Annotated in this window: 52 protein-coding genes and 4 tRNA genes; 26 read left to right on the top strand and 30 right to left on the bottom strand. The window is 55.8% G+C overall.

Annotation, left to right across the window (positions count from 1 at the left end):
* Positions 1–187 precede the first annotated feature (187 nt).
* The 4 genes from HMPREF2804_RS05120 to HMPREF2804_RS05105 form a co-directional block, all read right to left on the bottom strand.
* Positions 188–1432 (bottom strand): trypsin-like serine peptidase, encoded by a 1245-nt coding sequence (locus HMPREF2804_RS05120; RefSeq protein WP_239664693.1) that lies wholly within the window; start codon positions 1430–1432, stop codon positions 188–190.
* A 361-nt stretch (positions 1433–1793) separates the two neighbouring features.
* Positions 1794–2708, bottom strand: a complete 915-nt coding sequence (locus tag HMPREF2804_RS05115) for a 1,4-dihydroxy-2-naphthoate polyprenyltransferase (RefSeq protein WP_048754350.1) — start codon at positions 2706–2708, stop codon at positions 1794–1796.
* A 50-nt stretch (positions 2709–2758) separates the two neighbouring features.
* Positions 2759–4261: an AMP-binding protein gene (locus HMPREF2804_RS05110; RefSeq protein WP_246824164.1), complete on the bottom strand. Its 1503-nt coding sequence runs from the start codon at positions 4259–4261 to the stop codon at positions 2759–2761.
* 32 nt (positions 4262–4293) lie between these two features.
* On the bottom strand, positions 4294–5247 hold the full coding sequence (locus HMPREF2804_RS05105; protein WP_070450967.1) for a 1,4-dihydroxy-2-naphthoyl-CoA synthase: 954 nt from the start codon (positions 5245–5247) through the stop codon (positions 4294–4296).
* Positions 5248–5554: 307 nt separating this feature from the next.
* Between HMPREF2804_RS05105 and HMPREF2804_RS05100 the strand changes: the two genes are divergently transcribed.
* Entirely contained in the window at positions 5555–6937 is a 1383-nt protein-coding gene (locus tag HMPREF2804_RS05100) for a hypothetical protein (RefSeq protein WP_246824162.1), read from the top strand.
* Positions 6938–7046: 109 nt separating this feature from the next.
* Here the strand turns inward: HMPREF2804_RS05100 and putP are convergent, their stop codons facing one another.
* The gene (putP, locus tag HMPREF2804_RS05095; RefSeq protein WP_070536522.1) at positions 7047–8543 is read right to left on the bottom strand and encodes a sodium/proline symporter PutP; all 1497 of its coding nucleotides are present in this window, start codon (positions 8541–8543) and stop codon (positions 7047–7049) included.
* 301 nt (positions 8544–8844) lie between these two features.
* On the bottom strand, positions 8845–9834 hold the full coding sequence (gene gluQRS / locus HMPREF2804_RS05090) for a tRNA glutamyl-Q(34) synthetase GluQRS (RefSeq protein WP_246824161.1): 990 nt from the start codon (positions 9832–9834) through the stop codon (positions 8845–8847).
* A gap of 173 nt (positions 9835–10007) precedes the next feature.
* Between gluQRS and HMPREF2804_RS05085 the strand changes: the two genes are divergently transcribed.
* Positions 10008–10901, top strand: a complete 894-nt coding sequence (locus tag HMPREF2804_RS05085; protein ID WP_013397713.1) for an MBL fold metallo-hydrolase — start codon at positions 10008–10010, stop codon at positions 10899–10901.
* A gap of 157 nt (positions 10902–11058) precedes the next feature.
* Here HMPREF2804_RS05085 and menD read toward each other — a convergent pair whose 3' ends face one another.
* Both menD and HMPREF2804_RS05075 read right to left on the bottom strand, forming a co-directional pair.
* Complete coding sequence (menD, locus tag HMPREF2804_RS05080; protein ID WP_210391468.1) at positions 11059–12990, bottom strand: 2-succinyl-5-enolpyruvyl-6-hydroxy-3-cyclohexene-1-carboxylic-acid synthase; 1932 nt, start codon at positions 12988–12990, stop codon at positions 11059–11061.
* 103 nt (positions 12991–13093) lie between these two features.
* A complete protein-coding gene (locus tag HMPREF2804_RS05075; RefSeq protein WP_070627557.1) occupies positions 13094–14146 on the bottom strand; it encodes an o-succinylbenzoate synthase in 1053 nt (350 codons plus the stop codon).
* A 141-nt stretch (positions 14147–14287) separates the two neighbouring features.
* Between HMPREF2804_RS05075 and HMPREF2804_RS11305 the strand changes: the two genes are divergently transcribed.
* Both HMPREF2804_RS11305 and HMPREF2804_RS05065 read left to right on the top strand, forming a co-directional pair.
* A complete protein-coding gene (locus HMPREF2804_RS11305) occupies positions 14288–15781 on the top strand; it encodes a phosphatase PAP2 family protein (RefSeq protein ID WP_246824159.1) in 1494 nt (497 codons plus the stop codon).
* 145 nt (positions 15782–15926) lie between these two features.
* Complete coding sequence (locus tag HMPREF2804_RS05065) at positions 15927–16304, top strand: cupin domain-containing protein (RefSeq protein ID WP_238382373.1); 378 nt, start codon at positions 15927–15929, stop codon at positions 16302–16304.
* Between the two features lie 213 nt (positions 16305–16517).
* Here HMPREF2804_RS05065 and HMPREF2804_RS05060 read toward each other — a convergent pair whose 3' ends face one another.
* From HMPREF2804_RS05060 to HMPREF2804_RS05050, 3 genes are all read right to left on the bottom strand, one after another.
* Positions 16518–17321 carry an amino acid ABC transporter ATP-binding protein gene (locus HMPREF2804_RS05060; RefSeq protein ID WP_048753661.1) on the bottom strand — a complete coding sequence of 268 codons (804 nt, stop codon included), beginning with the start codon at positions 17319–17321 and terminating at the stop codon, positions 16518–16520.
* Positions 17322–17348: 27 nt separating this feature from the next.
* On the bottom strand, positions 17349–18152 hold the full coding sequence (locus tag HMPREF2804_RS05055; RefSeq protein ID WP_013397707.1) for an amino acid ABC transporter permease: 804 nt from the start codon (positions 18150–18152) through the stop codon (positions 17349–17351).
* An 87-nt stretch (positions 18153–18239) separates the two neighbouring features.
* Positions 18240–19073: an ABC transporter substrate-binding protein gene (locus HMPREF2804_RS05050; protein ID WP_048754345.1), complete on the bottom strand. Its 834-nt coding sequence runs from the start codon at positions 19071–19073 to the stop codon at positions 18240–18242.
* A 303-nt stretch (positions 19074–19376) separates the two neighbouring features.
* Between HMPREF2804_RS05050 and HMPREF2804_RS05045 the strand changes: the two genes are divergently transcribed.
* The 5 genes from HMPREF2804_RS05045 to HMPREF2804_RS10740 all read left to right on the top strand — a co-directional run bounded on the left by HMPREF2804_RS05045 (position 19377) and on the right by HMPREF2804_RS10740 (position 24699).
* Positions 19377–20102: a demethylmenaquinone methyltransferase gene (locus HMPREF2804_RS05045; RefSeq protein ID WP_070536516.1), complete on the top strand. Its 726-nt coding sequence runs from the start codon at positions 19377–19379 to the stop codon at positions 20100–20102.
* Between the two features lie 68 nt (positions 20103–20170).
* Positions 20171–21232, top strand: a complete 1062-nt coding sequence (locus HMPREF2804_RS05040; protein WP_070450918.1) for a polyprenyl synthetase family protein — start codon at positions 20171–20173, stop codon at positions 21230–21232.
* A gap of 119 nt (positions 21233–21351) precedes the next feature.
* Positions 21352–22662, top strand: coding sequence for a hypothetical protein (locus tag HMPREF2804_RS05035; RefSeq protein ID WP_070627555.1), 1311 nt, complete (start codon positions 21352–21354; stop codon positions 22660–22662).
* Between the two features lie 289 nt (positions 22663–22951).
* On the top strand, positions 22952–24562 hold the full coding sequence (locus HMPREF2804_RS05030) for a sodium-dependent transporter (RefSeq protein WP_048754342.1): 1611 nt from the start codon (positions 22952–22954) through the stop codon (positions 24560–24562).
* Positions 24562–24699 carry a methionine/alanine import family NSS transporter small subunit gene (locus tag HMPREF2804_RS10740; RefSeq protein WP_080513847.1) on the top strand — a complete coding sequence of 46 codons (138 nt, stop codon included), beginning with the start codon at positions 24562–24564 and terminating at the stop codon, positions 24697–24699. Before HMPREF2804_RS05030 ends, HMPREF2804_RS10740 begins: the two co-directional genes overlap by 1 nt.
* A gap of 143 nt (positions 24700–24842) precedes the next feature.
* Here HMPREF2804_RS10740 and rarD read toward each other — a convergent pair whose 3' ends face one another.
* Together rarD and HMPREF2804_RS05020 are read right to left on the bottom strand one after the other, a co-directional pair.
* Positions 24843–25946 carry an EamA family transporter RarD gene (gene rarD / locus HMPREF2804_RS05025; RefSeq protein ID WP_070627553.1) on the bottom strand — a complete coding sequence of 368 codons (1104 nt, stop codon included), beginning with the start codon at positions 25944–25946 and terminating at the stop codon, positions 24843–24845.
* 245 nt (positions 25947–26191) lie between these two features.
* Entirely contained in the window at positions 26192–27712 is a 1521-nt protein-coding gene (locus HMPREF2804_RS05020) for a DUF6882 domain-containing protein (RefSeq protein ID WP_070627551.1), read from the bottom strand.
* Positions 27713–27965: 253 nt separating this feature from the next.
* Here HMPREF2804_RS05020 and HMPREF2804_RS05015 point away from each other — a divergent pair, with 253 nt between their 5' ends.
* Complete coding sequence (locus HMPREF2804_RS05015; RefSeq protein ID WP_048753674.1) at positions 27966–29321, top strand: SseB family protein; 1356 nt, start codon at positions 27966–27968, stop codon at positions 29319–29321.
* A gap of 217 nt (positions 29322–29538) precedes the next feature.
* Here the strand turns inward: HMPREF2804_RS05015 and HMPREF2804_RS05010 are convergent, their stop codons facing one another.
* A complete protein-coding gene (locus HMPREF2804_RS05010) occupies positions 29539–31029 on the bottom strand; it encodes a catalase (protein ID WP_048754369.1) in 1491 nt (496 codons plus the stop codon).
* Positions 31030–31158: 129 nt separating this feature from the next.
* Positions 31159–31737 carry a Fur family transcriptional regulator gene (locus tag HMPREF2804_RS05005; protein WP_004005395.1) on the bottom strand — a complete coding sequence of 193 codons (579 nt, stop codon included), beginning with the start codon at positions 31735–31737 and terminating at the stop codon, positions 31159–31161.
* A 293-nt stretch (positions 31738–32030) separates the two neighbouring features.
* Here HMPREF2804_RS05005 and htpX point away from each other — a divergent pair, with 293 nt between their 5' ends.
* Positions 32031–32912 carry a zinc metalloprotease HtpX gene (htpX, locus tag HMPREF2804_RS05000; protein ID WP_004005394.1) on the top strand — a complete coding sequence of 294 codons (882 nt, stop codon included), beginning with the start codon at positions 32031–32033 and terminating at the stop codon, positions 32910–32912.
* A 106-nt stretch (positions 32913–33018) separates the two neighbouring features.
* Here htpX and HMPREF2804_RS04995 read toward each other — a convergent pair whose 3' ends face one another.
* The gene (locus tag HMPREF2804_RS04995; protein WP_048753676.1) at positions 33019–33510 is read right to left on the bottom strand and encodes a YajQ family cyclic di-GMP-binding protein; all 492 of its coding nucleotides are present in this window, start codon (positions 33508–33510) and stop codon (positions 33019–33021) included.
* Positions 33511–33659: 149 nt separating this feature from the next.
* Between HMPREF2804_RS04995 and HMPREF2804_RS04990 the strand changes: the two genes are divergently transcribed.
* The 3 genes from HMPREF2804_RS04990 to HMPREF2804_RS04980 all read left to right on the top strand — a co-directional run bounded on the left by HMPREF2804_RS04990 (position 33660) and on the right by HMPREF2804_RS04980 (position 34787).
* Positions 33660–34016, top strand: coding sequence for a hypothetical protein (locus tag HMPREF2804_RS04990; protein ID WP_048753678.1), 357 nt, complete (start codon positions 33660–33662; stop codon positions 34014–34016).
* A 145-nt stretch (positions 34017–34161) separates the two neighbouring features.
* A tRNA-Tyr gene (locus tag HMPREF2804_RS04985) sits at positions 34162–34243 on the top strand.
* A gap of 178 nt (positions 34244–34421) precedes the next feature.
* Entirely contained in the window at positions 34422–34787 is a 366-nt protein-coding gene (locus HMPREF2804_RS04980; protein ID WP_004005389.1) for a thioredoxin family protein, read from the top strand.
* Positions 34788–34888: 101 nt separating this feature from the next.
* Here HMPREF2804_RS04980 and HMPREF2804_RS04975 read toward each other — a convergent pair whose 3' ends face one another.
* Positions 34889–36028 carry a DNA-3-methyladenine glycosylase family protein gene (locus HMPREF2804_RS04975; protein WP_246824156.1) on the bottom strand — a complete coding sequence of 380 codons (1140 nt, stop codon included), beginning with the start codon at positions 36026–36028 and terminating at the stop codon, positions 34889–34891.
* Positions 36029–36247: 219 nt separating this feature from the next.
* Between HMPREF2804_RS04975 and HMPREF2804_RS04970 the strand changes: the two genes are divergently transcribed.
* The 5 genes from HMPREF2804_RS04970 to HMPREF2804_RS04950 all read left to right on the top strand — a co-directional run bounded on the left by HMPREF2804_RS04970 (position 36248) and on the right by HMPREF2804_RS04950 (position 41007).
* Positions 36248–37999, top strand: coding sequence for a DUF2079 domain-containing protein (locus tag HMPREF2804_RS04970; RefSeq protein ID WP_070627549.1), 1752 nt, complete (start codon positions 36248–36250; stop codon positions 37997–37999).
* 465 nt (positions 38000–38464) lie between these two features.
* Positions 38465–40552: a DEAD/DEAH box helicase gene (locus HMPREF2804_RS04965; protein WP_070627547.1), complete on the top strand. Its 2088-nt coding sequence runs from the start codon at positions 38465–38467 to the stop codon at positions 40550–40552.
* Between the two features lie 207 nt (positions 40553–40759).
* Positions 40760–40831: transfer RNA gene (locus HMPREF2804_RS04960), tRNA-Thr, on the top strand.
* Positions 40832–40860: 29 nt separating this feature from the next.
* A tRNA-Met gene (locus tag HMPREF2804_RS04955) sits at positions 40861–40934 on the top strand.
* 1 nt (position 40935) lies between these two features.
* A tRNA-Thr gene (locus tag HMPREF2804_RS04950) sits at positions 40936–41007 on the top strand.
* Positions 41008–41080: 73 nt separating this feature from the next.
* Here HMPREF2804_RS04950 and HMPREF2804_RS04945 read toward each other — a convergent pair.
* The gene (locus HMPREF2804_RS04945; RefSeq protein WP_004005385.1) at positions 41081–42019 is read right to left on the bottom strand and encodes a cation diffusion facilitator family transporter; all 939 of its coding nucleotides are present in this window, start codon (positions 42017–42019) and stop codon (positions 41081–41083) included.
* Positions 42020–42188: 169 nt separating this feature from the next.
* The gene (locus tag HMPREF2804_RS04940; RefSeq protein WP_048753197.1) at positions 42189–43184 is read right to left on the bottom strand and encodes an LLM class flavin-dependent oxidoreductase; all 996 of its coding nucleotides are present in this window, start codon (positions 43182–43184) and stop codon (positions 42189–42191) included.
* Between the two features lie 121 nt (positions 43185–43305).
* Between HMPREF2804_RS04940 and HMPREF2804_RS04935 the strand changes: the two genes are divergently transcribed.
* The 5 genes from HMPREF2804_RS04935 to HMPREF2804_RS04915 all read left to right on the top strand — a co-directional run bounded on the left by HMPREF2804_RS04935 (position 43306) and on the right by HMPREF2804_RS04915 (position 46350).
* Entirely contained in the window at positions 43306–43761 is a 456-nt protein-coding gene (locus HMPREF2804_RS04935; RefSeq protein WP_048754367.1) for a MaoC family dehydratase N-terminal domain-containing protein, read from the top strand.
* Positions 43761–44222, top strand: a complete 462-nt coding sequence (locus HMPREF2804_RS04930; protein WP_048754337.1) for a MaoC family dehydratase — start codon at positions 43761–43763, stop codon at positions 44220–44222. The genes HMPREF2804_RS04935 and HMPREF2804_RS04930 overlap by 1 nt, the downstream gene beginning before the upstream one ends.
* A 138-nt stretch (positions 44223–44360) precedes the next feature.
* Positions 44361–45470 carry a UDP-N-acetylmuramate dehydrogenase gene (locus HMPREF2804_RS04925; protein ID WP_048752577.1) on the top strand — a complete coding sequence of 370 codons (1110 nt, stop codon included), beginning with the start codon at positions 44361–44363 and terminating at the stop codon, positions 45468–45470.
* A 197-nt stretch (positions 45471–45667) separates the two neighbouring features.
* Positions 45668–45928, top strand: coding sequence for a type II toxin-antitoxin system prevent-host-death family antitoxin (locus tag HMPREF2804_RS04920; protein ID WP_070627545.1), 261 nt, complete (start codon positions 45668–45670; stop codon positions 45926–45928).
* A 2-nt stretch (positions 45929–45930) separates the two neighbouring features.
* Positions 45931–46350: a type II toxin-antitoxin system VapC family toxin gene (locus HMPREF2804_RS04915; RefSeq protein ID WP_070627543.1), complete on the top strand. Its 420-nt coding sequence runs from the start codon at positions 45931–45933 to the stop codon at positions 46348–46350.
* A gap of 114 nt (positions 46351–46464) precedes the next feature.
* Here the strand turns inward: HMPREF2804_RS04915 and HMPREF2804_RS04910 are convergent, their stop codons facing one another.
* Both HMPREF2804_RS04910 and HMPREF2804_RS04905 read right to left on the bottom strand, forming a co-directional pair.
* Positions 46465–47001, bottom strand: a complete 537-nt coding sequence (locus tag HMPREF2804_RS04910; protein WP_070627541.1) for a DUF1697 domain-containing protein — start codon at positions 46999–47001, stop codon at positions 46465–46467.
* A gap of 3 nt (positions 47002–47004) precedes the next feature.
* A complete protein-coding gene (locus HMPREF2804_RS04905; RefSeq protein ID WP_070627539.1) occupies positions 47005–47442 on the bottom strand; it encodes a MarR family winged helix-turn-helix transcriptional regulator in 438 nt (145 codons plus the stop codon).
* Between the two features lie 202 nt (positions 47443–47644).
* Here HMPREF2804_RS04905 and HMPREF2804_RS04900 point away from each other — a divergent pair, with 202 nt between their 5' ends.
* Positions 47645–48019 (top strand): DUF1453 domain-containing protein, encoded by a 375-nt coding sequence (locus HMPREF2804_RS04900; RefSeq protein WP_070627611.1) that lies wholly within the window; start codon positions 47645–47647, stop codon positions 48017–48019.
* Positions 48020–48043: 24 nt separating this feature from the next.
* On the opposite strand, the gene HMPREF2804_RS04895 is transcribed toward HMPREF2804_RS04900, so the two are convergent.
* From HMPREF2804_RS04895 to HMPREF2804_RS04885, 4 genes are all read right to left on the bottom strand, one after another.
* Positions 48044–49762 carry a hypothetical protein gene (locus HMPREF2804_RS04895; protein WP_070627538.1) on the bottom strand — a complete coding sequence of 573 codons (1719 nt, stop codon included), beginning with the start codon at positions 49760–49762 and terminating at the stop codon, positions 48044–48046.
* A gap of 299 nt (positions 49763–50061) precedes the next feature.
* Positions 50062–51390: an MFS transporter gene (locus HMPREF2804_RS04890; RefSeq protein ID WP_070627536.1), complete on the bottom strand. Its 1329-nt coding sequence runs from the start codon at positions 51388–51390 to the stop codon at positions 50062–50064.
* A gap of 183 nt (positions 51391–51573) precedes the next feature.
* Positions 51574–51762 (bottom strand): hypothetical protein, encoded by a 189-nt coding sequence (locus HMPREF2804_RS10735; protein WP_246824154.1) that lies wholly within the window; start codon positions 51760–51762, stop codon positions 51574–51576.
* 58 nt (positions 51763–51820) lie between these two features.
* Positions 51821–52633, bottom strand: a complete 813-nt coding sequence (locus HMPREF2804_RS04885) for a hypothetical protein (protein ID WP_048752571.1) — start codon at positions 52631–52633, stop codon at positions 51821–51823.
* Positions 52634–52911: 278 nt separating this feature from the next.
* Between HMPREF2804_RS04885 and HMPREF2804_RS04880 the strand changes: the two genes are divergently transcribed.
* The gene (locus HMPREF2804_RS04880) at positions 52912–53256 is read left to right on the top strand and encodes a PGPGW domain-containing protein (protein WP_048754332.1); all 345 of its coding nucleotides are present in this window, start codon (positions 52912–52914) and stop codon (positions 53254–53256) included.
* 240 nt (positions 53257–53496) lie between these two features.
* Here HMPREF2804_RS04880 and asd read toward each other — a convergent pair whose 3' ends face one another.
* From asd to HMPREF2804_RS04855, 5 genes are all read right to left on the bottom strand, one after another.
* Positions 53497–54636 carry an aspartate-semialdehyde dehydrogenase gene (gene asd, locus HMPREF2804_RS04875; RefSeq protein WP_070627534.1) on the bottom strand — a complete coding sequence of 380 codons (1140 nt, stop codon included), beginning with the start codon at positions 54634–54636 and terminating at the stop codon, positions 53497–53499.
* Between the two features lie 211 nt (positions 54637–54847).
* Positions 54848–55534 (bottom strand): dihydrofolate reductase, encoded by a 687-nt coding sequence (locus HMPREF2804_RS04870; RefSeq protein ID WP_070627532.1) that lies wholly within the window; start codon positions 55532–55534, stop codon positions 54848–54850.
* An 8-nt stretch (positions 55535–55542) separates the two neighbouring features.
* The gene (locus tag HMPREF2804_RS04865) at positions 55543–56451 is read right to left on the bottom strand and encodes a thymidylate synthase (protein WP_070627530.1); all 909 of its coding nucleotides are present in this window, start codon (positions 56449–56451) and stop codon (positions 55543–55545) included.
* 228 nt (positions 56452–56679) lie between these two features.
* A complete protein-coding gene (locus HMPREF2804_RS04860) occupies positions 56680–57324 on the bottom strand; it encodes a hypothetical protein (protein ID WP_070627528.1) in 645 nt (214 codons plus the stop codon).
* Positions 57325–57342: 18 nt separating this feature from the next.
* Positions 57343–57524, bottom strand: a 182-nt coding sequence (locus HMPREF2804_RS04855) for a ribonuclease domain-containing protein (RefSeq protein WP_246824152.1), incomplete at its 5' end; no start/stop codon positions are given.

Below are 57524 nucleotides of genomic sequence, written 5' to 3'. Positions count from 1 at the left end.
TCCCATCAGCGCTAAATCTGCCTCCATAGAACAAAGATGCGGCACCCCAGCCCCAAACCACCCGGCGGTGGCAGGGGCGCGGGATGCCGCATCTTATGTGTATCAGGTGGCGAGCAGGTCGTTTTCGATCCGAGCAGGTAATATTTTCCTACCTACTCGACCAAAAACTACCTGCTCGCGGCAACTCTTAGTCTTGAGCTGCCTTCTGATAGATGTCCCAGACGGGGCGGTCGAAGATCGCACCCGAGACGGACGTATTGTTATTGGTTGCGAACGAGGTTACGCTCTGGACCTTACCCAGGCCGGTCGCATTATTGTAGTCGGCAAGCCACGGGCCACCTGAGGATCCGCCCGCGAATTCGCATCCCGAAAGCGTGGGGAAGTAGTAGGGGGTAATGCGGATCGTGTGGGTGTTCCCCCAGCAGGCGTGCATAACCCTACCAGACTCTTTGTTGCCGGGGTATGCGAAGACGGTGCTCTCGAAGATGGGGCTGCGATCCACGTTCAAACCGTGCCCACCTACCATATTCACGAGGAGCTGACCCTTCTCGTTGGTGTTGGTCTTGATGAAAGCAACGTCGTGCTTGTAGCTGTCGCCGGTACCGCCTGTGGGCTGACCGTACTGAACCCAGTCGTTGGCAACACGCAGGTACTGTGCGCTAAAGGTGCCGTGTGGGCGCACACCCCGGTTGTAGCCGGGAACAAACACGATGTTGCGGTGCCAGGTCTTATTCTTACCACCGTGCACGCAGTGACCGGCGGTTACCACGGTACGCTTGGTGGGAGTGTTGATCGCCGCACCGGAGCATACATAGTTTTTACCGTCACTGGCATCGGTGTAGAAAATCTTGCCGTTGGTGTGCGAGAAGTTCGTTACCTTGGATGCACCCTGAAGCTGCACACCATTGCGTGCGTTCTTCTGTTCGGGCAGAACGGGGTCTACAGACTCAGCGGTGGTTTCAGGCTCGTCAGCTTCCTGAGTGAGAGTCTGCGGGGTGTATTCCTCACCGGACTCGTTGGTTTCCTCCTGAGAAACGACCTCGGGATTCTGCTCTTCAGTCTCCATCTGAGAGACGGCATTGTTGATCTCCTGCTGGGGATCCTCTACGTTATCTGCAGGAATAGCGTTTTCCATACGCTCGGTCGTCCAATAGGTAATGACTCGCGGGTCTCCCTCGGGAATAGCCCCCGGGTTCTCGCCTTCCTGACCTGCCACAACCGATGCCTGGGGATCGGCGTTAAGAACGTCGTCGCTGAGAGGTGCTACTGCGGAAGCGGAATCGTCGCTTCTCTCAGAGACGGTGTGGGTGTACGATGCGGATTCGTTAGGGGTAGAGACCGCATTCGCGGGGATAAAACTTGTCGATACAAGCAAAGATGCTGCAAGAAAAAAGGGTGCACGCTGCACGGCACCCTGAAGTGAATGGCGCACGAAGGTGTCCTTTCAGGTGGGTAGAGTGGTGATTCAAGAGTCGCTATGTAATTGAGTGAATGATATGTCAACACTTGAAATTATTATTAATGTAAATAAAGATTTTTTCAAATGTCAATATGACATGCAGAAAAAGGTGAATTATGTCATCAAAACTCACGATGTGAGAACATATGAGATCCGTCCGCAGCATCCCACATTCCCTGTGGGTATAAAAAGGATCTTTATGTGAATAAAGTTTTAGAGAACTTGCTTTATTCACATAAAGAGCCTTTTTGGTATGGGGGAGATGCTGGTAGGATGCCGGGAATACGTGGTAAAAACAGAGTTCAGGGGGTTTTCGGCAAAGTGGTGCGTATTCTTAATACCCTGTGAAAACCTCAACGGTATTACTCAATAGATTTAATCCATGTAGCCATACTGAAATAGCAACTAAAATACTATAGATTAGTGCCACAATTCCCGCTTGTTTGAGTACGGGTATAAGCGCCGGTCCCTGTTTAAACAAAACCGTTACGCAAGAATGAACAGTCGGTCCCAGAAGAATAAAAGTTACCAAAAACCAAGGATTATGCGGAACCACAAAAGCCCCTAAAAGAAGTGCTATCAGCATTTCAGCACAATAGGCGATGCGCGCTCGCCAATCCCCAAGCCGCACTGCCAGCGTGAGCTTACCGGATTCACGGTCGGTCGGGATATCACGCACATTATTTGCCATAAGCAGGGCGCAGGAAATAAGTCCGATAGCTATCGCGGACACCCACCCGGTCACCGTCAGCTCATGAGACTGCGTGTAGAGGGTACCTAAGGTGGCGACCAGTCCGAAATAGACAAACACGAAAATATCGCCCAAACCCATATAACCGTAGGGGTGCTTACCACCGGTATACCCCCAAGCGGCGAAGACTGCGGAGGCGCCAATCGCCAAGAACCACCACTGATTTGCCAACGCCACCAGAATCAAACCGGAACACATAGCTAGACCAAAGCACAAAAACGCGGCGTATTTGACAGATTTCGCGCTTGCCGCGCCGGAACCGACGAGGCGCATCGGGCCAACCCTGCCCTCATCGGTGCCTTTGATACCGTCAGAATAATCGTTTGCGTAATTCACCCCAACCTGTAGAAAAAACGCCACCAAAAACGCTAAAAACGCATACCAGGGCTTGAAAGCATCAATCTCGTACGCTGCGGCTGATCCGGCGATGATAGGGGCGAGGGCAAGCGGTAGGGTACGCAGGCGTGCGCCTTCAATCCACTCTGCGGGTGTTGCCACGGTGATCCCTCCGGTAGCGAGCGTGCGAAAACTGATTCTTGGCGGGGTCTTTAGCCCCTCGTATTTGTGTATTCTCTGTACAGCATACTGTATATAGCCCGCAGGTCGGGTTTGCCTGTGCTTGCGGTCGGAAAATCGGCGAATATCCTCAGAAATTTGGGGGCACCCGCCGCACCTAGCTTGTCGGTGCAGAACTCACGCAGCATATCGCATGTAGCCTGAGAGGCATCGGGTGCACTCTGCGCCCCGGATGCGCCCCGCAGCGTGATCGCGGCAGCCACCGCCGAGCCCCAGCGCGCATCGGGAATGCCCATGACCGCAGCTTCACGCACCGCCGGATGGCTTTCAAGAACGGCGGCAACTGCCCGAGCGGAAACCTTGACCCCTCCGGTAATAATTACATCATCGGAGCGCCCCACAATGTTCAGCATCGGGGCGCCCTCGTTCTCTGGCGCATTCGGGGCAGAGGGGGTGAGCGAACCGTAATCGTCGGTGCGGTACCACCGGCACCCGTCGGCATCAACGAAGAAATGGGATGCGGTGCGTGCGCTATCGCCCATATACCCGCTGGCAAGGTGCTCGCCGCCAAGCCAAACGCGCCCGATGTTAGGGGCGCCCTCTGCCGAAGTGCCGCCCCGACCGGCAGCCGCAGCGTCACCCGCCACAAAATTGTCTAATAAACCCGCGTCCTCGGGAACTACACGCAGCCGCACTCCGGGCAGCGCTACCCCCGAATAGACACACCCACCAGCGGTTTCTGCACTTCCATAGGTGGTGACTACGTTCAGTCCAAGCTCTCGTGCTGCCGCCAACAGGGATGCGCTCGCCGGGGCACCGCCAAGCAGGATGCCGGTGAACTGACCAAGCGCATCGTAAATCTCTGACCCCAGTGTGGGGTTGGCTTCGGTGGCTTCTAGGAGCTTATGCACTTGTGTGGGCACGAGGGAGACGAACCGGCGGGCGCAGCTGAGCCGCTCGGCGGCGTTCAGAAAGACCTCGGGTGTAAAACTAACCCCGTCGGTGATCGATGCGGCAACTACCGGCGTCGTTCCGGCGAGCACCGCCCGGGCGAGAACCTGGGCTCCCGCCACATAGTGCGCGGGCAGGGCGAGAAGCCATTGCGCAGGAACCTCAGAAGCAGCCCTCTGCGGCTTAGCTGAACCGGTCGAAGGGTAATCCGCAAAAAACCTCTCGGTCGCCCGAGCGGATGCCCTCAGCGCCCGCACGCTTAACGTCGTCTGTTTGGGTGCACCCGTGGACCCGGAGGTGCCCACCACGAGCGCAATAGACTCCGGGTCTTGTGTTTGCCCGCGCGGGTCTTGATGATCGCGAGCATTGTTCAGTAAGTCCCCGGTGAGAGAGCGCTCGAAGGCGCGCAGAATCTCCTGCGGTTCGGCGGGCGCATCGGCGCTGAGGATGACCGCGTGCGGATGCAGCGCATCCTTGTGCGGGGCAGGAAGCGGCGTGAGTGAACCGGGGAATGTGCTTATCGCGGTGTCTACCTCGCCGCTATCCGCCCGGGACTTACGGGGATTGCGGGGGCCTTCCGGCACAACAGAACGGTTATTCTGCAACGCGTAAAACCCTAGAAGTAGTAGGGATAGTTCGACCAGTCGGGGTCACGCTTCTGCAGGAACGCATCGCGCCCCTCCACAGCCTCGTCGGTCATATACGCCATGCGGGTTGCTTCGCCTGCGAAAACCTGCTGCCCGAGCATACCGTCATCGGGCAGATTGAAGGCGTACTTGAGCATGCGAATAGCCTGCGGAGACTGCCGGGCAATATGAGCCGCATATTCCAGGCCCTTATTTTCCAGTTCTGCGTGGGGCACCACATCATTAACGGCACCCATCTCGTACATGCGCTGTGCATCGTACTCTTTGGCGAGGAAGAATATTTCGCGCGCAAACTTCTGCCCAACCTGCCGCGCCAAAAGCGCCGAACCGTAGCCCGCGTCGAAAGAGCCGACAGTCGCATCGGTCTGCTTAAACTTGCCGTACTCTTCGGAAGCAATGGTCAAGTCCGCGACCACGTGCAGGGAATGCCCGCCGCCCGCAGCCCACCCGGAGACCAGAGCGATCACGACCTTGGGCATGGTACGAATCAGGCGCTGCACCTCCAGAATATGCAACCGCCCAGCACGTGCAGGGTCAATAGATTCGGCGGTGTCGCCGCTGGCGTAGTGGTAGCCGTCGCGCCCGCGGATGCGCTGGTCGCCGCCCGAGCAGAACGCCCACCCGCCATCTTTGGGGGAGGGGCCGTTCCCTGTTAGAAGTACAGTGCCTACATCCGAGGTCATGCGGGCATGATCGAGCGCCCGGTAGAGTTCGTCCACAGTATGCGGGCGGAAGGCGTTACGCACCTCGGGCCGGTTAAAAGCAATGCGTACGGTCGGCAAGTCGCGCAGGATTTCGCCCGTCTCGTCGCGCTGCACCTGGCGGTGGTAGGTGATGTCGGTAAAATCCTCAAACCCTTCAACGATGCGCCAGTGCTGCGGGTTGAAAATATCGGAAACCTGGGGAGGGAACGTAACAGTCATGCCCCCTATTTTACGCAGTATGAACCCGCCCATGCTCCGGACCCAAGAGGATACTTCCGTTACCCTTGAGCGATAAGCCGCGAAGCAGATGTAAAGCGTACACACACTTTTCCGATAAAACCCGTTGATTCCTTGAAGAAATATTGCAGGCCTGGGCACCATATTCAAGGGTTTTGTCGTGTGTTTAAGCGATATCGTGGCAAACACGACGAAACATGTCACGTTCATATTCCTTGCGCATCCACTCCTGCTATAAGATGCTGGAAGAGCCTATTTATGCCCGCCCAGCCACCAAGGACAGAAGAATATGTCAGAGTACACGTCGCGAACTTCTGCAACACCCGATGATTCCCTCATCCACCTTCATGCAATGCGGCATGAACGGTATGCTGCGGCGACCGCGCTTTTAGGGGAGAGCGGATTTGCCACGCGCGTGGGAGGGTTTAACGCTCTGGTGCGTCTTGCCGATGAGTGGCTTGCGGATGAGCGCACCCCCGAAGAACAGCGCCTTGCCGAGGCACAGGTTATTATCGATACATTTTGCGCGTGCATCTATGCCCCATTCCTGCCCGCCTCCAGGCATAAAGACTACATGCGGCTGGACCGAGAACCAAAGAAACGCTGGGACTCCCAGAAAAAAGCACGATTCCGCGCCGAACAAGCCGAATTTCGTGCTGAGGCGCGGTTCCGCCAAACCGTTCTCGATACCATTCACCTGCGGGTTATGCCCCGCTACGAGGCATCGGGACCGTGGAGCCGCCTCTCCTTCGATTTTTCGGGCAGCGTGTTCTTCTATCCGGTTAGCTTTGGGCGCTCGCAATGGGAGGGGCGTCTGAACCTGCGCGGGTGTACCTACTATGCGGAAGCAGATTTTTCGGGTTCCACCTACACCTGGTATTTAGATTGCAGCAATTCCGCTTACTACACAGAGGCCGATTTCAGCGCTTCGACTTACAACGGAGGGGTTAACGCGAGCTTCTGCAACTACCGCGGGAACGTCGATTTCAGCGAGTCCGTGTACCGTGCCAACGCCAGCCTGAGTTACAACGTGTACTGGGGTGAGGCTGCCCTGAACGACAGTATTTATGAGGGGCACGCTGATCTTGCCTGCTGCACCTACGTGGGTCACGCAAGCCTGGGGAACTGCGATTACAGGCGCGGCGCAGACCTATTCTTGAGCACCTACGCGACCTTCGCCGATCTTGACCGGTGCACCTATGGCGGGCGGGCGAACCTGAGCAAGAGCGTCTATTACGGTCGGGCATGGTTCTGGCATTCGACCTATTTGCAGGAGGCCACGTTCGGGGATTCTATCTATAACGATTCCGTCGATTTCTCCGATTCGCATTTTGCCGGCCCCGTCAATCTTGAGGATTCGGCGTATCTCGACACCACGAACTTTCAGAACACGATTTTTGAGGAGGACAGCCCCTCTTTCGCCCGGAGCGTGTATGTTCCCGAGAATAACGAGCACACGGGGTACAACTATGGGGTGGTGCGCGTGCTGACGCTGGACGAATTGCAGCACCTTGACCAGCTGCGAGAGCCACGCTACGAGATTGAGCAAGAACTCTTTAACGTTGATGATGCTACGGATGCGAAAACGTACCGCATCTTGCGCAGAGCCTTGCTGGAGGCTAGCCATCCGATCCAGAAATGGTGCCAGGAACTGATGGCGGGCACGCTCTAAAAGCCGTGTGAATTAGTCCCTAGACAGAGGTTAGAGTTGAAAATATTAAAAATTTGCCCCGATCCGTAATGCGCGGATCGGGGCAAATCTGTGAGCAGAAGTTCAGACCTTAGCCAGCCTTAGCGAGCTCTGCAGCCTTATCGAACTCTTGTTCAATTTCCTCGTTCTTCTCGTAGGTTGCAAGCGAGACCACGACGGTCACCAGGAAGGCTAGGAAGAACCCGGGGATCATCTCGTAAACATCGATCGTTTCGGTGAGGTTGAAGACCTGGCGCCAGAAGAAGGTGACGACAGCACCCACGACCATGCCCGAGACTGCGCCCGGTAGGGTGAGCTTGCGCCAGTACAGCGAGAGGATCACGATTGGGCCGAAGGCCGAACCAAAGCCTGCCCATGCGAACTCCACGAGCGAGAGAATCGAGTTGTTCTTATCGAGCGCCATGAGAGTCGCGATGACCGCCACAATCGCTACGCCCGCACGTCCAAGCCAGAGTGACTGGTTTGAGCTGAGCTTCTTCTTCACAAAGACACCGTAAAGATCTTCCACGAGAGCCGAGGAGCAGACCACTAGCTGCGAGGATAGCGTGGACATAATAGCCGCGAGAACGGCAGCCAGAATCATGCCGGCGATAAAGGGGTGGAAGAGAATCTGCGCGAGATCCAGGAAGACTGTCTCCGCACTTTCCTTATCGGTGAGAGAAACTTCGGGGTGGGTTGCAAAGTAGGCTACGCCCACGAACGCCGTGCTGATGGAGCCTACCACGGTCAGTACCATCCAGCTCATGCCGATGCGACGCCCGGCTTTCGCATCTTCGGGAGTGCGCAGGGCCATGAAACGCACGATAATATGCGGCTGTCCGAAATAGCCTAGGCCCCAGGCGAGCGCCGAAGCGATGCCGATAAACGTAGTTCCCGCGAAAAGTCCCAGGGCGTCGGGGCGAACGTTGGCGACGGCATCCGTGACGTGGTCGAGTCCGCCCATATTGGTAATAGCCACGATCGGCACAGCAATCAACGCGGCGAGCATCAGAAGACCCTGCACCATATCGGTGTAGGAGGCACCCATGAACCCGCCGAAGAAGGTGTAGAACATGGTGATACCGGCGACGAGAAGCATACCGGTGAGGTAGTTCTGGTGGAAGGAAGACTCGAAGAATTTACCGCCAGCAACCATGCCGGAGGAGACGTAGAAGGTGAAGAAGACGAGGATAATGATGCCTGCAAAAATACGCAGAATATTGTACTTATCGTGCAGTCGGTTGCTGAGGAACACAGGGACGGTAACGGCATCGCCAGCGACTTCGGTGTAGGTACGCAGACGGGGTGCAATATATTTCCAGTTGACCCATGCGCCGATTGTCAGACCGATAGCAATCCATGATTTGGAAAGACCGGCTAAATAAACAGCGCCGGGCAAACCCATCAGGAGCCAGCCGGACATATCTGCGGCGCCTGCCGAGAGAGCCGCGACGGTGGGGGAGAGCTGTCGTCCTCCAAGCACATAGTCGTCAAGGTCGTTATTTTTACTGTTTGCCCACAGACCAATCACAATCATGGCGATAAAGTAAATCGCCAGTGCGATGACTTGGAACGTACCGTCGGTCATCTCTCATTCCTATCTAGTGGTTGGGATTCCGTCACGTAACTATCTGTGTAATTATGCGCAACTCTATGACTTTATGAGTGGCTTGGGATACAGTCTAACCTCTCGGAATGGATTTACCAACTCGTAATGCATTCAGCGTGTTTGCATACTACTGAATATATATTCACATCAAACGAGGTATGCCGTGGTAAAGCGTGGTTTTATGTGGGAAATTTTGACGAAACGACCCCGAAAATTCGCGGCTCTTGAGGTTGCTTTGGCCACAACGTGAACGGGTGGCGTGTGGTGATGCTTTTGCTTCTTATAAATCTAAAGGATTTGTAATGATCCACGGCTTGGGACTCATGGCTTTAGGATCGAAGTATTCCAGAAAATCCTGCGCCGATTTCGGGAACTGTGGGGCATCAGGAATGGGAATGGAGGCGCGAATCCACTCCAAAATATCGGACTCTGCAAACCCTGCATCCCGAAGCTGTCTCAGCGTTACCGCGCCGTCGCGTTTCGCTAGACGCTTACCTTCCGTGTTGAGGGCTAGGGGGACGTGGGCATAGTGGGGCGGTTCATACCCCAGGAGTGCTGCCAAGTACGCCTGGCGCGGAGCGGAAGATAATAAATCGTCTCCGCGCACCACCTGGGTTACACCCTGATAATGGTCATCGACCACGACGGCTAGGTTGTAGGCGTAGGTGCCGTCGTTGCGGCGAACCACCACGTCATCGACGGCGCCCGTGTACTCACCGGCAAACATATCCTGTACCGTAAATTCACTGATTTCGGCGCGTAAACGCAGGGCGGGAGGGCGTATCTCACGGCGAGATTCACGCTCGGTATCACTCAGATTGCGACATGTCCCTGGATAAGAGCCGGGGATGCCGTGCGGTGCCGAGGTTGCCTCCAAAATCTCACGGCGCGTGCAATAGCATTCGTAGAGCAGCCCCGCATCCTGGAGCTTCTGCACGGCGGCATCGTAGGCAGCAAGCCGTGTGCTCTGGCGTAAAACATGGTCGTGGCGCCTTGGGTCTTCGCCGGGCGTTGCATCCCAATCGAGCCCCAAAGATTTTAAGTCGGCGAGCTGCTGTTCGGCGGCACCGGGGCGCACGCGATCGAGGTCTTCGATGCGCATCACAAAGCGTAGCCCCTCTTGTCGCGCGAGAAGCCATGCGAGAATTGCGGTGCGCAGATTGCCCAGATGCAGGTCTCCAGAGGGGGACGGTGCGTACCTGCCTGCGCCTACTGAAGCAGGATCGTGCATTGTGAAAGAATCCTGGGTGGTGGTGCTGTGTAAGCTCATGGTTTTAATCCTAGCGGTACCTCTAAAAGTGCCTCACGCCATAGGACGCGGCAAAAAATAACAAAATAATAACAACCTCACGGGGAACTTCGTGATAAACATTCGCAAGTGTGTTATTAAACCTTTATAAAAATATTCCGTATCTGACGCTAAAGTCGAGTACCGTTAGAAGTATGGCAACCACGATTGAACTAGCGGACGGTGTTTATCGTATTGCAACCGATAACTACTGTCTAAATACCGGACTCATCCTCGGTCTTGAGAAAGCACTCGTGATCGATACCGGTGCAGGACCTCGACAGGCAACCGAAATTTATGATGAGGTTCGTCGTATTACCCGTATGCCCCTCGTCGTCGTCAATACGCACGCACACCCCGAGCGTTACTTCGGGAACGACGTTTTTGCGGCTATGGGCACCGAAGAGTTTTGGTCGCACCCACGGGCGGCACGCGCTATCAAGAAGTACGGAGATAGGCAGCGCCTGTATGTGGAGACCCTAGAACCTGAGATGGCACACCACCAGGGAGCGGCAACTGATATCGTGGTGCCAAATCATCTGGTTGCCCAAAGCGGGGAAGGCATTACCTTTACCCCGGTTGATCTGGGGGAACGCTCGGCAACCCTCATCTACTTGGGTCCCGGCCATACCGAGGGCGATATCTTGGTGGGCATCGACGACGTGCTCTTTACGGGCGGTCTGCTGGAGCAGGGGACCGACCCATCCTTTGAAGACTCTTTCCCCGATCGTTGGGTAGAGACCCTAGGCGCGCTTCTTGAGCTTGATCGTTACCGCGTCTATGTGCCCGGCTGTGGCGACCCCGTAGAGCGTGACTTTGTGGAACGTTTTCAGGAAACCATGAAGAAGGCTATTTACGCTATTCGCCATTCGACTATTGACCCGAATGATGCGAGTACCACCGCCGCCATGTACCACCTGCCGTACGCACCCGGACCTACCCGGTTCTTGCTAGATCGTATGGCACAGCTTGACGGTACCGAAGTGCCTACCGACAGCTCTGAAACCACCGGATACACCGGTCCTATCACGATTGGCAGCCTGCACTAGCATAAGCGCAGACATATGACGACTGGATATGACATATATTGTCATATTCATAAGAATTTCTGAAAACCTCTGCATAGGGTACGTACCATTTCGAGGTTATGGTGCGTCCCTGTGCGGAGGTCTTATTCTGCGAATCTTAGAAGGGGTAAGGCGCAGCCTAAGCTTGGGTATCGAAAATATCGTTCGGGCGGTGAATGCGCACCCGAATACCCGACTCCTCACCGAAGCCCGCCGCCATGCGTTCCAAATCCGTATTCGGTGCCGCCTGAACCGTGAAGAACCGCTCGATGGCGCGGGTAAATTGTGGATTCTGGGCGAGAGTTCCGTGTTCCAGTGCGGTAAAAATACTGCCTCCAGCATCGTCATAGACGACGACGTCAAGATCGGGCAGAAGCTCAGTCATGGGCAGGTTCAGTGCAGAAATGTCGTATTGAAAGGTCAAATCGCCGCATATGAGGGTAACCGGAATCGGCGCGCCCGCCACATGGGCGGAAGCATCGACAGCCGTGCGTGCGTTGCCGGTGGGGTAGTAGCCCGCTAAAGAAACACCGACAGCCGTTGCGATAAGCCCGTCAATGCCGGAAAGCCCGCGGTTTGCGAGAACCCGTGCGGGCGCATCGGCACCAAGAGCGGGGGCGATAATATCTAGATCGCGCACAATACTCGACGAGCCGACGACAAGGGCTCGACTTTGCTGTGCGCATGTATTCCAGGTTTGGAGTGCAAGCGCCTGAGCGGGAATTCTAGCAGGCTGAGAAGTATGTGCACCGTCTTGGTGACATTCCTCGGATGGAGCAGAGGTCTGCGGCTGCACTGTTTCAGACTCGGCATAACGATAGGCTTCGATCGACGTGAGCGATGCCTCCTGAGCTCGCTGACCGGCAGTGACCCAAGCATCAAGCCAGGTATCATCGGCCCGCACGCCCGATCCCATAAGCGCAAAGGCTTCAAGTTCGGCGGGCGAATCAATCTCGCGAACGGCACGGGTGCCGGGTTCGTACCAGCTGGCGCGCCGAGGCGCATAGTAGGCATGCTGCACATCGGTACGCGCTAAAAGCGCAGAAATAGCGCGCGAAAGCGTAGGATGCCCGCATAAAATAGTTCGCTCGATGCTCTGCCCCAGCTCGGAAGCCGCATGTTCCCCGAGCACCGTCGTGTACTGGGGAATCGAGGTAGCGCCGTGCCGCGCCTGCGAAGAAGGCTCTGCCAGCAGCGGCAGATTCAACGCGCGGGCAAACTCGGCAGCGAACGGCTCGGCACCGTCTCCCGCGATCACCACCGTTTTCGGGCAGTCTGGTGCGCCTTCGGGTTTAAGTGGCGAGGCCTGAGCCGCCTGTTCATGCTGCATCAGCCAAAACTTCTCGACAGGGCTCAGCCGCGCAGGCTCAAGCTCAACGGGGTACGATGCGGCCCCCGGGGCAATATGCTTGGCAAGCGATGCGGCCCAGGTGGGAAGAATCTCGGCTGTCCGAGCCGAAGGTGTGAGCGGGGTATCGAAACACACGTTAATATGCGCCGGCCCCACGGGCTCATCGCTTGCGCGCGACCAATCCTGCGCATCGCTGCCGGTCAGCGCCGCTAAACATGCCATAAAATCGGCGGTCTGCTGCCCAGGATTATGTTCGGGGTACGAGGTCAAATCAGCACTTGCGCGCACAAAGGGAGAGAAAAAATCGGTTTGAACCGTCGTCTGATTAGCACCGGTTCCACGCAGCCTTACGGGACGGTCCGCGCTCATGATCGCCAGCGGAACCCCGGCATGGTAAGCCTCCATCACGGCGGGCAGATACTCACCCAGAGCCGTTCCCGAGGTACACACTAACCCCACGGGCAGCTGCGAAGCTTTCGCGATACCCAGCGCCGTAAACGCTGCCACGCGTTCATCAACGCGCACGTGGGCAACCAACGCACCTGCCTCTTCGGCCGCCGCAACCGCATACGCCAGGGGAGCGCTTCGAGAACCTGGGGAGACCACCACATGCCGCATGCCCGCGCGAATGAGGGAATCGAGCACGGCGACGGCGGAGAGCATGGAGTCTGGAGCGGGGGGAGATTGAACGGTGTCGGCACAGTCGGGGTTTTCAGTCACCCGTCTATTCTAGACTGGTGCTTGAGCGTGTGGAGAATATGGGTTCCCTAAACGGACAGTTAGCCCCCCAGAACACTGACCAGAACGTTCAGAACATACCTGGCTAAAGACTCGTGGGCAAGGCTTCTTGAAGCACCAGGTAGCACCGTCGGATGCGCTCCATCCAGGCATCCCGCACTTCGCTCTCTGCTTCAACGCGCCTCAGCGCCGACTCCGTAGGCACAACCCGCCGCACTTCGAGCTCGCTATCGCGAGCAAGTAGCGAATTTTCGGTCACATCGGTGCTCATCAGCGAGACCGTACTCAGCCCGCACGCATAGGGAAGATCCGGCAGAGCCGCCGCCAGAGACACACCGGTCGCGATACCTACGGAAGACTCCAGCGCCGAAGACACCACCGAGGGTAAACCTGCCTGTTCAACGATCTTTAGCGCGCGCCGAACCCCGCCTAAAGGCGCCGCCTTGACGATCAGCACATCGGCGGCGTGCGCCTGCGCCACCTTGAGAGGGTCACTAGCTTTACGCACGGATTCGTCGGCGGCGATGAGCATCGAAAGGCCGTGCTCGCGCACCAGGGCACGCACCTGCGCAAGCTCATCAACCGTGGCGACGGGCTGCTCGGCATAAAGTAGATCGTACTCGTTCAGCGCCGCAAGGGCTTCGAGAGCTTCGGGGACGCTCCACCCCGCATTAGCGTCCACCTTTAACCGCGCGTTCGGGAGGGCACACCGCGCCGCCGCAACGCGGGCAATATCATCGTCGAGAGTCTGCCCCTTCTCAGCAACCTTGATTTTAAGCTCGTGGATGGTTCCACGATAGTTGTTCAGCACTTCGGGAACCTGCTCGGCGCTCACCGCGGGAAGGGTCGCGTTCACCGGAATAGTGGTTCGTCGAACGGGCGGCGCCCCCAGCCAGGCAGACTCTAACGCACAAGCTAACCACGCCGCCGCCTCATGATCGTCATACTCTAAAAACGGCGCGAACTCGCCCCATCCGGCGGGACCCTGTATCAGCGCACTCTGGCGCCGATTGACTGAGCGGAAGGTCACCCGCATGGGAATATCAACCACTCGAACGGCGCGTAAAACCTGCTCTAACGGCGGCAAAGCTAAGCCCTCAGTGATGAACCCGTATCCTAGCGGCGGCACGGATGACATGGCGTTTCTCCTTAAGGTATTCTCGGTAAACTCCCAGCTTGGAATTTAGAAAACACGTATTTTTCATAGCTTAACCTGAGATAGTGTTTTCTATGTCGTGTTTACAGACACCGCATCACAGACATTTTGGAGGGAAAAAGTATGTCACAGGGTCCTCACACATCGCGTGGTCATGTTCCTCGCCATACCAGTACCTCGAATGACACGGATGATGCTACGCGTATTCTATCTCCTCAGACTCTAGCCGATAACGACAGTGCCGATGTCGATGCGACGGTTCCGTTATCGAGCATCCAATCTTCCTATGAAACCGATGATGACGCGACCGAATTTCTGGAGCTTCAGGATCTGCCATCTTCCTCACCAGACACGGACGCAACCCGCGCCATCCCGAACCCGCACGAGGCGCCTAAACCCCGTGAAAGCTCTGACACAGTAGCCCTCGACGCTCTTGACGATTCTCCAACCGAAGCCATCAGCGCATCGCAGGATCCGCGTGCTCACTACGTTCAACACACGCGTGCCGCCCAGCCGCAAACCCGTGTGCAGCCGGATATAGCCCCTTCGGCTGATTATCCTGCCACGGTCGCCATGCCAACGGGTGCTCCCGGTATGCAGACCACGCCCCCGGGCACGCCGCAGTACAATGCCGCCGCGCATCCCCACGCCGCTAACCCGACGATGAGCGCCGCGAACTATGCCGGATACGGCGCTCGCCCGAACCCTGCGGCCCCCGGGGCAGGTGTTCCCGCAGAAGCGCCCATTCCTAATGATCCGCCAAGTACCAAGGTTGTGGCGCAGCATTTGGGTGTCATGGTGCTGTTCGGTGCCCTGCTCTACGCCACGCTCCAGTTCTTCATCTACAGCCGTACCGGGCAGCAGCTCGACGAAAATGCGTTTACCGAATATGCCAGCCAGTTCGCGGAATACCAGCGTCCCACCCTGGCGGCTCTCGATAACCTGCCGACAATTACCGGCGTAATCGCGGTGATCGGCATTATTATTGGGCTGATCTGGAAGCACCGCATCCTGCCCGCTATCGTGGGTATTCTTGCGGGCACGGGCGCGTGTTTGAGCGTCCACGTCCTCAAGAATTATGTGGTCACCAAACCTAATTTCGGTATTCAGGAAGCCCTCTTGAACTCCGCACCAAGCGGGCACACGGCATTCGCCGCTTCTGCGGGCGCCGCTCTGTTTATCGCAGCGCCTCGCGCGCTTCGACCCACGATTGCGGTCCTGGCGGCGATGGCGACCTGCGCTACGGGCGCATCCACCATTATTAACGGCTGGCACCGCCCAGCGGATGTTATTAGCGCGATTTTGGTAGTTGCTCTCTGGACCGTTCTCGGCTTGGGCGTTCTTCGGTACCTGCGCCGTGCAGAATTTAACGCACCGACCCCTCGCGTGGTGGGAGCCATCGCGGTGCCTCTGCTGACGATTGCAAGCCTGTTCCTCTCGTTCTGCGCGGCCGCGATGTATGCGGTCACCATGTTTTCCACCATGCCCGGGGGAGTGTTCGTTGCCTCAACCTGCATGATTCTGGCGGTCAGCACGGGAACCACGGCGATACTGGTGCGGCTTCTGCGCCCGCGTAACCAGGTATCTTCTCCCTATACGCGCGTGTGGGAATACTAAGGACGTATTCGTATCACGTTATGAAATATATGCCTCACTTTTTGCCTAGCCCCTAACACAGGCATAGAATTTAGTACAGTTCATGCAGATTTTAGGACGTTCGTATCCTAAAAGAACAACCATCATCGGCGAAAGGTTAGAACTCATGGCGGGTACTCACGAAGGGCGTGTGATTGTTTTCCCACAGCTCACCGAAGTTCTTACCCCCTTTGAGACTAAGCCGCAGGCAAAGAAACTTCTTGATGCCGATGGTGGCAGCATCACCCTAATGGAGCTGGCAGGCGGTCAATCTTGGCACGAACACCACAGTGTACATCCGGTGATTGTGCAGGTGCTTAAAGGCAAGGTTGATTACAGCGCCAAGGGGCAGAGTATTATTCTGGAACCCGGTAAAATCATCCACACCACGGCAAAGCTGTTGCACTCGGTCACGGCACTCGAAGACTCGACCCTGATGGTCATTATGCTGACCGGAGAATCACATCCGGAGCCTAATATCACTATTGAGGTTGAACAGGTCTAGGGCACAACGCCTTAGAAATAAATAAATCCCTTTAAGCACGGTAATGTCCCGTATTCAGCGACGGATACGGGACATTGTCGTATATTCTCCCCAACAGGCAAAGCTGTTATGAGCAGGTTTTCTGTGAAACGGTAAAAACCCCGCAGATACCTTCCTCACGGAGCACTTGGAGGAAAACGTATCTGCGGGGTTGGTCTGAACAGGGCAAACGGACTAGGCGTTTGCTGCCGCATCCTGATCTGCGGGGGTTTCATCCACGTGGGTGGGATCAAGCACACGCGCTAAGAATGTCTTGGTACGTTCATGCTGCGGGCTTCCGATCACCCGCTCGGCGGGCCCCTCTTCGACGACCACGCCATCCGCCATGAAGACGACCTTATCGGCGACATCGCGGGCGAAGCTCATCTCGTGAGTCACCACGATCATCGTCATGCCTTCGTCGGCGAGATCACGCATAATCGTAAGAACATCGCCCACCATTTCGGGGTCGAGCGCGCTTGTCGGCTCGTCGAAGAGCATGAGTTCGGGATTCATCGACAGCGCCCTAGCGATCGCCACACGCTGCTGCTGGCCGCCCGAAAGTTTACTCGGGTAGGCATTTTCCTTATCTGCCAGCCCCACTTTCGCCAGCTGTTCGCGGGCAATCTTTTCTGCCGTTGCACGATCACGACCCAAGACCTTGATCTGGGCAATCGTGCAGTTATCAAGCACGCTCAGATGTCCGAACAGGTTAAACTGCTGAAACACCATGCCCATGCGGGTGCGCAAGGCGTTAATATCGGCATCCGGATCGGTTACCTCGACACCGCCCACGGTAATGGTTCCCGCATTGGGCTCTTCGAGCAGGTTTACACATCGCAGAAGCGTTGATTTACCCGATCCCGAAGGGCCGATCAGACAGACGACCTCGCCCGGTTCAACCTGAATATCAATACCGCGCAGCACCTCGTTTTTGCCATAAGACTTGTGTAGCCCCGTGATGCTCACCGATGCCGCCGATGTTACTGTGTCAGTCATGACAATCTCCCAAAGTCTTTGTCGTGGTTACTTGCGTGATGCGCCCGTGCGCTTCTCAAAATATGCGGATAGCTGCCCCAGCGGCACGGTAATAATCAGGTAGCACAGGCCCGCGACCACCAGGGGAGTGAGCCCTGCGCCGGATGCGGTAATACCTTCACGCCCGAATTTCGCCAGCTCGTACTGCGCGATTTGTACACCCAGCAGGTACACGAGCGAGGAATCCTTAGTCAGCAGAATAACTTCGTTAGTCAGCGGGGGGAGCACGATGCGGAATGCCTGCGGAATAATTACCGAGAGCATCGCCCGGGTGTGCGACATGCCCAGCGACCGTGCCGCCTCATACTGACCTTTCGGAACCGCCTGTAGTCCAGCACGCAGCACCTCGCTGATATAGGCAGAGGACACCAGTCCAAGGGAGAGTGTTACCGGAATGAGGTTATCGACAAACCGGATTTTGAAGGCGAGGGGAATGCCGTAACCGAAGGCAAAGAACACCAAGAGCGCCGGAATGCCACGGAAAATTTCGACATAGATTGTTGCCAGCCACCGATAGGGTGCGATTGATGAGATACGCATGAGCGCCAGGATAAGACCAAGACTTAGACCTACGGCGAAACCCAGGGCCGTGTAGATCAGGGTATTCTTGAGCGCTACCGTAATAACGTTTGGGAACTGCTTTTGCGCAACCTCAAGGTTGAATACCTGGCTGGAAAGCGTTTTCCAGTCGGCAAGGGCAATAATAAGAACCGCGATAACCGCCAGCAGAGCGTACTGGGAGTACCGGAACATCGCCTGTTTTTTGCGGGGAGATAGTTTATTCTGTGCCATCGTTACACTAACGTAGTCTGTGTTTATCGTGATATTCAGGATGCGCGGTGCACGTGAGAGAACGAACGCGCACCGCGCTAGTCGCGGTTAGTTTGCGCTGGATGAAGATGCGGATGAGGGCGAAGACTTAGTCTTGGTCCACTTTTCCTTGATCTTATCGAGTTCGCCGCTGGACTTGAGCTGCTGAATTGTCTTATTTGCTTTATCCAGCAGGGCTTTCTTTTCGGGGGCTACCGCACCGGCAATCTGGTCGGCGTTTTCCGAGGTCTGATAGGCGATCTTGAAAGAGTCGGGGTCTTTGGTTAGCGCCTCAGAAATAACTGAGAGGTTTGCCGAGACGGCCTGCACCTGACCGGTCTTCAATGCCGAGAACATGAGCTCGTTGTCCTCGTACTGCACAACATCCGCGCCTTTTTCTTTGGCATAGGATTCGCCGCTGGTTGCCTGCTGAGCGCCGACTTTGGCGTTCTTAAGATCTTCGACGGAGGAGATCTTAGAGTTTTTGGGAACCAGAATTGCCTGGTTGTCTTCGAAATAGACATCGGTGAATTCCATCTTAGATTTCCGCTCGTCGGTCACGCTGATACCCGCGAGCGCAATATCGCATTGTCCGCTAGTGAGTCCGGTGCCCGAATCGAGGCCCTCAAAGCTGATGGAGGTGAGTTGTGCTTCTGCGCCCAGGTCTTTGGCGATAGCGTTTGCGATATCTGCATCGATACCTACGATTTTTCCGTTTTCTTCGTATTCGAAGGGCATGTAGGGGGTGTTGGTGCAGACGGTGAGGACGCCGTTGTTGATAAGGTTTACCTCTCCGTTTTCGCCGTCGGATGCGGTCGAGACGCATCCGGTGAGGACGAGGGGTGCGAGCGCGAGGAGCGCGAGGGACTTTTTGAGGTTGGGTTTTGCGGTGAAAATCGACATGGTGTGCTCCGTGTGTAGAAAATTTTGATGTTTTCCATTGTGCACCTGTGCGATAAAGAATGCAAGTATACCTATAAATATTCATTATTTTTCTGAGGAAATGACGAATTATGTATGCATATTATGTATAAAACCAGGAATGCTGGCGCGCTGCAGCGGACGGCGGGAGAAACGTGCTGCACGTGCGCAACACCGGGAACAAGAGTGCATATTTTCGTGAGTTAAAGTGTTCGCCACCTCAGATGACGTATCAAGGGGCGCTCAACTACCCCACGGGCGGCAGAACATGCCACAATTGAAGGCGTGAGCAACGTAGAGAAAAATGTTCAGGGTACCCGCGCAACCCTTGACAAGAAGACCGGCGATATCGCCGCCATGTTTGACACCGTCGCGAAACGCTACGACCTGATGAACGGCATCTTGTCGCTGGGACGGCATATCTACTGGCGCAAGCAGACCGTCGCCGCTGTGGATGCGCATCCCGGGCAGAAGGTCCTCGACGTTGCCGCCGGTACCGGAACCTCATCCGAGCCTTTCGCCGATGCCGGGATTGATGTTATCGCCGCGGACCTTTCCGAAGGGATGCTGGAGGTCGGGCGCAAACGCCGCCCCGATATGACCTTCGTGCGGGCGGATGTTACCGACCTTCCTTTCGAGGACGACAGCTTCGATGCCGTCACCATGTCTTACGGTTTGCGTAACGTTGCGGATTACCCCCGTGCGCTAAGCGAACTGTACCGGGTTACTAAGCCCGGCGGGCGCATCGTGGTACTGGAATTCTCAACCCCAACCTTCGCCCCTTTCGGTAAGGTGTATAAGAAATACATTATGAAGGCGATACCGCCCGTAGCGCGCGCTATCTCCTCAAACCCGGAATCCTATGTATATTTGGCGGAGTCGATTATCGATTGGCCGGATCAGAGAACCCTTGCCCAAAAGTTCGCACAGGCGGGCTGGCAGGACGTCAAATATCGTAATCTCAGCGGCGGAATTGTTGCCATTCACCGTGGCTTCAAACCCCAAAACTAACACTCAGCACATCATCATTGAGCAACACACAGCATACAGCTACACACCAACACACCGAAGAAGGCATCGTGAGCACCTCAGAGCAATCCATTGCAGCCACCGACCTGATGGCAGGACTCGATTTCAACCTGCCCGCAGGGTTTGAGCTCATTGCGTCCGACCCGCAGCTTGGCCCCCAGATTCTTACCTCGCTGGCGCGGATTGAAGAGCGGCTTGCCGAGGCTATCAGCTACACCGATAAGCTCGCCGATGTTGCCGCCCGACACTTACTGCTCGCCGGTGGAAAGCGTGTGCGTCCCCTTCTGACCCTGCTTGCCGCCGCCGTGGACGGACAGATTAACGACGAGGTGATTGAGGCTGCGGTGGTCGTTGAGCTCACCCATCTGGCGACCCTCTACCACGACGACGTGATGGACGACGCGCCCAAACGCCGCGGCGTCGATACCGCCCAGACCATTTGGGGAAATTCCGTCGCCATCCTGACGGGCGACCTCATTTTCTCCCGTGCCTCGCTGCTGGTCTCCGATCTGGGCACGCGACCCATGAAAATTCAGGCGCAAACCTTCGAGCGCCTGGTGCTGGGGCAGCTCTACGAAACAACCGGTGTACGCGAAAACCAGGATATTCTCGATCACTATATCTCCGTGATTGAAGGGAAAACCGGTTCGCTGATCGCGGCGGCGGGGGAGTACGGCTCACTCTTGGCGGGCGCCTCCGAAGAGGTTATTCAGATGCTCGCCACCTACGGCGAACTCGTGGGCGTGGCATTCCAACTCGCCGATGACGTGATCGATATTGTCAGCGATGGTGCATCCTCCGGGAAAACCCAGGGCACCGATCTGCGTGAGGGTGTGCCGACCCTGCCGACTATTCTGCTCAACCGTGCCGCAGAGGCCGGGGACGAATCAGCCCGTCAGGTTCAAACGCTCATTGAGGCAGACCTATCGAGCGACGATGCGCTTGCTGCCGCTGTATCCGCGCTCGCCGCGCATCCGGTCACGCAAGAAGCGTGGCAGATAGCCTATGATTGGGCGGATCGTGCGATCGCGGCCATTGCGCCGCTGCCGGATTCCACCGCGAAGGCGGCGCTGGAATCCTTCGCGCATGCCGTGGTGCATCGCGAGGGCTAAACCGCGTGATACGGTTGCTTCAGGAAGACTTCTTCACGAGAATGTGTATATCGATGCAGCGTAGTGTGTGAAGAACGCCCAGGTGGAGCTGAACTCGATAGAGTTCTTTAAGGGAAACTATGGCCCACAAAACCGTTACCGCATATCAATCTGCCGCAATATTCCTCAGCTCGGTTATAGCGGCTGCGGCAACGTTTGCTATATCGGTTATTGCTGCGTACTTTTTATCGCACAGTGAGTTTAGGCAGTTTCAGTCCGCATTCTGGCCTCTCGTGTTCGGAATTTACGGCATAACCGGCGCTATTCAGCAGGAGACAACGCGGGCAGTCGGGGAGTCCCTTCTGCAGAATCCGGAATCACGAACACACACCAATAGACTTTCATATTCCGCCGTGGCAGCCCTGTTAGGTCTGGGTATTGCCGTGATCGTCGTCATGACTTCACCGCTGTGGTCCTCCGCTTTCCCCACCTACCCGCAGATGAGTGTTGTACTGATAGCGTTCGGCGTCGTGATGTACGCCGTCTATGCTGCGGTTAGTGGCGCATCCGCAGGGCGGGATTCCTGGTATTTTTACGCCGCTTTAGGCAGTGGTGAGGCACTGATACGTTTGGCGGCAACACTGGCGGCGGTAGCGTTGTCGTGGCACCTGCTCGGATTTGAGACCGCCGTGGTTGTTGCCTCGCTGATCTGGCTTCCGTGCGTCGTATTTTCACGTACCGGGCGGCGCGTCTGGCACGCGAGCATTGATGTTAGTTCGCGGCGGTATGCACGAAATATTGTGATGCTCATGCTTTCATCCGCCGGTGCATCGATTCTTATGACGGCGTTCCCCTTTTTCTTACAGTTCACAACGCAGGAACAAAGCGCACAGTTCAATGCCCTGGTCGCTGCTATTGGCGTTACACGTTCGCCGATTATGATGCCGCTTCAGGCCTTTCAAGGGGTCGCCATATCGGCTTTCTTAAAGCACCAAGATCACCCACTGCGCGCTTTAGCACGCCCGTGTCTGTGGGTTCTGGGAATCGGCGGTTTCGGTGCACTGCTTGCCTATCTTATTGGACATTTTCTCTTTGACATTTTCTACTCTAAATATGCCGGTCTTGCACCCGGAATGATGCTTGCTATTTTGACCCTTGAATCCGCGATTATCGCCTTGCTTGTGCTCGCCGGAAATCTGGCTATTGCCTTGAATATGCACCGTTTATATGTGAGCGGTTGGGTTTGTGCGGCTACGTTGGCCTTGCTCCTGCTGCACATGCCGCTGGATGTGGTGAGCCGTACCGAGCTCGCCCTCGGGGCTGCTCCGCTGTGCGGATTCACGGTAATTCTGGTGGGAATTTTGAGGGGCTCAAAAGCAGAGACCCGTAAAAGTACCGATAAATCCGGCCTCTTCCAGGATGCACCTGCCACTCGGCATGAGAGGCCGTGAGGGCTGAAGATCGAGAAGTATTAGTTTAAAAATGCTTGCGTTTACCTGTTACGTTCCTCGTATGAACCCCACAGAATCCCACATGATGGGCTATCATTGACCAAATAGCCTACATCAGGTAAACCTAAAGAACGTCTGTGCCCACACACCATTGAGAGCACAGAGCACCCGGAGAGTCGCGCCCAAACCCTAGCGTGCCTCCGTTCACGACGACATGCCCCATCTACCCTCAAGGCGCATCGTTGCGTGACGTGCATACATGAACATCTAGACCGAGGTAACCACTATCATGGGTACAAAACCCGCCAAGACCCCGGCGAAGCGTGAAGGCTTCTCCAGCCGCAGGGTCTTCCTTTTTGCCGCCATCGGCTCAGCTGTTGGTCTGGGAAATATTTGGCGTTTCCCCGCTGTTGCTTACAAGAACGGTGGCGGCGCCTTCATGATCCCGTACATCGTGGCGTTGCTGACCGCAGGCCTCACCTTCCTCTTCTTCGACTACGCGATTGGCCACCGCGGGCGCGCATCGTCCCCATTGGCATTCCGCCGCCTCAACCGCAAAACCGAGTTCATCGGTTGGTGGCATATGGGCATTAGCGCGGTTATCGCCATCTACTATGCCGCAGTTATCGCCTGGGCAGTGCGGTACATGATTTTCTCATTCAACCAGGAATGGGGCAACGACGCGAAAACTTTCTTCATGAAGGACTTCCTGAAAGTGGGGGATCCACAACTTTCCTTCGACTTTAACCCCGGCATTCTCATTCCGCTCGTGCTGGTGTGGATTTCCCTGATCGTCATCATGGCGCTGGGCGTACAAAAAGGCGTGGGTGCCGCCAATGTGGTGTTTATGCCCCTGCTGATCTTTATGTTCGTGGGTCTGGTCGCGTACTCGCTCACCCTGCCCGGCGCAATGAACGGCCTGAACACCCTGTTCACTCCCAACTGGGGTGCGCTAACCAATGGCGAGGTGTGGGTCGCCGCCTACGGACAGATCTTCTTCTCGCTCTCCATTGGCTTTGGCATTATGGTGACTTACGCATCCTACCTGAAGCCCAAGACCGACCTGACCGGCTCGGGTGCCGTCGTGGGCTTCGCCAACTCCGGATTTGAGCTGCTGGCGGGTATCGGCGTGTTCGCGGCGCTGGGCTTCATGGCGCAGGCACAGGGCATCGCCGTGGATAAAGTTGTCGAAGAAGGAATAGGTTTGGCTTTCATTGCCTTTCCCACCATTATTTCCCAGGCGCCAGCGGGGGCGCTCATCGGGTTCCTGTTCTTCGGTTCGCTCCTCTTCGCAGGGTTCACCTCGCTCATCTCAATTCTTGAGGTCATTATCGCCGGTGTACAGGATAAAGCAGGCACCTCACGCCTGACCTCGACTATGATCGTGATTATCCCGCTGGCGATTATCTCGACACTGCTGATGCCCACCGCATCCGGCCTGTACATGCTGGATATACTCGATACCTTCGTGAATAACTTTGGCATTCTTGCCGCTGGCCTCACCTCTATTGTCGTGATCACCTATGGCGTGCGGGCTCTGCCGACCCTGCGGGAGCACCTAAACTCTGTTTCCTCCTTCAAAGTGGGTTGGATCTGGATGATTCTCTTGGCGGGCGTTACCCCGCTGATCCTGGGGTACAGCCTGATCTCCACGCTCGTGAAGACAATTGCCGAACCCCATGGAGGGTACCCTGCAGATTTGCTTGGTATCTTCGGCTGGGGCATGGTCGTACTCCTGATCGTTGGCTCCATCGTGATTTCATTCCTGCCGTGGTCGCATAAGTCACGCGCCGCCGAGGAACCCCCGGCACCGCCCGTTATCGGCGGTAAACTCGCCCACACGCATGTGGACGATGCCGCGCTGAAAGCACACGCAAAAGCACAGGGTGAGGAGGCATAATGAGCGGTGCAGCTATCGCTATGATGATCGTGGCAATCCTCATTATCTGGGGAGGCCTGGTGTTTGCCCTCGTAAACCTGAGCAGGCACCCCGAAGAACCTGAGGATGATGCTGTCGAGCAGGCAGCCACCGAATAATACCGTCGCGCGGGCAGGTCTGCGGACCGTGCCCGGCACGTAAAAACATAGAATACTCGCGCATTCGGCGCGAATAAAAAGTGTTGGCATGAGGACTCTGATCGGTCCTCATGCCAACACTTTTATGCATGTACGGCAAGAATTCAGGATTTATCGCGGGCGTTCGCCGCAGAATCCTCGGTGTCTTCGGGCGAGAGCTGCACCGCATCCAGAAGATAGTTCTGCTCGCGGTCTTCGCCACCCTCAGAGGACTGAGAAATCTGCACAATAGGGATCATGCCGGTCTCGACCGCCGTGAGTTTCGACGGGCGCGAGGTGCGTGAGGCGCGCACCGCATCCACCGTGAAAATTACGATAGCCACCCAAATCAGAGATAAGCCAATCCACTTATCCGGGGTAATCCTATCGTGCAGCACGAAGAGCGCCAGGAAGAACTGAATGGTCGGGCCCATATACTGCACCATGCCGATCACCGACAGAGGCAGCGCCCGCGCCGCCGCCGAGAAAAGAACCAGCGGAGTTACCGTGACAATGCCGGTGGAAGCGAGCAGCCAGAAATGCCCGGGGCCTTGCGAAAACAATGTGAGTTGTCCCTGCGTATTCATCCACCACAGCACCACGAGCGCCACCGGAAGCAAAATAAAAGTCTCAAGCGATAGCGACACCACCGGATGCACACTCGACCCCACCCGCGCCTTGAGCAGCCCATACGTTCCGAAGGTGAAGGCAACACCCAAACCCAGCCACGGAATCTGTCCGTACACCACGCTCATAATCAGCACCGCCACGGTCGAAATCCCAATAGCGATCCACTGAACTTTTCGCAGCCGCTCGTGCAGGAACACGACCCCCAACGCCACGGAGACCAGCGGGTTAATAAAATACCCCAGCGACATGTCGATCGTATGCCCGTGCGTGGTGGAGTACACATAGATCATCCAGTTCGCGCCAATCAGCAAAGACGCCACCGTCAAAATACCCATAGTGCGCGGAGTACGCACCGCCTGGTTAAACGGCTTGGTCAACCGGAAAATAGGGAGCAGAACCGCGCAGAATGCCAGTGAAAAAATCACACGCGAGAGCACAATCTCCAGCGCAGACGAAGACGCCATGAGATAGAAATACAGCGGCAGCATACCCCAGATCGCGTAGGTGGTAAAAAGGCAGATAAAACCATTGCGGGTCTGTGCAGCGTGTGCCGCCGTGCCTGATGCGGGTGCTGTAGCGCTGTGAGCGTTCTGCGCCATAGTGTGAGGGCTCCTCCCTACCTGTGAACGAAAGATGAGATGTGAACTTCTAACAACTCTACTCTTCACCGCACTCTTGCACGAGTGCGAGGTATCGGCTGGCGGAGGGGAGTTGCCTATTAAACGCCGATGGGGCGCAACATAATACAGCGTTGCGCCCCACCGGAATGATGAAATTTCTAGGTCAGGATAATATGCCGCAGGTACGGATTAAAGACCCTGTATGCCTGCTGATATCGCGTTGTCTACAGACCGAAGAACCGCGAGAAGAAGCCCTTCTTCTTGCCGGTTTCCTGAGTCTGCTCCTGTTCCTCGTGCTGATCGGCCTTCTGCTCGGCGGGCTTGATCACCGGAATTGCAGTTGCCGGGGTGCTCTCGGTCTGCGGTGCGGATGCGTCGGTACCTGAAGCGGCAGGTTTGGGCGCCTGCTTCGGCTGCTGCTGGGCACCTGCCGCAGCGGGCTTCTGTGCGCCGGGCTGAGGAGCTGCCTGTCCCTGACCTGCACTCGCGCCGGGTTTGCCAGCTGCGCGCGGGGTGATCGATGTGCGGGACTTCGAGGCATCGGAGGCACCGGGCTTCGCCGCCTTAGCCTGACCCGCAGGTGCGCCGGTCTGTGCCGCGGCAGCGTTCGGAACAACATCGCCGGGTAGGGTATTGACCGTTACGCGACCGTGCTCGGAATCCTCGCGCGGATCCTGATCGAAAGGAGCCTCGGTATCCGGGTACAGGTTCTCGGTCGTGCGCACACCCGCCACCGGTTTCTGCGCTGCGCCAGCGGGTACAGCGCGCTCTGCGGCCGCCGCGGGAGCCTGAGGCTGAGCCGGTGCTGCTTCTTCCGGCTGTGCATTTTCCTGTGCGGGGGCGCTCTTTGCTGCCTGTGCGTCCTTAAGCGTCTGGGCTTCCTCGGGTTCCTGAACGGTGGGTGCCTGCTCGGCTTCGGCACGTGCCGCTGCACGCTCTGCCGATTGCTGTTCGCGCAGAGCCACCTGCTCTGCAGCCTCGGCAGCGGCAGCCTGCTCAACTTCGGCGCGTTCAGCCGCCAATTCCGCACGGTACTGCTCAGCCTCTGCGGCAAGCTGCGCAAGTTCTTGGGCGGTAACCTCGGGCTTCGCGCGCTCGATACCGCTAATGCGCCCCTCATCGAACCACAGCCGCAGGGCGCCGTCGGTCATGGTGAGCACCACGGTGGCCTCGGTATCCCAGGCGGTATGGAACCCGCGCTGACGTGCATAAGAATTAACGGCGAGTGGATGATCGTGAATATCTTCGCTTTGCAGAGCCTTCGCAATCACGCGCCCTACACCTTTGTACGTGGGCGCATCCAGGGTCAGTTCGGGGCTGTCAATCAGGCACCACGCCCGCACGGACCCCGACGGCAGGGGATAGTGAGCGTATAAACCGGTCACTGTCTTAGTCGCCAAAGTCAGACGACGCGCCAATCCCTCTGAGAGCGGAATTTCGTCGGTACTCAGCTCCAGCACTGAGTCGCGTTCACCGGTATCTCGCGCCTGCAGCGCCGCTGAGACTACCGCATTTGGAAAATATCCCAATTGCTGCCACGACCAAATCCAGGTTCCACGGTTTTCAGATTCGGTACCGAGCAGGTAGGGTTGAAAAGACACCGGATCGGCGGCCTTGAACGTGAGGGACTGCTCGGCGAAGTTTACATCGTAGTCAGCAGACCCAATAAGTTCAGCCAACCGCGCCTGGTATTCGGTCGAGATAAAGATTGATGCGTCAATAAGATCCTGCAAAGAATTCGTCATAGGTTAAGGGTAACAACCTTTTTGGTGTGAGTACCCACAAACTGCACCAATTTTATAGGTCGGATGGAGAAAAAATTGAACAAAAGACAACTCGGTAACCGATGCTAGAGCACACACGCAAAAGTGTGTTCCCTAACCTATCATGACGTTATAAATCGGCGTGACGGCGGATGCTTCGCTAAAATCAATAGAGTAGCGGGTAGCTTCCCGCCGGGACCTAAGATGCAAGCTGACGATAAAGGAATGGAAAACCATGACGGATACCCGACGTTCTGAACCGACGAGTAGAGCCGCCCGCACCCAGGATGCGCTCAACCGTATCGGTAGCTGGCTTCTTGATGTCGTCAAGGCTGAGCCCGGGTGGAGCGAGATGATCCTCGACGTAAAACCCCTCGCCGGGCAGGTCTATATTCGCGTGCGTGAATTCCGTGACGGCGAAGAGTACATCGGTTCGGTGGGCCCCCTCAAGGAAGATTCGCCCGTACTGCCCGATCTTCGCAAGCTCCAGCGCGCCGCCTACGACGGCAACCGCGGCACCTGGTTTACCGCATCTGTGGTGGTGGCGGCCAATAACTGGCCCGAACCGAAGTTCAGTGTGGGGGCATCTTATAACCGCGACGAAGAACCGGAGAACTGGGGTACTGAAGGAACCCTGAGTGCTTCGGATGTACGCGAGCATCTGCACATGTTCCCGCGCGATTCCGAGCGTATTCCCGCTTGGGCGACCGAACGTATGCACGGTCGCGCCCGCGATGTTTCGGGCTTGCATAAAGAAACCGATTACGAAATTCCCAATCCCTACCTCGCCGCTGCACTCGAAGCTTTCAAGAAGGATGTCAAAGAGCGAACCCTCATTAACGTAGTGCGCACCATGCTCGGCGGCGATTTGCTCGTGGATGCTTCCGGCTCAACTATTGTTCCTGCAGGGCACCTTGATATTGGTCCCGAATCGCAGCTGCGCTACCAGGTTATTCGTCTTGAAAACGGGATGCAGGCGCTATGCGTATTCTCGTCGGCAGAGTACGTTTCGAAGAGCTACATGCGTGAAAACTCCGACGATGACGAGCTGATTCTGCGCGAACCCGCCGTCAAGATTTTCATGGATTTCTTAAGCAACCCCGATCTTGATCTGATTGCGATAGATCCGGGCTCTAACCACGAATGCTATATTGAGCGCGCCCAGGTGCAGTGGGTTGTGAACTCGCCCCGCAATGACGGCGCGAAAATGGCTCTTATCAACGACAATATGCAGCAGCTTCTCGGATCGTTGGTGGCACCAAACTCTATTCTGGTGGTGGCGATTGACCCCAAGAGTAAGGTACAGGGACCGGCATTCGTCCCCGATGATGAAGGCAACCCCACGAATATGCTGGCGTTCACCTCGCCGATTGAAGTTGCCGCTATTGATCCTGCAATTGAGGTGCGCGTAGCACACGCGATTGAGGTACTGACCCTCGCGGAGCAGCTCAACGCCCCGGGTATTCAGATCAATTACTTCAACCCCAGCGCTGTGCTCGACATCAAGCAGATCCGCGAACTCCTCGATATTGTGCGTGAACAGGAAGCGGTCTTCGGCGCTTCTCCCGCTGGTGCTAGTGCATCCGCATAGTTCATAAAAGCCGTCACGCAAAAATCGCCCGGAAGAAGCACCCATACGGTGTTGTCTCTTCCGGACGATTTTTGTGTTTGGAGAGGGTTGTAATCCTGCAAACGGGTTTAAAATATGGGGCCGGTGACTCCACCTCACTGAAAGTCATCGACCCCATAGTAGCAGCCAGCTGTGCGTCATGTTCTCGAATCTACAGGAGAACAGACGCTGCCGTATCTTATGAACCAGATGCGGCGGCTGCCACGGCCTCGCGAACGCGAGAACCGAGCTCAGGGTGAACGCTATCCCAGTATTGGAACGCGCGTTCACGAATCTCGTCGGAACGAACAGCGCCTACGTGACCAGAGATGTTGCTGATCAGGCGTTCGCGTTCTTCGTCGTTCATGGTTACCTCGTAGAGGATGCGCGCCTGCGAGAAATCATCATCATCCGGGCGCAGGGTGTAGGCGGTGCGTACCAACTCGCCGTCAGACTCCCAGCTACCTTCGCCAGCGCGCTCCGCATCCGCATGCGGACCGCCCAGGCTGTTTGGTGCGTAAGTGGGAACGGAGGGGTCGTTGAAGTTGTAGCGCATCGAGCCGTCATGCGAATAGTTGTTCACCGGCGCCGCGTGTGGTGCGTTCACGGGCAGCTGTGCGAAGTTGGTGCCGATGCGGTAGCGATGCGCATCCGGGTAGGAGAAGATACGACCGAGCAGCATCTTATCGGGTGAAGCCGCGATACCGGGCACAAAGTTCGAGGGGGAGAAGGCAGCCTGCTCGATTTCGGCGAAGAAGTTCTGAGGGTTGCGATCCAGCACCATGCGGCCCACCTTGATCAGCGGGTAATCTGAGTGCGGCCAAATCTTCGTCAGATCGAAGGGGTTAATGCGGTAGGTCTTCGCGTCCTCGTAGGGCATGATCTGCACGTAGAGCGTCCAGGCGGGGTAGTTGCCACGCTCGATAGCCTCGCGCAGGTCGCGGCGGTGGAAGTCAGCATCCTTACCCGCCATTTCATCGGCCTGAGCCTGGGTGAAGAACTCGTTGCCCTGCTCGGTCTTGAAGTGGTACTTAATCCAGAAGCGCTCACCTTCGGAGTTAATCCACTGGTAGGTGTGCGATCCGAAGCCGTCCATATGGCGCAGGGTTCGGGGCAAACCGCGGTCGCCCATCAGCCAGGTTACCTGATGCGCCGTTGCGGGGTTCAGGCTCCAGAAATCCCACTGCATATCGTGATCGCGCAGACCCGAACCGGGCATACGCTTCTGCGAGTGGATGAAGTCGGGGAACTTGATGGCATCGCGAATGAAGAAGATAGGAGTGTTGTTGCCTACCAGGTCGTAGTTGCCTTCGGTGGTGTAGAATTTCACCGCGAAACCGCGTGGGTCACGCCAGGTATCGGGGGAGCCGGATTCGCCCGCCACGGTCGAGAAACGAATCAGTAGCTCGGTTTTAACGCCCGGCTGAAAGAGCGCCGCACGGGTGTACTGCGAAACATCTTCGGTGGTTTCAAAGTAGCCGTATGCGCCGGTTCCCTTTGCGTGCACCACACGCTCGGGCACACGTTCACGGTTGAACTGAGCGAGCTTTTCAACAGCGTAAGCATCGTGCAGAACGATGGGACCATCAGCTCCCACGGTGAGCGAATGATCATCTGAAGCCACCGGCGTGCCAGTGCTCGTGGTGGTGTAAGAACCGGGATGAATGGGGTTCTGCGGGGTCTGATACATATTTGCTTCTCCCTGTGTTTTTGGTGATGCTAGGTGGTTTTCGACGAGCATTCTTCCTGTTTTAGGGTGCAGCTAACGAACACCGAGGCGCTGTTTCACGCCCGGAGTAAGGTGTGGGAATGTGGTTCGTTAGTGCTGAACGCTCGCTGCGGCTTGCACCTGGCTCTTCGCCAGTTCTGCTTCTGCCTCAGTTTGACAGTCTGCGCAGACGCCTCGATACAGTACATCTGCGCTGATAATCGCCATGCCGTGGAAGTCGCTGGGAGTTAGGCAGGGCGCTGAGCCGATAGCGCAGTCTACATCCTGAACTTTTCCGCAGCGAATGCAGAATGCGTGGTGATGGTTATCGCCCGTGCGAGTCTCATAGAGCCCTGGGGTTCCCGGCGGCTCAAACTTACGCAGCATGTCGATATTCGTCAGATCCGTGAGGATCACATACACCGACTGCACGGTAATGGTAGGAATCTCTTGCCGCACAGCGGTAACTATTTCCTCGGCATTGGCATGGGGATGAGCCTGAACCGCACGTAGAACAGCAAGCCGCTGTTTCGTGACCCTGCGCCCCTTAGCGCGCAAGTTTTGCGACCAAGATTCCGTGAGAAGTTCGGTCGCGGATTCTGCTGCCAACGGTAGCACGCCGGTGTGGGAGCATCCGTGAAGAGGGTGCTCGGGTTCCGGGTGTGCGTTCGTATCTAGGGGTTCGGTCATGAACAATACTCTACCGTTAATCTGACTTTTTCACAATTACAATTACGATAAATTCATAATAAGAGTCGTGTTCGGGGTACTTTCACCATGACACTATGTCGCTAAAACTGCGAATTTCTGGGGGATAACAGAACACTTCGAGACTTCATGTGACCTTGCTCGCATTCGAGGAACCTGTGGATGCGAGAATACGAAATACACGCTGGTGGCGAATCTGGATGTCTGCCTCATATATATCCCGTATGCTGTAATCTAATACGTTCACGGCAACACGATTTCTAAAGGTACACGCAATGCACAAACACTATAACGGGCTTAAGACCGCCCTTCTGCTGGGCGGCATGGTCGGTCTGCTGATGCTTATCGGCGGCGGCCTTTCAACATACTTCCGCAGCTCAATTTTTATCTGGGGTTTCGCCCTTGTGAGCTTGGGTACCGTTGCATATTCATACTGGAACTCCGATAAACTCGCGCTGCGTTCCATGAACGCCTATGCCGTTACCCGCGAGGAGGTTCCGGTTCTGTATGACATCGTCGAGGAACTTTCCTCGCGCGCCGGTCAGCCTATGCCGCGCCTATATGTGGCACCCACCCAGACTCCAAACGCCTTCGCGACCGGGCGCAACCCGCGCAATGCCGCCGTCTGCTGTACCGAGGGTATCTTGCAGCTTCTTGACGAACGCGAAATGCGCGGTGTGCTAGGGCACGAGCTCATGCACGTCTACAACCGCGATATTCTTACAAGCTCGGTGGCAGCCGGTATCGCAACCCTGATTACGGCGGCGGCGCAGATTGTTGGCTTTGGCTCCATGATGGGCGGGAACCGTGAGCGCGGCGGCGGAAACTTCTTGAGTATAATCCTGATGTCGCTTCTGGCTCCCATTGCTACGGCGGTTATTCAGATGGCTATCAGCCGTACCCGCGAATACGATGCCGATGAAGACGGTGCAAAGCTCACGGGCGATCCGATTGCACTTGCCTCCGCCCTGAATAAGTTGGAGAAGGGTGTCTCGCTCTACCCAATGGATCCCAAGAATCAGCAGGTTGTGAATACTTCGGCCTCTATGATTGCGAACCCCTTCGGTGGCCTGAAGAACCTCATGTCTACTCACCCACCGATGGATAAACGCATCGCCCGCCTGCAGCAGATGGCGCGCGATAACGGTCAGCTATAAAACCTGCGTACGTGTTTGTCTTATAGGCGAAAGGCGGGGTGGTTACCAGAACTGGTAACCACCCCGCCTTAATGGTGCACTGATGCTACGTGCACAGCAGAGGTATCTAGCGATAATTCACGAACTGCAGATCAACGTCAAGATCTGCACCTTTAAGCAGTGAAATCACGCTCTGCAGATCATCACGAGACTTTGAGGACACACGTAGCTCATCGCCCTGAATCGTAGCTTTCACACCCTTAGGTCCTTCATCGCGGATCAGCTTGGAAATCTTCTTAGCCTGATCCTGTGCGATACCTTCCTTGATGGAGCATTCGATGCGGGTCTCTTTACCCGAAGCGTAGGGGTCGCCTGCGTCCAGGGACTTTAGCGAAATACCGCGCTTGACGAGCTTTGATTGGAAAACGTCGAGCACCGCGAGAGCTCGTTCTTGGGCGTTTGCCTTAATGAGAATCTTCTCGCCTGAGAAGTCGATCTCAGCACCGACACCGCGGAAATCGTAACGCTGCGAAACCTCTTTTTGTGCCTGGTGCAGGGCGTTGGCGACCTCTTGTTTATCAACTTTTGAGACAATATCGAAAGAAGATTCGCTTGCCATAAAACTATGTCCTTTCGTTGTGTTTGTGCGGAATACGACGGTATCTGTCCCTCATAGAATACCTGTTTTCTGTTGCGCTCACAGATAATTTTCAGGTTCTTTGATGCGTTTCTCAGCTGTTGTTAACCTTGAACATCCAGAATGGAAACATGGCTACACAATACTCGTCAACGACCGGCAGCGTGAATCGCGAAGAAGCTCGCGATGCTGAAGCCCTGCTGTTCCTTGACCTCTACAGTTCGATTGGTTCTGAACCTGAGAACATCCCTGAGGCAGAGCGAGTGGATGCGGTTCAGAGCGAAGATTCTTCGGATGTTGTTGAGCCTCCTGCCTTCGAGGGAATCGGCTCAACGCTGACAGATCCCAAACTCGTTGCCCGCTTCGAGGGAGTGCGGCGCGATCTTGCTCGTGAGATTCGAAGCGAGATGTGCACAGTTGAACAGGCGCTACGCTATCTTGAGCATTTGGAAATTACGCTTCTGATGGAGCAGGACGGCGACCTGTAAACTCGCCTGAAAAACAGCCTCCGAAAACGAAAAACAGCCCAAAAAGTTGTATTCGTCACAAAGCTAGGCTCTGGCTTCACAAGTTCATTAAAAACCTGTACAGTAGTCTCTGTTCGCTTGAGCGAACTTCTAGCCTAGCTAGTTCGGCAGATTACCCGAGCGGCCAAAGGGGGCTGACTGTAAATCAGCTGGCACAGCCTACGGGGGTTCGAATCCCTCATCTGCCACCCTAAAAAGAACCCGGTTACTTCGGTAGCCGGGTTCTTTGCATCTGGCACCCTCACACACCCGACAAAAATGCCCGCTCACGGCAAAAAAATAGGGTTTATGACGCGCTTTAAACTATTTATTAGTCTGTGAGTGAAAAATTAGCGCAATGTACGTGCAGGGTGTAGCGTTATCTCCATGGCTACTATTGAAATCACCCAGCAGAACCTTACCTCGACTGTCGAGGGTAACGATATCGTATTCCTCGATTTCTGGGCAGACTGGTGCGGTCCCTGCAAGCAGTTCGCTCCCGTCTACGAGGCAGCCTCCGAGAAGTACAGCGATATCGTCTTCGGCAAGGTGGATACCGAGGATCAGAGTCAGCTGGCACAGGCCGCAGGCATTACCTCCATTCCCACCATTATGGGTTTCCGCGGCGGTATTCTCGTCTTCTCCCAGCCCGGTGCGCTCAATGAGTCCCAGTTTGAGCAGGTGATTACTTCGATCCGCGAACTCGATATGGATAAGGTTCGTGAAGAAATGGCAACTGCAGAGCAGAACTAGCCATTTCATCATAGAGATAGTTAGGTGATAAACCCGCCCGGTGAAGGGTGGTTTATGCGTGTGGAGTCGGTACTTTTTACGGTACCGGCTCCACACGCATATTAAAAATCCCGGTAATCCGGAATACTGATACGCGCACCATACCTGGGTTTGCGAATGCCCGCCTCCTGAATAAGGCGCACAACCCGCTGCCGATGACCGGCGTAAGGGGCAAGCAGGCGAAGCATTCCGGCGTCGTCGGTGCGTTCTCCTGTAAAAGCAAACCCCACTGTATGCGCTAAGTGGTAGTCGCCCACGCTGACAGCGTCCGGATGCCCGCAGAAACTTTGAAGAGCTTCCGCCACCGACCAGGGACCAACCCCCGGAATATCGTCGAGCGCAGCCGCAAGGTGCGCGATACGACCGGTTGCCCCAAGGCGTTCGAGCGCATCGGCACGTTGGGCAAAATGGTAAATCGCGCTGTATCGGGCGGAATCTACCCGCGCACGATGCCAATCCCATGAGGGAATTGTGCCTAGAACCTGAGCGGTAGGGTACACCCGCAGATGAGGAGGCTGTGCCGAATTGCCGCTGAAGGGTGCGGACTCGCCGTATCGCATGATAATCCAGCGCAGTGCGTCAAAAGCCTCCGGTTGGGTCACCCGCTGTTCTAAGATCGCCGCTAACATATGCCGGGTAAGCTGCCCGGATGCACTCAGCCGTAGCCCCGGATTCTCGCGATAAGCACGCCGAATTTTTAGCGGCAGATGCTCAAAAGCGGGGAGCTTCGCAAATTCTTCTCGGGGATCGTGCAGGCCCAGCCACGCGGGCATAAGGGAGGCAAAGTCTTCAAGCTCGCTGTAGACCTGTTCGGTGGGGAATGCATCGTCGGGTGTAGCGGGGGAGGACTCCGCCCATAGGCAAACCTGAACCGGAGCATTCAGCGCAGAGGTTGCGCCCTCGAAACGACGGGTAAAGTACAGGGTCGCGGGCAGCTGCAGGGACGGCGTGCGCGCCCCGATCCACAGGGTGTCGTCCGCCGTGCGTGAGCGCTCAGAACGCGGGGCACGCAGACGGTGAAAAGTCGGATCGGTCGGGCCGCGCTGTAAACGACCGAGTGTCTGCCCTACATGCACCGGAACGTGCGGGTAAATAAGCGCCTGTATCCCTACCGTGATGCGCGCCGTCAGCGCCGAGGTGCGCATCGGTAAGCGGGAAAGCTCGATGCGGTATGCGGCATCAGGCACGGATTCGGTGGGCACAGCATCCTTAGCGTGTAGGGGAGAAAATATGCGCGTGAGATATATCTTGAGTTAACTGCGTAAAAAAGGCGCAGATCTCGGGATAACGTTTAATAATAGGATACCCTGAGTAGTAACTATATATTTCACAGGTGAGCGGGCGCACCGGCGACGTAGCGTGACTTAAGAACGTGTGTGCTTGCCACCGGGCACCAAACACAACAAACACGAGGAAAACGCATGGCGGCTGAGGTGAGTGCACCCGACTCGGAACCTACCGAGAAATCGGCGAAAAATTCTGCATCACAACATACCGGGGCACATCGTTCGGTGACCGCGGGCAGAGTACTGGTGGCGATTATGCTTGCCCTAGCGGTTTTTGCTCTCTATTGCTATTACTCCGTTCAGCAGCTTAAGCACTGGATTACCCCTTCATGGGATCTTGCGATTTTCACGCAGATGGCGCAGGCATATTCGCATTTTGACATGCCAATTGTGCAGATTAAAGGGACCGATTTTAATCTGTGGGGCGATCATTTTCATCCTATTCTGGTGCTTTTAGGGCCTGTGTATGCGGTTTCCCCCTCGCCACTGACGCTTCTAGTGGTTCAGAATTTTATGATTGCCGCCAGCGTCTATATGATGGTGCGGTTTACACAGCGGGCGTGTGCCCTCTCAAACATCAAACCCGAACCCGCAGGAACTTTTGTGGGTGTTCTTCTGGGTGCTGCCTTCGCCCTCAGCTACGGGGTGCAGCAGGCGGTGGCTGCGCAATTCCATGAGGTTGCCTTCGCTCTGCCGTTCTTGTGTGGGGCGCTGGGTAACCTGGTGCTTGCCGGTCGCATCAACGCTGATGAACGCTCCCGCTATATTATTCGCGCCTGCCTGTGGGCGGCACCGCTCGCCTTCGTCAAAGAAGATATGGGCGTTACTGCCGCGATGATCGGTATTGTCGCATTCATCCGAACTGGGTGGATACGCAAAGGGCTCGACGAACTCTTCCCTCAGAATCCTGAGGGTAAACCGCTGCCGCGGGGTGAGCGCATCCGCAACACCTTTAATTCCTGGGTGAAGACGCGGGGTGCCGCTGAATCAACCATGCTGATACTCTGGGGTCTCTTCTGGTCTTATGCCGCGGTTGCGCTCATTCTTCCGCTCTTTAACGCCAACGGGCAGTTCGACTACGGCGACAAGGTTGATGTATACGGCGCTTTCGCCGATCCGCTCGGTTCTGCGATCACCATCTTTAACTATGACCAGAAGGTCTGGACGATTCTGCTGCTGCTCTTTTGCGGCGCGATCATCTGGGTTGCAAGCCCGTTCGCTATCGTCATTCTACCCACGCTCCTGTGGCGTTTGCTCTCAAATACGGAGGCGTACTGGCTGAGCACCTGGCACTACTCGCTCGTGCTGATGCCCGTGGCGTTCCTCGCTCTTCTAGAGGTTATCCTCAACTTGCGGTACGGGAAGGTGCTGGCGCATCCTAAGCCGCTTGCGGAAGACGAAGAATCAGAGGATGAACCGGCAGAAACCGGGGATAAACCCATCGGATGGGTAGAGAATCTGCGCCAGTCCGTCCGCCGTGTTCCGCTCTGGTTCTTCCCGGCGGTTGCGCTGCTGGTCTCGGTGATTCCGACCGTTACGCCCGCATCCGACCAGCCGCTTGCCGATTTGACCAAGTCTTCGTTCACCAACAACCGGCTGACGGCCTCCGAAACGAGCCGTATGCAGGCGGTTGAGGCGGTACCGCAGGATGTAAGCGTTGCGGCAGACCTCTCGACCCTCACCCAGCTGATTCCGGGTCGAACCGTCTACTGGATTGGGCATGCGGGGGAACCGGCGCCCGACTACGTGGTGATCGATAAGCGCGGCTCAGCGTGGGGAGGTAACCCGCCGCAAAACACCGCACAGTATGCTGCTGACCGTTATGGGCACCCCTATGCGCAGGTGGGTACTTACGGTTCCCTTGAGGTCGTGCGTAAAATATCTTAGGCGTACCCATCCCACCGCCCTGCGCGCTGCATTCCGCAAGCGCGCAGTAGTATGGGGAAATAGCCTTGCACATCCATGTTTCCATGACCTGAAGGGGCTATTTTGCTTAGAACCCGCGGTGAAAAACCGGGGTTTTGCGCGCATCCGGCGCGTTGCCGCACCAAAGTAGGGTACACTTATAAAGACGGGTACCCCCGATACAGGTCTTGTGCGCCCCAACCGGTCGAATCGGTTACTAACCTCATTCTTGGCGCCGAACTCAAAATCACCGAACTCAGTATGCTATGCCGCCTCGTGGCGTCAATACACATCGCACCTCATTCCAGATGTGCCGAGACTTGCGTGTCACCGAGAAATTCAAGACCAACCCCCAGCGTAGAGAAATACTATCCCTGAGCGCCTCCGCCTTACCGGATGCCCGGGTTGCGTTGTCTTGCTCGCCCGCCTGACAATAAGGCGCGCAGAATGTGGCTGGAATGTGTAGGGGAATCCGAACGGCGCCGAAAAGCGTGCGCCCGAACACCCCAGCAAAATGAGGAAAAAGTGACTGAAAATATTCCTGCCGAAAACGCTGAACAAGGCGCTACGCTCGGCAATACCGAAGAGACCTTATCTGTAGAAAAAACCGTTGAAGAATCTTCCCTAGAAACCGGTGAAAAACCCGCGAACAATAAAGCAGAAGCTGCAGAAAGCATGACAGCAGAGTCTAGAGAAGACAACGCGGCCACTAAGAAAAATACTGAAGACAACACTCACGAAAGCCACGAAGAAGGCCCCCGATTCACCGACCTGGGACTAGACCCCCGAGTGCTCTCCGCACTCGAAGAAGTCGGCTACGAGAAACCTTCCCCCATCCAGGAACAGACCATCCCGCTGCTGCTGGACGGCAACGATGTGGTGGGTCTGGCCCAGACCGGTACCGGCAAAACCGCAGCCTTCGCGCTGCCCGCGCTCTCCCGCATGGCAGAACTTGCCGATATCAACGGCGTTTCCCGAGACACCCAGGTGCTTGTACTCGCCCCCACCCGTGAGCTCGCCCTGCAGGTTGCCGAGGCCTTCTCCTCCTACGCAACCCACATGGAAGACTTCACCGTGCTTCCTATCTACGGCGGTTCACCCTACGGACCCCAGCTTGCCGGACTGCGCCGCGGTGCACAGGTAGTCGTCGGTACCCCCGGGCGCGTGATCGACCACCTCGAAAAGGGCTCGCTCGACCTCTCAAACCTGCAGTACCTGGTACTCGATGAGGCCGACGAAATGCTGCGCATGGGCTTCGCTGAAGACGTAGAAACCATTCTCGAAGGCACCCCGGACGCCAAACAGGTGGCACTCTTCTCAGCCACCATGCCCAACTCGATCCGCAAAATCGCCCAGCAATACCTCAACGACCCCACCGAGGTGCGCGTCAAAACCAAGACCACCACCGGGGCGAACATCCGCCAGCGCTACATGCAGGTCATGCACTCCCACAAACTTGACGCCATGACCCGCGTGCTCGAAGTCGAAAACTACGACGGCATTATCGTCTTCGTGCGCACCAAAAAAGAAACCGAAGAAGTAGCCGATAAACTCAAGGCACGCGGTTTCCAAGCGGCAGCTATTAACGGCGACATTCCTCAACAGCTGCGCGAACGCACCGTGGATGCGCTGCGCGACGGGCGCATCGACATTCTCGTAGCAACCGACGTAGCCGCCCGCGGACTGGATGTTGAACGCATCTCCCTCGTGGTGAACTACGATATTCCGCACGACACCGAATCCTATGTGCACCGCATCGGGCGTACCGGTCGAGCCGGGCGTGACGGCGAAGCGATACTCTTCGTAACTCCGCGCGAAAAATACATGCTGCGGCAGATCGAAAAGGCAACCCGTCAAAAGGTTGAGCCAATGCATATGCCCACCGCGCAAGACGTGAACAGCAGCCGTAAACAGCGCTTCGCCGAGCAGATCACCGAAACGATCGAAACGGAAGACCTAAACTTCTTCCGCAAGATCATCGAAGACTATGAAAACGAGCACGACACCACGGCAGAAGACATTGCCGCCGCGCTCGCCGTCATTGCACAGCAAGGTCGCGCCTTCTTCCTCGATGAAAACGACGATATTGCCCGTAAATCCCGCGCTTTCGCCGACGACACCAAGGACCGCGGCAAACGCGGGCCCAAGAAGGGGCGAAACCACAGCGACGAAGGCATGGTGAACTACAAACTCAACGTGGGCCGCGCCTCTCGGGTTAAAGCCTCTGCCATTGTGGGCGCGCTTGCAAACGAGGGCGGTATTAAGGGCTCACAGATCGGCTCGATCGATATTCGCCAGCACTTCACGATCGTGGGTCTTCCCGAAGACCTGCCCAAGGGTTTCTTCGATCGTCTGCGTGATACCAAGATTGCCGGTGAGTTCATCAACATCCGTAAGGATCGGGGGCCTCAGGGAGGCGGTGGCCGCAGTTTCCGCCGCAACGATCGCCGCGATGGCGGGTTCCGGTCCCGTCGCGATGATCACCGTGGTGGTCGGGATGATCGCCGCGGAAAGTCACACGGTAAACGCTACTAGTCTGTGAAAGTTAGCCGTAAAATAAGGCGTTTCGTTATTTCATAAAAGCGGGATGCGCCCGCCGGTATTGTGGACGGAAAAACCGGTGGGCGCATCCGCGAATAAACGGTGTAAAAACGCCTATTTTTAGGGCTAAAACAAAGTGTCACAGAACACCTAACCCTTATTTGCGCGGGTGGTTTAGGATACTGTAAACTTTTATCTGTTGCCCCGATAGCTCAGTGGTAGAGCGCCATCTTGGTAAGATGGAGGTCCCGGGATCGATTCCCGGTCGGGGCTCTCGCATTGGCCTGCAAGGTTGATGTTCTGGCGGTGTAGCTCAGCTGGTTAGAGCGCACGACTCATAATCGTGAGGTCGACGGATCGAGCCCGTCCACCGCTACGCCCCGATAGCTCAGTGGTAGAGCGCCATCTTGGTAAGATGGAGGTCCCGGGATCGATTCCCGGTCGGGGCTCAGCTAAGCCTGTCTCGTATGAGGCAGGCTTTTTTGTTTGTGCCTTTCGGGTGGCTAAATGGGTCACACGTATCTAAGGGTGTTGGGTCTCTTCGGGTTCTGTCTGCCCGAAAAGCGCATTCTCAAGCTGGAAGGTCGAGTGGCTAATAGATACCTCGAAATGCTCGGATACGCAGGTTCGGGCTTGCCGCAAGATTTCCAGGGCCTCACCATTCGTGAAGCATTTATCGGCGATAACGATATGAGCGGTCAGTACGGGCAGACCCGTTGCTATGGTTGAGGCATGTATATCGTGAACCTCATGTACACCCGGCACGGTCAATATATGGCGACGCACTTCTTCAAGATCCAGCCCTTGGGGAGAGAACTCCATCAGTACACCGGTGGTCTCACGCATGAGCTTTGCCGCGCGAGGAACAATTAGCGCCGCAATGAATAAGCCCGCAATGGCATCGGCCTGCATGAAGCCGGTGAAGACTATAACGAGTGAAGAGACGATGACGCCCACGGAACCAAGTGCATCGTTGAGGACTTCAAGGAACGCAGCGCGCATATTAAAGTTCGCATCACGGCGCCCAGAAAGCACCATGATTCCGGCAATATTTGCCGCCAAACCAATGACGCCGAAGAGCAAAAGTTCGGAAGCCGGTACCTCTGGAGGCTCGAAGAGACGATGAATCCCTTCAAAGGCCGCATAAAGACCGACCGCCATCAGTAAGGTGGCTTGGGCGAGTGCTGCAAGAACTTCGATGCGTCGGAATCCCCAGGTTCGTTGTGCCGTTGCGGGCTTCAGCGCGAGAGTCGCCGCTATCAAAGCGACTAGCAGTCCGGAGGCATCGGTGAGCGCGTGCGCCGTATCGGTAAGAAGGGCGAGACTGCCCGTCATAAGAGATCCGACGAACTGGATTACGACAATCGCTGCAGCAAGCCCAAAGGCGAGTGCAATTCGCGGACGCAGGTCTGGGTTCTGGGAACGGGTGCGGGCAGAAGAATACTGGTCTTCCGAGCTCATGAGCGTACCTTTTGTTGTTCTGGCATGTCTTGGTGTGGGGAAGGGGCTTACCAATAATATATAAAAGTTATTTTATATATCTAGGGTAAAGCCTCATAAACCTTATGCCAAGACATGCCAGAAGTATGTGGTAAATCGCTCAGAAGAGGTGAGATAAATCCTCGTTAGTCTAATTGGTTTTCTGGAAAATCGGCAGCTCCGAAAGCAATTCGTAGCTTCGAATGCGGTCTTCAAACTCCCACGGCGTGCTCGTGATAATCACTTCGTCTGCACCGGTGCGGGCAACCAAATCTTCGAGCTTGCTCTGAACCGTCTGTGGGGAACCGACCACCGCCTCCTGAAGCATTGAGGAGATATGCCGTTTCTCGGCAGGACTCCACAGCTTTTCCATATCGTCGACTGGCGGAGAGAACTGCGGACGCCCGCGAATAATCCCCAGGGCGTGCTGTTGCGCAGTCGTGAAAAGATGCTGCGCCTGCTCATCCGTTTCGGCAACCAGCGACCCTGCACCCACAATAACGTAGGGTTTATCCAGGGTTTGCGACGGGGTGAAGTTATTGCGGTAGACATTGAGCGCATCCTGCAGGGCAGCCGGGGCGAAGTGTGAAGCAAACGAGAACGGCAGACCCAGCTTAGCCGCCAAAGAGGCCCCGAAAGTTGATGACCCCAGAATATAGAGCGGCACATTGGACCCTTGCCCGGGGATAGCGTGTACGCGGCGCATGGGGGAGGGCTCACCCAGATAGCGCTGAATCTCTTCTACCTCGGCGGGGAAATTCATGGCCGCAGAATTATCGCGACGAAGCGCCTGCGCGGTCATAGGGTCGGTACCGGGTGCGCGGCCCAAACCCAGATCAATGCGCCCGGGATGGAACGCCTCTAAGGTGCCAAACTGTTCTGCCACTACATAGGGGGCGTGGTTGGGGAGCATAATGCCGCCCGAACCCACCCGGATGCGCTCGGTTGCGGCGGCGAGCTCTGCCATCACCACGACCGTCGCCGAAGAAAGCAGCGAACCCGCGTTATGATGCTCGGCAACCCAGAAACGGTTGAACCCAAAACGCTCAGCCGCCTGCGCCGCCTGAACCGTCTTGCGCATGGTCTGCGCGTGAGAATCATCGGGGCGCGTGGGCATAAGATCAAGAACCGAGAACGGGATAGACATGATGGCTCCTTTCAGAACGAGAAAAAGTACCCTTTTAGTCTACGCTCCCTATGCTCATGGATACCTTCATGTTCGCGGTAAGCGGCGGCAGCTACGGTACCAACCCGATAGACTGGTGGGTATGAGTATTAACCCTGACATTGTGGGTCGCGTGTACCCCGCCGAGGGCACCTACGTCGTCGGTCGCGAGAAGATCCGGGAATTTGCCCGCGCCGTACACGCCGAAAACCCTCTGCATCATGACGTTGAGGCGGCACGCGCCGCAGGCTACGCAGACCTGATTGCCCCGCCCACCTTCGCTATCATCTTGTCCCAAGCAGCCGATGCCGCTCTGATTGGTGATAAATCTGCGGGCATTGATTTCTCTCGTGTGGTGCACGCCGATCAGCGCTTTACGCATCACCGCCCCATCGTGGCGGGGGACGAATTGCGCACCGAAGTTCATGTGGATTCCGTGCGTGTGATGGGTGCGGGCGCCATGCTCACCACCCGCGAGGAAATTACTGATGCTAACGGTAAACCCGTCACCACTTGTATCTCATCCCTGCTGGTACGTACCGACGAGGAGGGCGAATAATGTCCGTAAACTTTGCAGAACTCGAAAAAGGGCAGGAGATCGGCTCCCGAACCGTTGAGATTGCGCGTGCATCGCTGGTGCGGTATGCGGGCGCATCCGGTGACTTCAACCCGATTCACTGGAACGAGCGTTTTGCCCAGTCCGTGGGGCTTTCCGGCGTGATCGCGCACGGTATGCTCACGATGGGCACCGCCGTGCAGCTGGTGAGCGATTGGGCGGGCGATCCGGGTGCAATCGTGGACTACCAGACTCGCTTCACTAAGCCTGTACCGGTGCCGGATGCGCCCGGCGGTGACAACCCGGACACCCCCACGAATACGCTGACCATCACCGGCAAGGTAGGCGCCGTGGATGAGGATGCGCGCACGGCTCGCATCGACCTTACCGTTACCGCTGACGACGGTGAAGGCAGGCAGCAGAAGGTTCTGATGAAGACTCAGGCCGTGGTGAAATTTGCCTAGCCCGTGCGTTCGCGGCCGATATTCTGTGTGATTGTGCGTTGAGTTATGGCAGACCCGCTCTGACTACGGGGTGGGCCTGTCATAAGGTTTAACTGACCCTAACGGAATAAAACGTGACAGACCGGTATTCTTAAAGACATGACTGAAAAGCTGCTGAGTGAGATCACCACCGCCCAAGTTGGCGGCCCTGCCCGCACATACATTCGCGCCACGACTGAAGCCGAGATTGTCGAGGCCGTTTCCTCCGCCGATGCTGCCAACGAACCCGTGCTGATCGTGGGTGGCGGCTCAAACCTGCTGGTTTCTGATGCCGGGTTTGACGGTACTGTTGTGCATATTGCATCCACCGGGGTTGAGGAGCTGCCTATTCCCGCATGTGGCGGCGCGAATGTGCGCGTGCAGGCGGGTACCGTGTGGGATGATTTCGTGCAGCTGAGCATTGAAAAAGAATGGTCCGGCCCGGCGGCACTGTCAGGTATTCCCGGGACCGTGGGTGCAACCCCCGTGCAGAATGTGGGCGCCTACGGGGTGGAGGTTAGCGAGTTCATTGCGTCCGTGCGCACCTGGGACCGCGAGACGGGAAAGTTCAAGACTTTTGCAAACGCCGATCTGCGTTTCGGCTACCGCGATTCAATTCTGAAGCAAAACATGGTGAACGGCTCGCCGCGCTATGTGGTGCTGACCGTGGATTTCCAGTTCACGCTCGGCAGCCTGTCTTCACCCATTAAATACGGCGAGCTGGCGAAGAGCCTGGGTGTGCAGGTGGGGAAGCGTGCCGAATCCGCGCTGGTGCGGGATAAGGTGCTGGCGCTGCGTGCCTCCAAGGGGATGGTGCTGGATGCCTCCGACCGCGATACCTTCTCGACCGGCTCGTTCTTCACGAACCCGATTGTGCCGGTGTCTGTGCTTGATTCTTTGCCTGAGGATGCGCCGCGTTTCCCGGTAGTAACGCGCACCGGAGTGTTCGGAACCGAGCAGCAGGAGAGCGAGGAGCATGTGAAGCTCTCCGCCGCCTGGCTGATTCAGCACGCCGGGTTCGAGAAAGGCTTCGGGCTCGAAGGTGATTCGCGCGAGATTGCGGGCGGTCGCGCCTCGCTCTCGACCAAGCATACGCTGGCGATTACGAACCGTGGGGATGCCAGCGCTGAGGATATTTTCGCGATCGCCCGGGCGGTGCGCGCCGGTGTTGCCGAGAAATTCGGGGTTGAGCTGGTGCCCGAGCCGGTTGTGGTGAACGGGAAGATTTAGGACTCTTCAGCCTCTTATTCCCGCGAATACTCCCGCGAGCAGATAGGATTTTGACGAAAAGATAGCGCTCAGTTATCTGCTCATCGAAATCCTATCTGCTCGCGGTTTGTTGGGTCTGTAAGTTCAGAAGTTTTCTTGCCATTCTCAGGGGTGCATCCTATTCTTGCAGATATATCGCTGTGTAAGGAGCTATCGTAATGACCGTGATGACCAATCAAGAGTTCAAGCAGAACGTCAGCCAAGCACAGAAAGCGGCGCAAACCGAACCAGTCATTATTACCGACCGGGGCGAACCTGCATACGTGCTCATGACTTATACCGAGCATGAGAAGACTTTGCAATCTAAATCCGTTCGGAGTGGTTTGGACGCTTTGATGCCACTCGACGCCGCCGATATTGAATTAGAACTACAGCCGCGCAGCCGTGCCCAGCGTCGTCCCGTAGATTTTGAGGATTAACCGTGTATTTGCTTGATACGAATATCCTCAGTGAAACCCGGAAGATAAGAACGGGTAAGGCTAATCAGGGTGTGATCGATTGGCTCGCTGACACACCTGAGCATTTACTGTATGTCAATGCTGTGGTGCTGATGGAAGTAGAACGAGGCATTTTGGCGAAAGAACGTAAAGACCCGCAACAGGGCGAGGTTCTGCGTCAGTGGTTTGAGCATGTAGTAAAGCCTACTTTTGCGGAGCATACTTTCGTTGTGGATGAAAATACAGCACGAATTTGCGCTAAACTTCATATCCCTGACCACGCTCCCGAAAACGATGCGTGGATTGCTGCCTCTGCTATTCAACATAATCTGGTGTTGGTCACGCGTAATACTGATGATTTTGCCTGCACAGGCGTGAGACTGCTGAATCCATTCCAAGAATAGTTACTGGCAGTGTATTTATTTATATTCGCGAGCAGATAGGATTTTGACGAAAAGATAGCGCTCAGTTATCTGCTCATCGAAATCCTATCTGCTCGCGGTTTAGCGGGGATGGCGTTAATCCAGCAGGTCTAGAATCTTGTTGTAGGTTTTGGCGTTGCGCAGAGTCAGCTGGTTTGCGAAGGCTTTCTTCGACATAAACTTTCCGTACTGAGCCTTTTTATAATCGGGTGTGCTGTAGTTGCCGAAGTAGACGGCGCAGGTTCCTATGTGAAGCACCTCGTCGGGAACATCCAGCGTTTCGAGCTCGGTGGCGAGTGCATCGCGATCAGCATCAATGGTGAAAAACATGGCGTCCAGGCGCGGCATGTCCTCGTTCCACCACTCGGGCAGGTTGTGCGCATCCTTGCGGTATTCGTCAGCGGTGAGAAGCGAGAATGGAATCTCAAAATCGTAATGCTCCGCCAGCAGCTCGGTAATCTCCTGTGCCACGGTGGTTTTATCCCGCGAACTCACAAATAGCAGGTTCCCCGAGTTGATATAGCTTGTGACGTTCTCGTACCCCAGCGCAGCCAGCCGCTTCTTCAGCTCAGGCATCGACACCTTGCGCAGCTTCCCCAGGTTAACGCTCCTGAGTAAAAGAATGTACTGCATATGCTATGACTCACTCCTTGAGTCTGCGCTGAGCAGGGTAAAAATGTGGTCGAGGTGTTGTGTGACATCCGCTATCTGATGTTCCGATAGGCTCGGATAAAGTCGATGTATAGCTTGGCGAATGGCTTCATCGGGGTTTATAGACTTGATGTCTTGCAGCAGCTGAGGGCTTGCCTGAAGCGTCTTGCGGCGCTGATCTTGAGAGTCGGTACTGACCGTAACCGCACCTTCTGTGATCATGGCATTAACCATTGTCGAAACACGGCTCTGGGCTAGATGGGTGCGCTCTGCTACCTGGTTGATAGTCGTGTTGGGGTGCTGCACAATATCCTCAAACACCATAGCTTCACTTGGATGTACCGACATGTGGGTAAGTGACCCAGCCGTGATAGTAATATCGCGCAGCATGCGTGCAAGTTGATACAGTTCCCCCAGAGTCATGATTCCAGTATAAAAGGTCGAGATTCAGGCATAAGTATATCTGCTAAGATATATCTGTGGAGATATATTTATGACGATGATAGATATTTTGTTTTCTTGTGCCCTAATGATGTTGGTGCTACGGCAAATTCGAGGGCGAAAACTCACAATTTTTAGCCTCATCTGGCCAATACTTCTCGTCGGATGGGCTGTTATTGAATATATGACGGGCTTCCCCCTGTACAACAACGGGTGGATACTCATCATTGGATGCATAACGCTCGGGCTAATCCTCGGCGTGGCGTGCGGTATAACGACGGCAGTGTATACGCAGAACCACCAGATATATGCACGAGCAGGCGGCTGGGCTGTCGTTTTCTGGCTGGTCGGGATGAGCGGACGTCTTGTTTTTGGCTTATATGCAGAACACGGTGGAGCGGAACAGATTTATCGATTTTCTCTCGACTGCTCTATTCCCATAGACGCATGGACCAGCGCCCTTATCATGATGGCTCTCTGCGAGGTTATGAGCCGCACCTTCGTACTAGCGTGGAAACTAATTCATGCACGCCGGGCTCTGCCTGCTGCCGCATCATGATGCTGCACTTTAGCACATTTGACCTTACTCTTTCGTAGCAGTGGAAGCCCCGTAAAACCACGGCACCGCTGCATCATCTTCATTCTCCTGTGGGGGTACGCCGGGGGCAACCGGAAGATGCGGAATCAGCAGATCCACCTCGTCGCGGCGCAGAATCTCGGGGTCGGTTACCGCAGGCACGAACCCGGGCACTCGATCCCAGCTCCAGTAGTAGAACTTCTCGGGTGAGCTCCACGCGATCGTGCTGAACCCGCCCCTGGAATCCTCATCAAACTGATCTTTGACCCGCGCCTCATACAGGTACGGTGCCCGCTGGCCGGTTGTCGGGTCCACCCCGTACCAGATACGTGTGATGAGCGCCCGCAGCATGGCTTCACCCGTATTGACATGCACCGACGAGACCTGGCCGTCCTGGTCGTGGAGAACCTTTCCTTCGCCCGGGGCGAGTACGGGCGGCTCGGTTCCCAGAGAATCCACAATATGCCCCACCAAGGCTTCAATATAGGAGCCGCGCCCGGGGACCTCATCGCGAAGCTCCCAGACCAGGTTTCCTTCCGCATCTAGGATCGCGACGGCGCACACCTCCCAGTCGGTGGCACGCCACGGGGTCAGATGCTCCGCCACAAACACCAAACGGTTATTCCAGCGGCGCATGACGAGCGTAAAATCTACGCCAAACCAAGGCCGCGCATGATTCAAGTTAGGCATAATCCCCGAGATGGGCATTAGCTCGGCGTAGGTATCGTGGTCGCCCTTCATGGAATCCCAATCAGGTTCGCAGGCGTCCAGATACATTCTGAAGGGGGCGCTTTGCGGGCTTTGAATTAAAAACTCCCCGGAAACGAGCTTCTGCCACGGATACTGGGTGCCACGAATATCCTCACCCTGCTGAACCGTCATAGGCCAGTGCGTAAAGACTGCCCCATACTCTGAGGCGGGCGGGTAGGAACGGGCGGCTTGCCGGTAGGGTGCTGTCGGCAGATGGGGGAGTATGCGGCGCACATACTCGGGAATATCCTCGCCCGTGTCCGGGGGATAGATGAGAGGGTCGGTGTGTTCGAGAGTGTAGCGCGCATCCTCGGTCGGAACGCTCCATGCCAGCCGCGCCGGAGGGTGGCAGTAGCTCAAAACCGTTGCCCGGTAGTCGGTCGTCACGTCAAGATATGTTCGAGAACTGCATTTGGTAACGTACGCCAGCCGAATAATATCGTCACCCTGACGCATGTGGTACGAGTGGTATTGCCTGTCTTCGTTTAGGTCAAAAAATTCCCCATCCCCAAGCTCCAGATGCTGTACGCTGAGGCTGCGGTACAGTGCCATGAAGACCGCCTCAATATAGACCGAACGCTGCGGGTCATCATCGGACTGCTCCCAGTGAAAAGCGAAATTACGATCCACCCGGGCGCGCGCGTAGGTGCGGTCAGAGGGCTCTTGCCAGGTCAGAAAAACGTGCGCCGTGAAGTAAAGATAATCCTCATCAGCTTCGAAACTGAACGTGATATTGCCTGAGAAATACGTGTCCCGATGCACCAGATCGCCCCGAAAGCGCCGTGAATTTTCGGGGTCGAAAGGTTGGGGGTTCAGCTCCGCCATCAGGTGAAATTCCGAACCGATATAGTGCAGCACACCGGGCCCCAGATATTCTGCCGGGTGCCTGCCTGCGACCGGCTGGCCGTTTTCAAGCGGGGCAGGCGTGTGGGCTATGGGCCAGGGAATATAGGTGACTGCGGGTGTGTCTGCCATGCCGCGCTCCTTGAGGTTGATGTCTGGACCGTTTTATCTCATCTGATACGCACTGAGCCCCACCCTGTACACCATCATGAGGCGGCAACACGCGATGTTTAGTCATCATAACGTACCGGCACCCGGAAATACGCCAGCACCTCATAGTGTGTGCCTGCGGCATGCCACGGATTACACGCCCTTTGTCTTCTGCGACTTCACGAGAACCTGACCGACCGATAAAAGCCGAGAAGGTGAGAGATTCCCACCTTCTCGGCACACTATGTTTCATATCATTCCTGCGTTGGAGGTTTTAGCCGTTAGAGCGATTTCCCGCGCTTTTCGGGCAGCGCGAAGGTTGTTATTGCCGCAAGAAGGAACGCCGCCGCGAAAACAGCGAACAGTACTCCGGTGCCGCCGAAAGAGATGAGCGGTGGAACGATAAGCGGTGCCAGAATCGAGGCGATGCGCCCCAGCCCGGCCGCCGTGCCGGTGCCGGTGCCGCGCAGCCGGGTGGGGAATACTTCCGGGCTAATGGCGTAGAGCGCGCCCCATGCGCCTAGGTTGAAGAACGAGAGGAAGCACCCGCTGAGGATAATGTAGAAATCCGAATGCGAGAGGCCGTAGCATACCGCCGCGCCCGCCGAACTAGCCAAAAATACGGCGAGGGTGGCGCGGCGCCCCCACCTCTCAATCAGGTAGGCGGCCACTGCATAGCCGGGTAGCTGCGCCAGGGTCATAATCAGGGTGAATGCGAAGGACTTTACCAGACTGAACCCCTGTGCGCTCAACAGTGAGGGTATCCAGATGAACGCCCCGTAATACGAGAGGTTAATACAGAACCACACGGTACACAGCGCCAGCGTGCGTTTACGCAGCGGAGCCGACCAGATGGAGGTTGCCTCTTGGGCGTCGTTGGCAGAAGCCTCAGGTGCATTGTCGCTGGCGGTTTCATCCGCGTGAGTTCGTGTGCTGAGGGCCGCGGAGCTCTCAAATTCTGCAACTACGCGTTCTGCTTCGTCAGTGCGCCCTTTCGACTCTAAGAAGCGCACGGATTCGGGCGTTCCCCAACGAATAATCAGCGAATACAGTGCCGGAACCACGCCGATAGCAAGCGCCCACCGCCAGCCGTTTGGGTTCGGCACAACAAAGGTACCGATAAGCGCCGCAAGAATCCATCCGAGCGCCCAAAACGCCTCTAAAATAACGACCACGCGACCGCGAATAGCGCGCGGCGAAAATTCCGACATCAGCGTGGATGCGACCGGCAGCTCAGCCCCGAGCCCCAGCCCCACGATAAACCGGAAAACCATCAAAACGGCTAGTGAACCGGCGAGTGCGGATGCGCCCGTCGCCAAACCGTAGATGAGCAGCGTTGCGGCGAAAACGTAGCGTCGCCCAAAACGGTCGGCGAGAAGCCCGCCGACGGTGGCACCGAGAGCCATACCCAAAAATCCGATGGAGCCTAACCAGCTTGTTTCGGTGGGGGAGAGTGCCCACTGTTTGGTCAGTGCCGCCATGATGAAGGAGATCAGCCCAACATCCATGGCGTCGAGCGCCCAGCCGATACCGGTGACGCCCAAGAGCTTGGTGTGTTTCTTAGTAAAGGGGAGAGTTTCTAATCGTGCTGTCAGAGAGGTCTTTGCCATGAGGAGCCTAAGATAATGCGAAAGTATTGACGAGGAATAGGTACCTAAAGGGGAATTTTGTTCCCGTGGCTAATAGTTTACATCAACATAAGGTAACTATGACCTAAACATGTCATATAAAGTCTTAAACCCTCTGAGAGTCCCGGGAAATATAGTGTTCGCCCGCAGGCAGCACAGGACTGTCTAGCCGCGAGAACCTGGCGGTACCCTCAAAACAGCACGAATATACGCCATGCGGCCGTGATTCGTATCGACAATATTCCCCGCCAGCAGAGGAGCCTTGGGGGGCGTATTATCGGCATCTCGGGTGGAGGCAGGATACGGTACCGCAGTCTGCGAAACCTGACAGTGCGCCAGTACCTCACGGCCCACGGGCAGGCCATCACGTATCTAATACCGATTGGATATGCGGGGTAAGACCCGCAGTAACCTACGAGTGTCCCTGTGTATAGGCGGGCGCGGCGGGCAGATGCTCTAAGATGGTGCGCACATCGGCGGGGATCTTGGCACCAATGACCGGATCAACAGTCAAAACATTGTAGGCGTTGTGCCAGTAGCGTGCATCTTCTAGAGGGACGCTCCAGATGAGGCGGGCACTGGGATAGACGGTACCGCGTATAACAGCGCTGTAATCGGTTTCCGTGAGAACTCGCACGGGATCATTCGTGTGTGCCTTAACATCAATCGCGCGAAGAACACGATCGCCGCAGCATAGGTGAGCGGAGTCCAGAATATTCCTCTCATTCATAAACTCCATATACTCGCCCTCGGCAAGAATGGGGGGCATCTTGAACATGCTTGCGTGAATGGTGTTGATAACGGTTTCGATAAATTCCATGCGCAAGGGGTCGGAATCGCGCAGAGTCCAGCTTAGGTTCAAATCTTTGTCAACAATTGCTACAGCATATTGATGGTCGCGATTTTGCCAAATAGTATCAGAGGATACTGCAAACTGTAATTCATCATGAAATGCTCGATAATAAAACTGTAAATCTTGTGCAATATAAATATTGCTAAAAATAAGATCAGCATAAAACTGGTATCCCGGGGGATATCCGGGTTTAAAAAGGGGAGGAACGATGTATAAATCAACGTAATTATCATCGCTCGTTTCAAGATGCAGTTTGCCGGGATGCAAATATTCTGCTGGATGCGCACCCGGCTCTGGCTTTCCATCAATCAGGGGTCGGGCATGGGGAACCGGCCAGAGTGTAAATTCTGTTGTATAGGAAAGTTTTTCCATGATTCTCTCTGCGTGTGTAGAGGTGCATTTCCTTAATATGAGGTAAAAGGTCTAAAAATAGAAGACATTGCCATATTGTTATCAAATATTTATAAACCTTGTCCGCTATTAAGGTGTTGTGATAACAATACTATAATCTTTTGGCGCCGCGATAGTGAGGGTGTCATAAAAGATATTTTTTACGATGTTAGGCTATCAGGGAGTTCCCAGGCGCGGGTGCTAGGCTGTTGATGTATCGTGTACGCACAGGTGAGAGCCGCCCTGAGAAGAGGTGATGTGTGAAAACCTTAGAGGATGAAGTTACAGAGAGTGAAACCAGCAAGTTTCACCTGTGGCTAGAGAAAAAGAAAGCTCGGATGCACGCTCACCCGGTGCTGAAACATCTCTACAAGCCTCTTGTGATTGCCGTAGGCGGCTTCTGTTTCATTGCCGGTCTGATTATGCTTGTCACACCTGGCCCCGGCTGGCTGTTTATCTTTATCGGTTTGGGAATCTGGGGAACCGAGTTCGCATGGGCGCATCGTCTGAATCAGCGACTCAAAAAGCTAGTGATTTCACTCTGGCACCGCTACGTAGCCTGGCGTGAAAAACGAAAAGCCCAGAAGGCAGCGCGTAAAGCATAGCCTGAAAGATATACCTGCCTACTTTGAGTTTGTGCCCCGCATCCTGATTGAGGATGCGGGGCACAGGCTTATCCGCTAGGTTCGGGGCAACCAGAAACCCTATTCACCAAGAGGCGGGTACAGGCAACGTTTTGCTCATTCCCACGCATATCGTTCAAAGCTTGAGGGCTAGGCTCAACATACGTGGGCGCAGAACCGCTCTTACGGCACCGCGCCCACGAATACTTTGAGAAGGCTACTTTAGAGCTTTCCAACCGCGATCTTGAGCATGCGGCGCACCGGCTCAGCAGCACCCCACAGCAGCTGGTCACCCACCGTGAAAGCACTAATGTACTGCGGACCCATCGCCAACTTGCGGATGCGCCCCACCGGAATATTCAGCGAGCCGGAAGCGGCGACCGGAGTCAGACCCTCCATCGTGGCATCCTTAGTATTCGGCACCACCTGGGCCCACTGGTTATCTTCAGCGATAATGCGCTCAATCTCGGCAACCGGCAGGTCTTCGGTCAGCTTCATCGTAAGCGCCTGCGAATGCGAACGCATGGCCGCGATACGCACGCACAAACCGTCCATAATCACACGGTTATCGCCCTCAAGACCCAAAATTTTATTGGTCTCGGCATCAGACTTCCATTCCTCGCGGGACTGCCCATTGCCCAAGTCAGAGTCAATCCACGGGATTAGCGAACCGGAAAGCGGAACCCCGAACTGCGCGGTATCAAGGTCACCCGAACGCTGCTTAGCGAGCACCTTACGGTCAATCTCCAGGATCGCCGCTGCCGGATCGTTAAGCTCGGCAGACACCTCATTGCCGAGGTCGCGGAACTGCCCCAGAACCTCGCGCATATGGCGGGCGCCGCCCCCTGAAGCCGCCTGATAGGTCATCGAGGTGGTCCATTCCACCAGACCCTGTTTGAAGAGACCACCCAGCCCCATGAGCAGGCATGAGACGGTGCAGTTGCCGCCAATAAAATCTTTCACACCGGATTCGAGACCGCGGTCAATCACATCACGGTTAATGGGGTCGAGCACGATAATGGCATCATCGTTCATGCGCAGGGCAGAAGCGGCATCAATCCACAGGCCCTCCCAGCCAGATTCGCGCAGCTTCGGGTGAACCTCTTTCGTGTAGTCACCGCCCTGTGCGGTCACAATAATCTTATGCTGGCGAAGCTCATTCAGATCGTACGCATCCTTCAGCGTAGAAGGCTCAAGCGTGCCGTCGAAGGTGGGGGCTTCACCGCCCACATTGGAGGTTGTGAAAAAAACGGGAGAAATATCGTTGAAATCGTTCTCTTCAAGCATGCGCTTCATCAGCACGGAACCAACCATGCCGCGCCAACCTACAAAACCTACTGAGTCACCGGGATTAAAATTCATAATTTCTAGTCTACCCCGTGTGCCACATATCGCGTGGAACAGCGTCATAACCCCTAGTCAGTATGGGGAAAGACCAGGTGAAGTGCGAGGAGCGTGATGAGCTGTGGCGTAAGATGTTGCGAGGTGAACGAATGTACCTCAGACAAACGAGACTACACTTTGCCGTTCGCATAAGCGAACGTTGTTGTACGGAATTTCCGTGCCAGGTACATCAGAGGCGGGCTAAGGTCTGAAACGAGTAGTACATGGGATTTTTCCCGCCCGAAGCATCCAGCAGGTAGCCGCGCTCGCTTTTTTCCCAGGCACTTTCACCCAGGATGCGCCATCGCGCCGGTTCGTCCGCAGCCATAAATCCTTCTACCGCGAGTTCGGGGGCGTAGGTATCACCCGTAATCTCGTTACCTTCCTGACAATAGAAGAAGGTGCGTTCGATAATCTCGACGCGACCAAAGGAAGGTAAATCCTCGCGGGAAAGCGCCTCCGCATAGACGGAGCCGCCGCCAAGGATCCAAGCATCAACTTGCTGATGTGGTGAATCCGGGTGCTGGTTATCGTTGGGCGTTAAAGGCGTGTTGCCCGCGAGGGTGAGCGCCGCATCCAGCGACGGAACCCAAAGCGCGCCATCGCCTTTAAGAGGCGCGGCTGAATCGCTCGTAATACTGCGGCTGATGACGATATTGGTGCGCTCGGGCAGCGGTCGAAAACGCGGTGGAAAAGACTCCCAGGTGCGCCGTCCCATGATGACGGGCTTACCCATGGTGACGGTTTTGAAATGCGCGAGGTCTTCGGGGGCACGCCAGGGCATGGTGCCGTCGCGCCCAATAATACCCGCATCGGTCTGCGCCCAAATAGCGCCGAGGCACGGTTGTGCGGGTGAGGGGGATTCATCTTCACGCATCGATTCTCCTAAACCGCGATGGGGGCAGAAATCCCCGAATGATGCTTATAATCGACGAGTTCAAAGTCTTCATACTCGTAATCAAAAATAGAAGGTTTCTTCGTTTTGATAATGAGTTTGGGGTACGGGTAGGGCTCACGCGGGGGATAGGGATTACCCTCGGGGTCGTTGCCGTAACCGAGCTGCTTTTTCACCTGTTCCAGGTGGTTGGAGTAGATATGACAGTCGCCGCCCGTCCATATGAACTCGCCGGGTTCCATACCGACCTCGTGGGCTATCAGGTAGGTCAGTAGGGCGTAGGAGGCGATATTGAAGGGTACACCCAAGAACATGTCGGCGCTGCGCTGGTACAGCTGGCACGATAGTTCCTTCACACCGTCAGGGCGCTCGTGCACGTAAAACTGGAACATGGCGTGGCAGGGCGGCAGTGCCATCTCATCAACCTCGGCGGGGTTCCATGCCGAGACAATGTGGCGGCGTGACGACGGGTTCGTTTTGAGAGATTCGATCACTTTCGCGATCTGGTCGATGGTGCCGCCGTCGGGGGTGGGCCAGGAGCGCCACTGCACCCCGTAGACCGGGCCGAGGTCACCATTTTCGTCAGCCCATTCATCCCATATAGTCACGCCGCGTTCCTGCAACCAACGTATGTTTGAGGAGCCGCGCAGGAACCACAGAAGCTCGACCGCCACCGATTTGAAGTGCACGCGCTTGGTGGTAATCAGGGGGAAAGAGTCACGCAGATCGAAGCGCATCTGCCGCCCAAACACGCCGAACGTGCCGGTGCCCGTACGGTCTTTGCGCTGAGCATTGGCGGCAATAGCATCACGGTTCTCATCAAGAATTTCGCGTAGCAGATCCTCATAAGGCGTTGGGATGCTCTGCTGACCAGAGGCGTGATGCGCGGGCGTACTCATGGTGACTTGACTCCTGGGCGTAGATTTTTTAGTCAAAATTCTATTGTACGGGTACAGGGGGAGTGGAGCCGAGTAGCTTTTCCACGTTAAGCGTAAAACTGGATTCTTGACGCTCAGAAAATATAGCTCTACCTGTTTTTGCTGAGGCTTTTGTATTTTCCGAAGCTGTTGCCGTACCCGTCGTCGTAGTAGCTCATAATTGTTTACTCCTTGGCTATCAGTGCGTTGTTAGCTGTTCCCGCCGGTATAGGATGTGCTCTCGGGGTACTCATCAGGATCATCAATCCACTCCCCATCCTCATACAACGGGTCAGGAAAACCCTGAGGAAAAAACACTTTCTTAAACCTTTCCACACGTGACCAAGGATATTCGACCCCGTCCATGGCGAACACAACCTTGCCTTCGAAAAACTCTTTTACACGCGGTAAACTCTCCTGCGAGATTTCAAATCCCCACCCAAAAAGAACTTGGTAAAGGCCACTACCATGAATCGGACGTACTGTATAACGCGTATCCATCTGTTCAATAATATTTACGCATAGGCTCACGTCCTCGTCATCCATCACGAAGAGGTCATCAAAATTCTTGTACAGCACAAAGAGTCCCTGGCGCATATCGAACCAGTTAATCAGGCAGGCATCTTCGGACGCCCAACGTAGGTTAAAATCATCCGGAATAGCATAGACACTCTCAATACTCTCAACCAGACGGTACGCAAAATCCAACGTGGTTTTTACCCCGGCACAGTCAACAACAATAACCTTCCACCCCTCCGCTTCCAGATAGGGCAGCATATGGTTCTCCCAGTACCCATCCTCACGGATAAACAAAGGGGCAATGAACTCTACAGTTCCGTTAAGCGTGTAACTCATCTTTCTCGCTATTCTTAATTACTCTACTAGTAGGATAAACGTGTGATAATGATCCGGACTGTAATAGATACTGCCATTACTACCCACTATCAACCTGTCATCACCACGAGTCGTCTCAGGCTCCCCGTTAGGCTTCAACTCAACTTTACCGTTTTCACCAATCTTCGGTTGAGGAGCCATGAAATCCATTTCCGTATACG

The sequence above is a fragment of the Rothia sp. HMSC065G12 genome, assembly GCF_001811455.1.
GTDB classification, from domain to species: Bacteria; Actinomycetota; Actinomycetes; order Actinomycetales; family Micrococcaceae; genus Rothia; species Rothia dentocariosa.
The sequence above is the reverse complement of the archived record's forward strand: the minus strand, read 5'-3'. Positions and strand labels throughout refer to the sequence as shown.

Bases quoted from the DNA above. Each gene is read 5' to 3' on its own strand.
- HMPREF2804_RS05055 (WP_013397707.1), bottom strand. From the start codon at position 18,152: ATGGCACAGAATAAACTATCTCCCCGCAAAAAACAGGCGATGTTCCGG.
- HMPREF2804_RS04890 (WP_070627536.1), bottom strand. From the start codon at position 51,390: ATGGCAAAGACCTCTCTGACAGCACGATTAGAAACTCTCCCCTTTACT.
- HMPREF2804_RS04965 (WP_070627547.1), top strand. From the start codon at position 38,465: ATGTGGCTGGAATGTGTAGGGGAATCCGAACGGCGCCGAAAAGCGTGC.
- HMPREF2804_RS04920 (WP_070627545.1), top strand. From the start codon at position 45,668: ATGACCGTGATGACCAATCAAGAGTTCAAGCAGAACGTCAGCCAAGCA.
- HMPREF2804_RS04885 (WP_048752571.1), bottom strand. From the start codon at position 52,633: ATGGAAAAACTTTCCTATACAACAGAATTTACACTCTGGCCGGTTCCC.
- HMPREF2804_RS04860 (WP_070627528.1), bottom strand. From the start codon at position 57,324: ATGAGTTACACGCTTAACGGAACTGTAGAGTTCATTGCCCCTTTGTTT.
- HMPREF2804_RS05020 (WP_070627551.1), bottom strand. From the start codon at position 27,712: ATGACGAATTCTTTGCAGGATCTTATTGACGCATCAATCTTTATCTCG.
- HMPREF2804_RS05105 (WP_070450967.1), bottom strand. From the start codon at position 5,247: ATGACTGTTACGTTCCCTCCCCAGGTTTCCGATATTTTCAACCCGCAG.
- HMPREF2804_RS04905 (WP_070627539.1), bottom strand. From the start codon at position 47,442: ATGACTCTGGGGGAACTGTATCAACTTGCACGCATGCTGCGCGATATT.
- HMPREF2804_RS05060 (WP_048753661.1), bottom strand. From the start codon at position 17,321: ATGACTGACACAGTAACATCGGCGGCATCGGTGAGCATCACGGGGCTA.
- HMPREF2804_RS04990 (WP_048753678.1), top strand. From the start codon at position 33,660: ATGGCTACACAATACTCGTCAACGACCGGCAGCGTGAATCGCGAAGAA.
- HMPREF2804_RS04970 (WP_070627549.1), top strand. From the start codon at position 36,248: ATGGCGGCTGAGGTGAGTGCACCCGACTCGGAACCTACCGAGAAATCG.
- HMPREF2804_RS05050 (WP_048754345.1), bottom strand. From the start codon at position 19,073: ATGTCGATTTTCACCGCAAAACCCAACCTCAAAAAGTCCCTCGCGCTC.
- HMPREF2804_RS05075 (WP_070627557.1), bottom strand. From the start codon at position 14,146: ATGTCATCCGTGCCGCCGCTAGGATACGGGTTCATCACTGAGGGCTTA.
- HMPREF2804_RS05030 (WP_048754342.1), top strand. From the start codon at position 22,952: ATGGGTACAAAACCCGCCAAGACCCCGGCGAAGCGTGAAGGCTTCTCC.
- HMPREF2804_RS04910 (WP_070627541.1), bottom strand. From the start codon at position 47,001: ATGCAGTACATTCTTTTACTCAGGAGCGTTAACCTGGGGAAGCTGCGC.
- HMPREF2804_RS04995 (WP_048753676.1), bottom strand. From the start codon at position 33,510: ATGGCAAGCGAATCTTCTTTCGATATTGTCTCAAAAGTTGATAAACAA.
- HMPREF2804_RS04935 (WP_048754367.1), top strand. From the start codon at position 43,306: ATGAGTATTAACCCTGACATTGTGGGTCGCGTGTACCCCGCCGAGGGC.
- htpX (WP_004005394.1), top strand. From the start codon at position 32,031: ATGCACAAACACTATAACGGGCTTAAGACCGCCCTTCTGCTGGGCGGC.
- HMPREF2804_RS05010 (WP_048754369.1), bottom strand. From the start codon at position 31,029: ATGTATCAGACCCCGCAGAACCCCATTCATCCCGGTTCTTACACCACC.
- HMPREF2804_RS04870 (WP_070627532.1), bottom strand. From the start codon at position 55,534: ATGCGTGAAGATGAATCCCCCTCACCCGCACAACCGTGCCTCGGCGCT.
- HMPREF2804_RS04930 (WP_048754337.1), top strand. From the start codon at position 43,761: ATGTCCGTAAACTTTGCAGAACTCGAAAAAGGGCAGGAGATCGGCTCC.
- asd (WP_070627534.1), bottom strand. From the start codon at position 54,636: ATGAATTTTAATCCCGGTGACTCAGTAGGTTTTGTAGGTTGGCGCGGC.
- HMPREF2804_RS04925 (WP_048752577.1), top strand. From the start codon at position 44,361: ATGACTGAAAAGCTGCTGAGTGAGATCACCACCGCCCAAGTTGGCGGC.
- HMPREF2804_RS05035 (WP_070627555.1), top strand. From the start codon at position 21,352: ATGGCCCACAAAACCGTTACCGCATATCAATCTGCCGCAATATTCCTC.
- HMPREF2804_RS04900 (WP_070627611.1), top strand. From the start codon at position 47,645: ATGACGGGCTTCCCCCTGTACAACAACGGGTGGATACTCATCATTGGA.
- rarD (WP_070627553.1), bottom strand. From the start codon at position 25,946: ATGGCGCAGAACGCTCACAGCGCTACAGCACCCGCATCAGGCACGGCG.
- HMPREF2804_RS05005 (WP_004005395.1), bottom strand. From the start codon at position 31,737: ATGACCGAACCCCTAGATACGAACGCACACCCGGAACCCGAGCACCCT.
- gluQRS (WP_246824161.1), bottom strand. From the start codon at position 9,834: ATGAGCTTACACAGCACCACCACCCAGGATTCTTTCACAATGCACGAT.
- HMPREF2804_RS04945 (WP_004005385.1), bottom strand. From the start codon at position 42,019: ATGAGCTCGGAAGACCAGTATTCTTCTGCCCGCACCCGTTCCCAGAAC.
- HMPREF2804_RS04865 (WP_070627530.1), bottom strand. From the start codon at position 56,451: ATGAGTACGCCCGCGCATCACGCCTCTGGTCAGCAGAGCATCCCAACG.
- HMPREF2804_RS04895 (WP_070627538.1), bottom strand. From the start codon at position 49,762: ATGGCAGACACACCCGCAGTCACCTATATTCCCTGGCCCATAGCCCAC.
- HMPREF2804_RS05015 (WP_048753674.1), top strand. From the start codon at position 27,966: ATGACGGATACCCGACGTTCTGAACCGACGAGTAGAGCCGCCCGCACC.
- HMPREF2804_RS05065 (WP_238382373.1), top strand. From the start codon at position 15,927: ATGGCGGGTACTCACGAAGGGCGTGTGATTGTTTTCCCACAGCTCACC.
- HMPREF2804_RS05085 (WP_013397713.1), top strand. From the start codon at position 10,008: ATGGCAACCACGATTGAACTAGCGGACGGTGTTTATCGTATTGCAACC.
- HMPREF2804_RS10740 (WP_080513847.1), top strand. From the start codon at position 24,562: ATGAGCGGTGCAGCTATCGCTATGATGATCGTGGCAATCCTCATTATC.
- HMPREF2804_RS11305 (WP_246824159.1), top strand. From the start codon at position 14,288: ATGTCACAGGGTCCTCACACATCGCGTGGTCATGTTCCTCGCCATACC.
- HMPREF2804_RS04940 (WP_048753197.1), bottom strand. From the start codon at position 43,184: ATGTCTATCCCGTTCTCGGTTCTTGATCTTATGCCCACGCGCCCCGAT.
- HMPREF2804_RS04980 (WP_004005389.1), top strand. From the start codon at position 34,422: ATGGCTACTATTGAAATCACCCAGCAGAACCTTACCTCGACTGTCGAG.
- HMPREF2804_RS05100 (WP_246824162.1), top strand. From the start codon at position 5,555: ATGTCAGAGTACACGTCGCGAACTTCTGCAACACCCGATGATTCCCTC.
- putP (WP_070536522.1), bottom strand. From the start codon at position 8,543: ATGACCGACGGTACGTTCCAAGTCATCGCACTGGCGATTTACTTTATC.